Origin of the sequence: Burkholderia sp. MSh2, from assembly GCF_000731655.1 — a bacterium.
Lineage (GTDB): Bacteria > Pseudomonadota > Gammaproteobacteria > Burkholderiales > Burkholderiaceae > Burkholderia > Burkholderia paludis.
The window spans coordinates 1-42,195 of the sequence record NZ_JPGM01000079.1; the positions used below are offsets into that span (position 1 = coordinate 1).

Genomic DNA, 42,195 nt, shown 5'->3' on the forward strand with positions numbered 1-42,195 from the left:
GGCACGTATCACGCCGCCCCGCCCCCGCCCCGATACGGATCGACCTCACTGCTGGCCCAAGCGAAACCTCCCGACTGGCGCTACCGTCAAAAACGAGCGCTCACTAACGTGTCGATACCGCGAACCGCATGCGCGCCAGCGCCTTGCGGCACGCCCACCATTCGACAGGAGACACGTCATGTCAGACACGCTCACCGCCCCCGTCACGGCCGCCACGCTCGCGGCGTTTTCCGACGCCTTCAACCGGCACGACGCCCATGCATTGATGGGCTTCATGACCGAGGACTGCGTGTTCGACGCGGCCGGCGGCCCCGAGATCCACGGCACGCGCTTCGTCGGCCGCGACGCGGTGCGCGCCGCGTTCGAGGCGGTCTTCAAGACCTTTCCCGACGCGCACTGGGGGCACGGCCGCCACTACGTCGCCGGCGAGCGCGGCGTATCCGAGTGGGTGTTCACCGGCACGCACGCCGAAGGCTGGCGCATCGAGGCCGAAGGCTGCGACCTGTTCGAATTCCGTGACGGATTGATCGCCGTCAAGCGCGCGTTCCGCAAGGAACGGCCGAAACAGCCGGCCTGAGCGCGCACGCCTCGCGCATCGTCCGGGCACGCCGCCCGACGCGCATTTTGAAACGAATCATTCCATTTCATTCCACATTCCCCGCCAGCGGGCGGAATGACTTGACCGGCTTTTCGCCGCACATAGCATCTGGAACGAGATGTTCCATTCATTGAACGATCGGAGACAACCCATGAGCGACCAAACCACTTCCCCGCGCGTGACGGCCAGCGGCCCGCAGGACATGACGCCGTCCGAAGCCTTCGTCGAGACCCTCGCGGCCAACGGCGTGACCGACATGTTCGGCATCATGGGCTCCGCGTTCATGGACGCGATGGACATCTTCGCGCCGGCCGGCATCCGCCTGATCCCGGTCGTGCACGAACAGGGCGCGGGCCACATGGCCGACGGCTATGCCCGCGTGTCGGGCCGCCACGGCGTCGTGATCGGCCAGAACGGCCCCGGCATCAGCAACTGCGTGACGGCGATCGCGGCCGCGTACTGGGCGCACAGCCCGGTCGTGATCGTCACGCCGGAGGCCGGCACGATGGGCATCGGCCTCGGCGGCTTCCAGGAAGCGAACCAGTTGCCGATGTTCCAGGAGTTCACGAAGTACCAGGGCCACGTCACGCACCCGGCGCGGATGGCCGAGTTCACCGCGCGCTGCTTCGACCGCGCGCAGGCCGAGATGGGTCCGACGCAGCTGAACATCCCGCGCGACTACTTCTACGGCAAGGTCAAGGTCGAGATCCCGCAACCGCGCCGGCTCGATCGCGGCGCCGGCGGCGAACAGAGCCTGGACGACGCGGCCGAACTGATCGCGCAGGCGAAGTTCCCGGTGATCATCTCGGGCGGCGGGGTCGTGATGGCCGACGCGATCGAGGAATGCAAGGCGCTCGCCGAACGGCTCGGCGCGCCGGTCGTCAACAGCTACCTGCACAACGATTCGTTCCCGGCGAACCACCCGCTGTGGTGCGGCCCGCTCGGCTACCAGGGCTCGAAGGCGGCGATGAAGCTGCTGTCGCGCGCGGACGTCGTGATCGCGCTCGGCTCGCGTCTCGGGCCGTTCGGCACGCTGCCGCAGCACGGGATGGACTACTGGCCGAAGGACGCGAAGATCATCCAGATCGACGCCGACCACAAGATGCTCGGCCTCGTGAAGAAGATTTCGGTCGGCATCTGCGGCGATGCGAAGGCCGCGGCCGTCGCGCTCGTGCAGCGCCTGGCGGGCCGCACGCTCGCGAGCGACGCATCGCGCGGCGAACGCGCCGACCAGATCGCGACCGAAAAGGCCGCGTGGGAAAAGGAACTCGACGACTGGACGCACGAGCGCGACGCGTACAGCCTCGACATGATCGAGGAGCAGAAGCACGAGAAGCCGTTCAGCGGCGGCCAGTACCTGCACCCGCGCCAGGTGCTGCGCGAGCTCGAGAAGGCGATGCCCGAGGACGTGATGGTGTCGACCGACATCGGCAACATCAACTCGGTCGCGAACAGCTACCTGCGCTTCAACAAGCCGCGCAGCTTCTTCGCGGCGATGAGCTGGGGCAACTGCGGCTATGCGTTCCCGACGATCATCGGCGCGAAGGTCGCCGCGCCGCACCGCCCGGCCGTGTCGTATGCGGGCGACGGCGCATGGGGCATGAGCCTGATGGAAACGATGACCTGCGTGCGCCACCGCATCCCGGTGACGGCCGTGGTGTTCCACAACCGTCAGTGGGGCGCGGAGAAGAAGAACCAGGTCGACTTCTACGACCGCCGCTTCGTCGCGGGCGAACTCGACAACCAGAGCTTCGCGGCGATCGCGCGTGCGATGGGCGCCGAAGGCATCACGGTCGACCGTCTCGAGGACGTCGGCCCGGCGCTCAAGCGCGCGATCGACATGCAGATGAACGAAGGCAAGACGACGATCATCGAGATCATGTGCACGCGCGAGCTCGGCGATCCGTTCCGCCGCGACGCGCTGTCGAAGCCGGTGCGCATGCTCGACAAGTACAAGGACTACGTGTGACGCCGCGTCGCTGACGCGCCCCGCCGCCGGTCGTGCGCCCCTCTCGCGCGGCCGGCCTTCCGGCCGGACGCCGCGCCCCGTGCGGGCTGCCGCTTCCGGCCGTTTTTCTTTCCTTCCCGAGCGAACGATGAAAGCCCTCGACCGCATACTCGAATCCGCGCGCCGCCAGCCGATGCGCATCGCGCTGTGCGAAGCCGACGATCCGCGCGTGCTGCACGCCGCCGCGCGCGCGACGCGCGACGGCATCGCGCGGATCGTGCTCGTCGGCCGCCGCGCGGCGATCCACGCGGCGGCCGCGCGCGACGCGATCGATCTCGACGGCATGACGCTCGTCGATCCGGCCGTCGCGCCGCGCCGCGACGCATATGCCGACGCGCTGCACGCACTGCGCAAAGGCAAGGGCATGACGGCGGACGCCGCGCGCGACGCGGTGCTCGACCCGCTCTGCCACGCGAACCTGATGGTGCGGCTCGGCGACGCCGACGGTTCGGTCGCGGGCGCCGTGCACGCGACGGCCGACGTCGTGCGCGCGGCGATCCAGCTGATCGGCGTCGATCCGGCGTTCCGGATCGTGTCGAGCTTCTTCCTGATGATGCTGTGCGAGCCGTTCCACACGATCAAGGGCGGGCTGATCTTCTCCGACTGCGCGCTGGTCGTCGATCCGGACGCCGGCCAGCTCGCCGAGATCGCGATGGCCGCCGCCGACAGCGCGCACGCGCTGCTCGGCGAGGCGCCGCGCGTCGCGATGCTGTCGTTCTCGACGAGCGGCAGCGCGCATCACGCGGCCGTCGACAAGGTGACCGAGGCGACCGCGCGCGTGCGCGAGCGGCGCCCCGCGCTCGCGATCGACGGCGACGTGCAGCTCGACGCGGCGATCGTCGCGGAGATCGCCGAGCGCAAGATCGTGCATTCGCAGGTGGGCGGCCATGCGAACGTGCTCGTGTTCCCGAGCCTCGAAGCCGGCAATATCGGCTACAAGCTCGCCGAGCGGATCGGCCGCGCGAAAGCCGTCGGCCCGCTGCTGCAGGGGCTGCGCCGGCCCGCGAACGACCTGTCGCGCGGTTGCAGCGCCGACGACGTGTACCACGTGATCGCGACGACCACCGTGCAGGCCCAGGCGGCCGCGCGGCGCGCCGCAGCCGGCGAGGCCGCGCCCGCATGACGGCCGACAAACTGGCGATCCTGATCGCGGTGATCGGCGCCGGCAGCTATTTCCAGACGGTGACGGGCTTCGGGCTCGGGATGATCGTGATGGGCGCGACGAGCGGGTTCGGGCTCGCGCCGCTCGCGACCGTCGCGACGCTGATGAGCATCGTGTCGCTCGCGAACGGCGCGACCGCGCTGCCGGGCCGGCTGCATCACATCGACTGGCGCGCGGTGGGCGCGGCCACCCTCGGCATTCTGCCCTCGGTCGTCGCCGGCGTGGTGCTGCTCGAATGCCTGAGCCGCTCCGCCGCCGATCTCCTGCAACTGATCCTCGGCGCGGTCGTGCTGTACGGCGGCCTGAGCGCGGCGCTGCGCCCCGCGCCGCTCACGGCGCGCTCGGACAACCGCAGCTTCTTCGTCAGCGGCCTGTTCGGCGGCTTGCTGAGCGGGATGTTCGGCGTGTCGGGCCCGCCGCTGATCTTCCAGTTCTACCGGCAGCCGCTGACGCTCGTGCAGATCCGCTGCGCGCTGATCGTGCTGTTCACGACGACCTCGGCCACCCGCGTGCTCACCAGCGCATGCGAAGGCCAGCTCGACCGCGACATCTGGCTGCTGGCCGCGCTCGCGACGCCGGTCGTGATGTTGACGACGGTCGCCGCGCGCCGCTACCCGCCGCCGCTGTCGGCGGTCGCATTGCGCCGGCTCGCGTTCGGCGTGCTGACGGCGATCGGCGTCGGGCTGATCGCGACCGCATTGCCGCCGCTGCTGCACGGCGCGTGACGCCGCGCGGCACTCGCCGCGACGCACCGCATCGCAGCGAACCGCGCCCGCGCCCGCGCATCGCCGCAACCGCAACCGCAGCCACGGCCGTATCCGCTGTCGTCCTCCGCGTCACCGCCGCGCGCCGATCCAGCCGGCGATTTCGACGAGCCGCTTCATGTCGGGCGCGGACGCGAGATCGATCGCGAGCCGGTGCCGGTAGTACGGGCCGAGATCGAGCCCGACGCCGAGCCCCAGCACCTCGACGCGGCCGGCCGCCGACTGGCGCGCGACCACCTGCTTCAGATGATTGTCGAGGTAGTACGGATCGTTCGCGAGCGCCGTCGCGCCGTCCATCGGGCTGCCGTCCGAAATCACGACCAGGATCCTGCGCGCCTCCGGCCGCGCCGCGAGCCGCGCGCACGCCCACTCGACCGCCTCGCCGTCGACGCCTTCGCGAAACAGGTCGGACTTGAACAGCGCGGCAATGCCCGTGCGCGCATGCCGCCAGCGCGTGTCCGCATCCTTGAACACGAGATGGCCGGTTTCGTTGAGCCGCCCCGGGTGGCGCGGCTTGCCGCGCGCGAGCCAGTCCTGCCGCGCGCGACCGCCGTTCCACGCGAGCGTCGTGAAGCCGAGCACTTCGGTCGCGAGGCCCGCCGCGTCGCCCGCGCGCGCCAGCGTGTCGACCATCAGCGCGACGCCGTCGATCCACGCCTTCATCGACCCCGAGCAGTCGATCAGGAACGCGAGCACGCAGTCGGCGCGCGGCCGCACGCGTTCGAGCCGGAACAGCCGCCGCTCGGCCGGCGAACTGACGAGCTGCGCGAGCCGGCGGCCGTCGAGACGGCCATGCTCCTCGCCGAACGACCAGCCGTCGGCCTGCGGCACGACGAGCGCCGCGCGCAGCACGCGCGCGAGCCGCGTGACGTGAATCCGCTGCGCGGCCGCCTGCGCGTCGAGCCGCTCGCGATACGTGCGCAGCAGCGCCGCGCGGATCTGCGCGGCCGGCCGGAATTCGCGGTCGTAACGCGTCGTGTACGCGCGATAGACGGCATCGCCGCCGTGCAGCACGACGCTGTCGCCCGTCTCCACGAGCGCGGGCAAGTCGATGCCTGTCTCGTCGAAGTCGACCCACAGCGAGAATTGCGTCAGCGCGTCGTCCTGCCGGCGCGCGTCTTCCGCCTCCGTGTCGACGACGGCCGCGCGCGCGTCGCGGATCATCGCCGCAATGCGCCGCGCGAGCGCCCGCGCATGCTCCGCGAAGGCGCGCTGGTCGTGCCGGCAGCGCCGCAGCCCGGCGAGCGGCGTGCCGATCTCCGGCACGATCGCGGCGCGCGGCGCTTCGATCAGGTCTTCCGTTTCCGCGAGCACCGGCCAGCCCGTCAGCCGCGACCAGGCGATCTGCGCGACCGTGTACACGAGGATCCCGACATGCGTGTCGGCCTGCCCCGACCGATGAAACGCGCGCGACCAGGTTTCGAAGCGATGCCGCAGGTTCTGCACGACGCCGCGCAGCGCGGGCGGCGCCAGCGATTCGCAGCGCAGTTGCTCGAGCAGCTCGAACAGCACGCGTTCGACCGGATCGTCGCCGGAGAGCGTGCGATGCAGTTCCGCATCCGAGTGCAGGATGCGCAGCGCGGCGCCGTCGGCCGCGCCACGCCACGACGCGGGATCGTCGTCGGCCTGCGCGCGCAGGTGCGGCGCATGGATCGGCAGCGGCCGCAGGTCGCGGCACACGCGGCCCGCGCGGTAATGCAGCGTCGCGTCCCGCGTCAGCGCGCGCACGGTCGACGCGCCCAGCGCCTCGCGCGCCGAGGCGCGGCGCGCGGCGTCGCGATCGGTGCTCACCGTCCCGCTCCGGGCCCGTTGCCGCCGGCGCGCGACGCGACCGCCAGCTCCTCGCCGAAACAGCGCTGGTAATACTCGGCGACGACGGGCCGCTCCGCGTCGTCGCACTTGTTCAGGAACGTGAGCCGGAACGCGAGCGCCGGATCGCGAAAGATCCCGCAGTTCTCGGCCCAGTCGATCACCGTGCGCGGCGACATCAGCGTCGACAGGTCGCCGGTCGCGAAGCCGTTGCGCGTCAGCTCCGCGAGGCTCACCATCGATTCGATCAACGGGCGGCCGGCATCGTCCGCGAGCGCCGGCACGCGCGCGCGCACGATGCCGATCTCCTCGTCGCGCGGCAGATAGTCGAGCGTCGCGACCACGTTCCAGCGGTCCATCTGCGCGTGGTTGAGCATCTGCGTGCCGTGATAGAGCCCGTTCAGGTTGCCGAGCCCGACGGTGTTCGCGGTCGCGAACAGCCGGAACGACGGATGCGGATGGATCACGCGGTTCTGGTCGAGCAGCGTGAACTTGCCGTCGCGCTCCAGGATCCGCTGGATCACGAACATCACGTCGGGCCGCCCCGCGTCGTATTCGTCGAAGATCAGCGCGACGGGCCGCTGCAGCGCCCACGGCACGATCCCCTCCTGGAACTCGGTCACCTGCACGTCGTCGCGCACGACGATCGCGTCCTTGCCGACCAGGTCGAGCCGGCTGACGTGGCCGTCGAGGTTCACGCGCACGCACGGCCAGTTCAGCCGCGCCGCGACCTGCTCGATGTGCGTCGACTTGCCGGTGCCGTGCATCCCCTGCACGAGCACGCGGCGGTTGCGCGCGAAGCCCGCGAGGATCGCGAGCGTGACGTCCGGGTTGAAACGGTATGCGTCGTCGATGTCGGGCACGTGATCGTCGCGCGCGCTGAACGCGGGCACCGTCAGGTCCGAATCGAAACCGAACCGTTCGCGGACCGACACCATGCAGTCCGGCTTGTTCGTCACCCCATCCATTGCGTTGCGCTCCTGTCGTCGCCTGTTGCGCGGGCGTCGTTCGCGCCCGCGTCGATCCTGCCGGCGGAACGCACGGTTCCGCCGCCGAAAATGCATGCCGCGCGGCCGCCCGCGCGCGGTCGCCCCGCCGGGGCGTTCGGTACAATGGCCGCAGTCCAGTTTCCGGAACGCCCGCCATGCTGCCCGCGGATACGCCCACGCTGCGCGCCTTCGCGCTGCTCGAACATCTCGTCCAGGCCGGCGAAGCCGTGTCGCTCGCCGATCTCGCGCGCGACGTCGATATCCCGAAGGCGTCGCTGCACCGCATGCTCGCGTCGCTGGAAGCCGGCGGCCTCGTGATCCGCGAGCCGGGCCGCAGGAACGCCTACGCGGTCGGCCCGCGCCTCGCCCGGCTCGGCACCGGCGTGATGCTGCATGCGGGCGCGCGCCGGCTGCGCCACGCGATCCTCGAACGGCTCGTCGCCGATCTCGGCGAAACCTGCAACCTGACCGCACTGCACGACACCGAAGTCGTCTATCTCGACCGCGTCGAGGCCGACTGGCCGCTGCGGCTCGACCTGAAGCCCGGCTCGCGCGTGCCCGCGCACTGCAGCGCCAGCGGCAAGCTCCTGCTCGCGCTGCTGCCGCGCGACGAACGCGCCGCGCTGGTGCGCGCGCTGGCGCTGCCGCGCTATACGCCGAACACGATCCCCGATCCCGAACTGCTCGAAGCCGAACTCGACCGCACCGCGCACACGCGCATCGCGATCGACAACGAGGAATTCGTCGCGGGCATCGTGTGCGTCGCCGCGCCGATCGTCGGCGACGACGGCGCCTGCCTCGCCGCGGTCGCCGTTCATGCGCCCGTGTCGCGCGCGCCGCTGTCGCGGCTGCTCGACCACGTGCCGCGCCTGCAGGAAGCGGCGCGCGCACTCGCGGCCACGTTCTAGCACCGGCCCGGCGCGGCGGCGCACGCGCACGGTCATGACGCGCGCTGGTAGTACAGGTTCTGCGGATGGCGCGCATCCGCGAAGAAGAACCAGCGTTCCGCGACCAGGCCCGCATACTGGATCACGAACGCCGCGCCGAGCGCGACGGCCGCCGCGGCCGACGTCGGCGCGAGCGCGCCCGCACCGGTCAGCACGAACGGCACCGCGAACGCGCCGGTCAGGAAGCCGGCCTTCACCGCGCGCAGCGTGCCGCTCGCCTGCCCGTGAAAGAACTCCTTCGTGTTGAACGCGCTGGCCGTGAAGCCGCGCGACTTCTGCTCGACCTTCGCGTGGCGGATCCCGGTCGCGCTCTGTACCGTCGACTTCGGCCGCAGCCGCGCATTGCGTGCGAGCGACGCGAGCCGCGCGACGCCGCCGGCCAGCGTCAGCACGCAGGCGGCCGCCGCGAGCCGGCCGACCAGTGCCGGCGCGAGCCACGCCGCGCAGGCCGTCGCGAGCGTGCACCCCGACGCGCAGCCGAGCAGCACGAAGTTCACGAGCGTCAGCGGGCTCGCCCATTCCTGCAGGAAGCGCAGGCACGCATAGATCATCGCGGTGCAGACGAACAACGCAATGCTCGCCAGCGCGCCGGCCGCGCCGATCAGCAGCGTTCCGGGCCAGCCGAACAGGTGCGCCGCGCCGTACGCGAACGCACACGCGAGAAACACCGGCAGCGCGATGCACTCGCGCGACAGCCACGACGTGCGCCACATCGCGATCGCGCGCCATGCGCGTTCGGGATGGCCAAGATGGAAGAACGATGCGAGCAGGCCGAGCGCGCCGAGCCCGACCGACAGCGCGGCGCCGGTCACGTAGAACGCGGCGGCCACGTCGAGGCCGGCCGGCCGCGCGAGCGCCTCGACGAGCACGAGCGTCAGCAGCAGGCCCTGTGCGGCGCCGCACAGCGTGGTGAGGAAAACGACCGAAAAGGCGGGACGCATGGAAACTCCGTCTGGTTCTGATGGACAGGCGGCGCACTCAGCGCCGCGTCGCGAGCGACACGAGATCGAGATCGCCGCGCGCCGCGCGCGCCTCGAACGACGCGCCTTCGTCGCGGCCGTCCGGGGCGTCGCCGCATCCGCCGGCGCCGCCGCACGCACACGACGCTTCGGTCTTCACGCGCGGCAGGTAGTGGTTCGACGGCCGCGTGCCCCACTCGGGCATCAGCGCATAGCCGCCGCGCTCGCGGATCGCGCGCGACACGTCCGACTCGGGATCGTGCACGTCGCCGAACAGGCGCGCCGACGTCGGGCACGCGAGCACGCAGGCCGGCTTGCGGTCGCGTTCGGCGAGCGCCGGGTTGTCGATGCGATCCGCGCACAGCGTGCACTTCGTCATCTCCTTGCGCCCTTCGTCGAGCTCGCGCGCGCCGTACGGGCAGGCCCATGCGCAGTACTTGCAGCCGATGCACTTGTCGTAGTCGACCAGCACGATCCCGTCCGACTTGCGCTTGTAGCTCGCGCCGGTCGGACACACCGGCACGCACGGCGGATCCTCGCAGTGCAGGCACGACTTCGGGAAATGGATCGTGTCGGTCAGCGGGAACACGCCGGCCTCGTAGGTCTGCACGCGGTTGAAGAACGTGCCGGACGGATCGTCGTCGTACGGGCGCAGATCGGCGAGACTGCCGGCTTCGCCCGACGTGTTCCACTCCTTGCAGCTCGTCACGCAGGCATGGCAGCCGACGCACACGTTCAGGTCGATGACGAGGGCCATCTGGGTCATGGTTGCACTCCTTCGCTCAGCGTTCGTCGGGCTTCGGGCCGGCCGACGCGGCGCGCCGCAGCCGCGCGGCGAATGCGCCGGTTCCCGCGAAATACGCCTGCACGCGCTGCAGCACGCGCGGCGTGCCGGGCAGCGCGGGCATCGGCGCGAACTGCGGCAGCGTCGTCGCGGCGTCGGCCTCGGCCGGATAGATCCGCACCCGCACGTCGTACCAGCCGGCCTGCCCCGTCACCGGGTCCGAATTCGACACCCGCGCACCGGCGCGCGCCGCATCCGGCAGCTCGTCGGTGATCACGTGGTTGAGCAGGAAGCCGCGCTGCGATTCGCCCGCCTGCGGGCCGAGGTTCCATGCGCCGGCCGCCTTGCCGATCGCGTTCCACGTCCACACGGTGCCGGGCTCGACGGCCTCGCTGTAACGCGCGCGGCAACGCACCTTGCCCCACGGCGATTCGACGTAGATCCACGCGCCGTCGTCGATCCGTTGCGCGGCGGCCGTCACGGGGTTCACGAACAGGTGGTTCTCGCCGTGGATCTGCCGCAGCCACGCGTTCTGCGAATCCCACGAGTGATACATCGCCATCGGCCGCTGCGTGATCGCCGCGAGCGGATAGCGGCCCGCATCGGTCAGCCCGCTCTCGAGCGACGGGTGCCAGAACGGCAGCGGATCGAAATGGCGCGCGATGCGCTCGCGCAGATGGTCGGGCGGCTGGCGGCCCGACGTGCGGCCCTGCGCGGCGAGCCGGAATTTCTGCATCACGTCCGAATAGAGCTGGATCACGATCGGCACGCCGAACTTGCGCATCCCGTTGTCGACCGCCCACTGCATGTACGGGCCGTTGCAGTTGCGCATGTACTGCAGCGCCTCCGGCAGCCGGTGGTGGTACACGCAGTTGTTCTCCGCGTAGCGCTTCCACTGGTCGGGATTCGGCTCGCCGACGACGGCCCGGTCGCCGTCCTTGCCGCGCCAGCCGATCAGGAAGCCGGTGCCGGAGTCCGGCGCGGTCTGGAAATTGACGACGAAATCCGGATAGTCGCGGTACTTGCGCTGCCCGTCCGCCGTCGTGAAGGCCGGGAACTTCAGCCGGCTCGCGAGTTCGATCAGCACCTCCTGGAACGGCTTGCACTCGCCGGTCGGCGGCACCACCGGCACGCGCACCGAATCGACCGGCCCGTCGAACTCGGAGATCGGCCGGTCGAGCACCGACATCACGTCGTGCCGTTCGAGGTAGGTCGTGTCGGGCAGGATCAGGTCGGCGAACGCCGTCATCTCCGACGCGAACGCGTCGCACACGACGAGGAACGGGATCCGGTATTCGCCGTCGTCGCGCCTGTCGACCAGCATCTTGCGCACTTCCGTCGTGTTCATCGACGAATTCCACGCCATGTTGGCCATGAAGATCAGCAGCGTGTCGATCGGATAGGGATCGCCGCGCCACGCATTGGTGATCACCGAATGCATGAGCCCGTGCACCGCGAGCGGGTACTCCCACGAGAACGCCTTGTCGAGCCGCGCGGGCGTACCGTCCGGATGGACGAACAGGTCCTCGGGGCCCGCCGGCCAGCCGAGCGGGCCGGTGGCGAGCGGCGTGTTCGGCCGGATCTGGTCGGGATCGTTCGGCGGTTTCGCCGAGGGCGGCACCGCACGCGGATACGGCGTCTTGTGCCGGAACCCGCCCGGCCGGTCGATCGTGCCCAGCAGCGACATCAGCACCGCGAGCGCGCGGATCGTCTGGAAGCCATTCGAATGCGCGGCGAGCCCGCGCATCGCATGAAACGCGATCGGCACGCCCTTCACCGTCGCATGGGTCTTGCCCCATGAATCGGTCCAGCGCACCGGCAGCTCGATCGCGTGCTCGCGCGCGACCGTCTCCATCTCGCGGGCCAGGCGGCGGATCGTGTCGGCCGCGATGCCGGTGATGTCGGCCGCCCATTCCGGCGTGCAGGCGGCCACCTGTTCGCGCAGCAGCGTGAACGACGGCGCGACGGGCGTGCCGTCGTCGAGCGTGTAGCGGCCGTCGAGCGCCGGCTCGGCGCCCTCGGTGTGGTGCAGCACCGCGCGGTTCGTCCTGCGGTCCCACCACATCCGGTTCTGCGGATACAGCGGGTTGAGTTCCGGCGCGCCGGCGTCGCGCACGAACAGCCCGAACGTGTCGGCGCCGTCGCGCCGGTCGACCAGCTCGGCCGCGTTCGTGAAGCGCGACACGAATTCGACGTCGAATGCATCGCGCGCGATCAGCTCGTGCATCAGCGCCATGAACAGCGCGCCGTCGGTGCCGGGGCGGATCGGAATCCATTCGTCGGCGATCGCCGCGTAGCCGGTGCGCACCGGGTTGATCGCGATGAAGCGGCCGCCCGCGCGCTTGAACTTGCCGAGCGCGATCTTCAGCGGATTCGAATGGTGATCCTCGGCGGTGCCGATCATGAAGAACAGCTTCGCGCGGTCGAGATCGGGACCGCCGAACTCCCAGAACGAGCCGCCGATCGTGTAGATCATCCCGGCCGCCATGTTCGCCGAGCAGAACCCGCCGTGCGCCGCATAGTTCGGTGTCCCGAACTGTTTCGCGAATAGGCCGGTCAGCGCCTGCATCTGGTCGCGGCCCGTAAACAACGCGAACCGCTTCGGGTCGGTCGCGCGCAGGTGCGCGAGGCGCTTTTCGAGCACGTCGAACGCGACCTCCCACGACACGGGCTCGAACTGCGCGTCGCCGCGCTCGGCGCCCGGCTTGCGCATCAGCGGCTGCGTGAGCCGCGCGGGCGAGTACTGCTTCATGATGCCCGACGAACCTTTCGCGCAGATGACGCCCTGGTTCAGCGGATGCTCAGGATTGCCGTCGATGTAGCGCACTTCGCCGTCGCGCAGGTGTACGCGGATGCCGCAGCGGCACGCGCACATGTAGCACGTCGTCGTCCTGACCTCGGCCTGCTCGTCGCGCTCGCGTGCCCGATGTTCCATCGTCTTCCTCGATCGCGGGTAACGGCGCGCCCTGCCGGGGCGCGCCCGTGAATCGGTTCATCCATGCTATGCCGGCAGGCGGCCGATATAAAGTCGCATCCGCCGATCGGTCCTATCGGTCGGCCCGATAGTTGGCCGCCCCGCCATCGGCGCGCCGCCGCCCCCCGCATGCGCGAAAGCCCGGCGCGCGCACCGGGCCTTCGGCGTCAGGCGCTGCCGCCCGTTACCGCGGCGGGTACGCCAGCAGTTCGCTGTCGTCCAGATGCTCGCGGCGGCCGCGGCGCGTCAGCCCGTATGCGACCACCAGCACGCCGAGGCTCGCGACGCCGAGCCACAGCGGCTTGCGCTGGTCCGGAATGAACGCCATGGCGACGAGGATGCCGAGCATGCCGACGATCGCAACCCAGGTGAGGTACGGGTACGCCCACATCTTCACGCGCAGCTTGCCGGCGGCGACCGGGTCGAGGCGCTTGCGCAGGCGCAGTTGCGAGAACGCGATCAGCACGTACACGAACAGCGCGACGGTGCCGTACGAGTTGACGAGGAACGCGAAGACGGTGTCGGGCGACACGTACGACATCACGACCGACACGTAGCCGAACACCGTGCCGAGCAGGATCGCGCGCACCGGCACGCCGCGCTTGTTGACCTTCGCGAGCGCGGCCGGCGCGTCGCCGTGGCGGGTCAGCGCGAACAGCATCCGCGACGCCGCGTACAGCCCCGAGTTGAGCGCGGACAACACCGCCGTCAGCACGATCGCGTTCATCACGTTGGCGGCGGCCGGCAGGCCCATCGCTTCCAGCGCGCTGACGTACGGCGTGGCCATCTGGTGCGAATTCCACGGCACCAGCGCGACGACGAGCGCGACCGAGCCGACGTAGAACACCAGCACGCGCGTGATCACCGAGTTGGTGGCCTTCGCGACGGCCTTGGCCGGTTCCTTCGCCTCGGCCGCCGCGATCGTCACGATCTCGGCGCCGAAGTAGAACCCGGTGGCCGCGACCGCCCCGCTCATCACCGGCCCGATGCCGAGCGGCATGAAGCCGCCGTGGCCGAGCAGAGTGGGCAGCACCGCCGTGGTGTGCAGCGACGCGGGCCACAGGCCGAGCACGTAGAGGCCGCCGAGGAACAGGAATACGATGATCGCGCCGACCTTGATCGACGAGAACCAGAATTCGAACTCGCCGTAGCTGCCGACCGAAATCAGGTTCGTGAGCGTCAGCACGATCAGCAGCGCGAGGCTGATGATCCAGGCCGGCGTATCGGGCAGCCAGAACTGGATCAGCTTGGCGCCCGCGACCGCCTCGAGCGCGACGACGATCACCCAGAAATACCAGTACATCCAGCCGGTCAGGAAGCCCGCCATCTTGCCGGGCCCGCGCCAGTTGCCGAACGCGAGCCGCGCGTATTCGTAGAACGAACCGACGGCCGGCATCGCGCACGCCATCTCGCCGAGCATCCGCATCACGAGCACGACCAGCCCGCCCGTGATCAGGAACGACAGGATCGCGGCCGGCCCGGTCTGCTGAATCACCACGCCGCTGCCGACGAACAGCCCGGCACCGATCACGCCGCCAAGCGCGATCATCGTCATGTGGCGCTGCTTGAGCCCACACTTGAGGTCACTCTGTTCCATCGAGGGTTGCATGTCTTCTCCATATCCAGTTGTCCGGCGCCGCCCGCGCGTCACCGTCGGGTGAACGCGAACGCAGCCGGCGACAGCGCGTGCAGGGCCGCAGCCCCGCCCGCACGGATTTGCGTTGCTGTTCTTGTATTGGGCGCCCCGGCGCGAGCGCGCCGCGCCGGGCGCCATGCACCGCGTTCAGGGTTTCTCGTCGTTCCTGAAATACGACAGGTAGAGCATCCGCTGCCCGAGCCGCCGGAACGGCGCGAACGGGTGGCCGGGCAACGGCGACGTGAAGATCGGCAGCGTCTGGCGTGCGCCCTTCCCCGCGATCCGTTCGGCCAGGCGGCGGCCGGCCTGCTGCGAGTACGACACGCCGTTGCCGCCGTAGCCGAGCGCGTAGTACACCGATTGCCGCGGATCGGGCTGGCACACGCGCGGCATCATGTCGTGGCTCACGTCGACCCAGCCCCACCATGAATAATCGATCTGCACGCCGCGCAGCGCGGGAAACTTGCGGGCCATCCCTTCCTTCAGCAATTCGAGGTGCCGCGGGTTCGGCGCGTCGTCGCCGGTGATCGCGCTGCGGCTGCCGATCTGCAGGCGGCGATCGGGCAGGAAGCGATAGTAGAAGCGCAGCGTGCGCGTATCGGTCAGCACCTGCGTGGTGCGCAGGTTGCACGCGTCGATCTCCGCGTCGGTGAGCGGGCGCGTGACCATCGAGTTCGACAGGATCGGCATCACCTTGCTGCGCAGCGACGGATGCAGCGTCTGCGCGGTATATGCGCCGGTCGCGATGCCGACCGCGCGGGCGCGCACGACGCCGCCGGGCGTGCGCAGGTGGTGCACGCCGTCGATCGTCTCGAAGCCGAGCACCGGGCTGCCCGTATGCACCTTCGCGCCCGCTTCGCGCGCGAGGCGCAGATAGCCGAACGCAAGCTTCAGCGCGTGGATGCCGATGCCTTCCGGCTCGTGCAGCGCGCCGGCCGCCTCGTGATCGTTGACGAATTCGCGCCGGAAGGTCTCCGCGCTCAGCAGTTCCGACGGATAGCCGAACACCTCCTTCCACACCTTCGCCTCGGCCGCGAGCTTCGCCATGATGCGCGGGCGATGCGCGATCAGGAAGTGGCCGCCCGGCTGCGGCTCGCAGTCGATTTCCGCCACGAGCGACTTGAAGTGCTCGAAGCCTTCGAGAATCTCGTCGTGCATCTTCAGCGCGACGTCCTTGCCCCAGCGCTCGATCCACTGCGAGCGCGACAGCCGTCCCGACGCGTTCTGCCCCTGCCCGCCATTGCGGCTGCTGCAGCCCCAGCTCGTGCGGTTGGCTTCGAGCACGACGGCCTTGATGCCGTGGTCGCGCGCCAGGCACAGCGCGGTCGCGAGGCCCGTGTAGCCGCCGCCGATGATCGCGACGTCCACGTCGAGATCGCGCGTGACGGGGCCGTCGTCCGGCGGCGGGCTGCCGGCCGTCGCGACCCAGTAGGTCGGCGCGTACTGCTTGCCGCACCCGGGGCCGGGCGACACCAGCGGGTCGTAGGTCGGGTCGTAACGCGTATCGCCCGGCCGGCCGCCGGCAAAGCCGCCCGCGGTGCGTTCGATGGAGGGGGTCGCCATGGTCAGCCCTCCGATACGGGCGTGCCTGCCGCGCCGCCGCGGGCGTGCGACGCGATTCGACCGGCTGATGCGGGGCGCGCGCTCGCCGCGCGCACGGATGCTGCCGACTGCCTGTTGGTCATGCCTGTCTCCTGATCGTTCTCTTCGGGTCGATCGTGTGCAGATGCTTCAATGCGGCGATCTGTCGAGGAAAGTGTAGGCAGGCCGTTTTTTGGCAGGTAGGGCCAGTGGGCCGGATTCGCTTGGACCAGCGCGCGACGCAAGCCGGCGGGCAGCGAAGGTCGCGCCGGGGCGCCGGCATCGCGAGGCGGCCGGGGCAGCCGGGGCAGCCGGGGACGGCCGATACCGTCCGACGCCGTGCCGCCCGTGCGGCGCATCACCACGCCAAGTCACATCGCGCGCACCGCCACGCCGGCCACGCTGCCGCGCTTCTCGATCGCCCGGACCGACACGATCGACAGGAGTGCAGACAACATCACGTAAACCCCGACGAGCCACGGCGCGCCGCCGTTCACGCGCAGCAGCGCGGTCGCGACGATCGGCGTGAGGCCGCTCGCGACGATGCCCGACACCTGGTAGACGAACGAGATGCCGGTGTAACGCACGTTCGCGTCGAACAGCTCCGCGAACAGCGCGGCCTCCGGCCCGTACGCCATCGCGTAGAAGATCCCGAACGGAATCACCAGCGCGAGCCACACGGCCGGCAGGTGCGTCGACTGCGTCTGCAGCAGCCAGAACGCGGGCAGCACCGACAGCCCGCACAGCGTCGCGCCCCACCGGTACACGCGGGCGCGGCCGAGCCGGTCGGACAGGCCGCCGAACACCGGAATGAACACGCACATCACGACGGCCGCGCTCATCACGCCGAGCAGCGCGTCGCCGCGCGAGATCGCCAGGTTGCGCGTCATGTAGCCGATCGAGAACACCGCGAACACGTTGAAGAACACGCCGTCGATATAGCGCGCGCCCATCCCGAGCAGGATCGCCTGCCGGTAGTGGCCGAGCAGTTCGACGACCGGCAGCTTCGCGTCGCGCCGCTGGCGCTTGAGCGCGACGAACTCGGGCGTATCGGCCACGCGCGTGCGGATGTAGAAGCCCACCGCGACGAGCAGCAGCGACGCGGCGAACGCGACGCGCCAGCCCCATGCGAGGAACGCGGCGTCCGGCAACGCGCGCGACAGCGCCGCGACCACGCCGGCCGCGAGGCACAGCCCGATCGCGAGGCCGATCTGCGGCAGGCTCGCGTACAGCCCGCGCCGGTGCGGCGGTGCGTATTCGTAGGCCATCAGCACCGCGCCGCCCCATTCGCCGCCGAGGCCGATCCCCTGCAGCACGCGCAGCGTCAGCAGCAGCGCCGGCGCCCACATGCCGATCTGCGCATAGGTCGGCAGGAACGCGACGCCGGCCGTCGATACGCCCATGATCAGCATCGTCAGGATCAATGCGGACTTGCGCCCGACGCGGTCGCCGAGATGGCCGAACAGCAGGCCGCCGAGCGGCCGCGTGACGAAGCCGACCGCGAACGTCGCATACGCGAGCAGCGTCGACACGAACGCGTCGCCGACCGGGAAGTACTGCTTGTCGAACACGATGCCGGCGACCACGCCGTACAGAAAAAAGTCGTACCATTCGACGGTCGCGCCGATCACGCTGGCCGCGGCCACGCGTCGGACGACCCGGGAATCGATTGCCATGCGAGCTTCTCCAGGTAAGGATGCGCCGCAACCTGCCCCGGCGCCGTACCGGCGGGGGCGTCGAACAGCGCGCGGCGGCCGTCCGGGCGCAGGAGCACGGGCCGCGCGGGCGGATGCGGGGCCCGGCCCTACGCGACGGCCTCGACGGCCGGCGCGACGCCGCGGCCGCGATCGGCCTCGCGGGCGTCCTCGAGGATCATGTCGGACGCCTTCTCGGCGACCATCACGATCGGCACGTTGGTATTGCCCGACACGAGCGTCGGCATGATCGAGCCGTCGACCACGCGCAGCCCGCGCGTGCCGTACACGCGCAGCCGCGCGTCGACGACCGCGAGCGGATCGCTCGCGACGCCCATTTTCGCGGTGCCGGACGGATGGAAGATCGTCTGCCCGTATTCACGACAGAACTCGAGCAGCTCGTCGTCCGTCTGCGCCGGCGCGCCGGGTCGCACCTCGCGCTTCATCAGCGGCGCCATCGGCTCGGCGGCCGCGACGCGCCGCGCGAAGCGCACGCCGGCCACGGTCGTGCGGCGGTCGCGCTCGGTGTCGAGATAATTCGGCCGGATCGACGGCGCGTCGCGCGCATCGCCGGAGCGAATCCGCACGGTGCCGCGCGATTCCGGCCGCAACTGGCAGATCGAATACGTGCAGCCCGGAAACGGATGCACGCTGCCGCCCGCCGAATCGGCCGACAACGTCGAGAAATGGAACTGGATGTCGGGCGTCGCCGATTCGTCCGGCAACGCGCGGCAGAACATCCCGCCCTGGTTGATGCCGATCGCGAGCGGGCCGCCGCGGAACAGCGCCCATTGCAGCCCCATCTTCGCGCGGCCGACCCACGAATGCAGCGCGTCGTTGGTCGTGATCGGCTTCGCCACTTCGTAGATCAGACGAATCTGCAGATGGTCCTGCAGGTTCTCGCCGACGCCCGCCCGATCGGCAACGACCGGAACCCCGTGGCGGTTCAGCCACGCGGCCGGCCCGACGCCCGACACCTGCAGCAGTTGCGGCGACTGCAGCGCGCCGGCCGCCAGGATCACCTCGCGCAGCGCGCGCACCTCCTGCACCTGGCCGTACCGCACGTAGCGCACGCCGCACGCCTGCGCGCCGTCGTCGAACAGCACCTTCAGCGCCTGCGCGTCGGTTTCGACGTGCAGGTTCGGCCGCCCGCGCGCCGGCTTCAGGTACGCGACCGCCGTCGAGCAGCGCAGCCCGTTGCGCGTCGTGAGCTGGTAGTAACCCACGCCCTCCTGGTCGCCCGTGTTGAAATCGTCGACGGTGCGCACGCCGAGCCGGTTCGACGCGGCGACGAACGCATCGACCAGCTCGTGCCGCTGCCGGATCGCCGACGCCCACAGCGGGCCGCCGGTGCCGCGCGTCGGCCCGTCTCCGAGCGTGTTGTGTTCGAGCCTGCGGAAATACGGCAGGCACTCGCGCCAGCTCCAGCCGCGATTGCCGAGCATGGCCCAGTGGTCGTAATCCTGCTGCTGCCCGCGCACGTAGATCAGCCCGTTGATGGAACTGCAGCCGCCGAGCGTGCGGCCGCGCGGCCAGTACAGGCGGCGGTCGTGCATGTTCGGATCGGGATCGGTATGGAAGCCCCAGTTGTACACCGGGTCGAACATCGTCTTGCCATAACCGATCGGCACGTGGATCCACATGGAGCGATCGGCGGGGCCCGCCTCCAGCAGGCACACCGTATGGCGGCCGCCGTCGGACAGCCGGTTGGCGAGGACGCAACCGGCCGATCCCGCGCCGACCACGACATAGTCGAAGCTGCGTGTCATTCGTGTCTCCGTTCCGGTGATGAAAAATCCGGTATGTTTCGTCCAAATTTATTGAGCACACGGAACGCGTACAAGCCGATTTATTGTCCACGCCGCGAATGTGGTACAAAAACCGTTCGATTCGTTTCATTTTCATCGCACACACCATCCCGGGACGCATCGCGATCCCCATGGAGGAGACCCATGCGCGAACCCGCCTCCGCGCCGTCCGATGGCGCGCCCGCCGACGACGCGCGCGTGCTGCGCGCCCTCGCCGTGCTCGAAGCGCTCGCATCGGCCGGGCAGCCGTACACGCTGTCGCAGCTCGCCGCGCGGCTGCACATCCCGAAGGCGACGCTGCTGCGGCTGATCGAATCGCTCGAGGCGCGCGGCTACGTGATCCACATGCCCGACTCGCGCGGCCACGACCGCGCGATCGCGCTCGGGCCGCGCGCCGCGCAGTTCGCGCTCGCGGCGCTGTCGAACAACGCCTTCACGCGCGGCTGCCGCTCGGTGCTGCGCGCGCTCGTCGACGTGCTCGGCGAGACCTGCAACCTCACGGCACTCGACGGCGACACGGTGCTGTACGTCGAACGCGTGGAAACGGCCGAGCCGCTGCGGCTCGAAATGCGGCCCGGCATGCGCGTGCCGCTGCACTGCACGGCGAGCGGCAAGCTGTTCCTCGCGCAGTTGAATGCGCTCGAGCGCCACGCGATGCTCGCGCGGCTGACGCTGAAGAAGATGACCTACCGGACGCTGACCGACGCGCAGTTGCTCGCGGCCGAACTCGACCGCCTCGCCGCGCGCGGCGTCGGGATCGACAACGAGGAGTTCGTGCGCGGGATGGTGGCCGTCGCGGTGCCGGTGAAGGATGCCGCGAGCGGCCGCCTGCTCGCGGCGCTCGCCGTGCATGCGCCGACCGCACGCGCGACGCTCAACGACCTGCTGGAGAACGTGCCGAAGATGCGCGACGCGGCCGCGCGGCTCGCACCGCTGCTGCACGCGGGCGACGGCGCGCCGCCGGGCTGACGCGGACGAACGCGTTCAGGCGCTCATCCGTTCATGGGTTTCAGGCGTTCAGGCGCTCACGCCAGGTGGTAACGCAGCCAGAAAGTCTCGCGGCAGGCGTTGTCGAACGTGATCCGCGTCGGGCCGATCGGCTGCCCGTCGGGTTGACGGAGCACGTCATAGTCGATCCAGCATTCGGCGCACAGCAGATCGGACGGCGCGTGGTCCTGCTCGACCGAGCGACGCACGATCGCGCCGTTGTCGAAACGGTATTCGGTTTCGTCGCGCGTGACCTCGACGTCGTCGTCGGTCCAGCGGTCGTGCGAGGTGGCGTGCGACACGATCGACACGGGGCCCGCGAGCCCGTGGATCGCGGCGACGTAGGAAATGAGCTTGTCCATGGAGCGGCGGCGAACGGTTGGATGGCGCGCATCGCGCAACGCATGCTGCGCGATGCGGCCCGAGCGGCGAGTATAGCCGCGCGTCGAAGACCTTGCCGCCGGCGGGGTTTCGCGACGACCGGCGCTACGCCTCCAGCGCGAGCAGCGCGAAGGTCGCGAGCCAGTGCTCGCCCATGTAGTCGCCCGCCACGTGCGCGAGCGCGCCCGCGAGATGGCGGCCGGCCGCGTCGAGCAGCCTGGCGCGGCGGGCGTCGCCTTCCGGCAGCGCGCCGGCCAGCGCGCGCTGGCACCATGCGCGGCTCAGGTTCAGCCCGTCGAGGTGGGCGATCTTGCCGTCGCTGCGATCGCTGACCGTCGCCGGCTCGAACAGCGTCGCCGGCTCGCCGCGCGCGAGGTCGGGCAGGAAACGCGCGAACCAGCCGTCGAATTCGGCGGCCGGCAGCACGCGCCGCATCAGCTCGGCCTCCATCAGCGCGGGCGACAGGAATTCGTCGCCCGACGGCTCCCACGCCTGGCACGCGACATCGTTCAGGTGCCAGCGCTTCGCGGTATCGACGATCAGCGCCGCGAGCCCGTCGCGCTGCGTGTCGCGCGCGAAGTCGAGCGTGAGCGCCAGCGCGAACGCGGTGTTGAAGTGGGTGCCGACGCGCAGCGGATACGTCGCCTTCGGCAGGAAGGTCTCGAAGCGCGCCACGAACAGGTCGGTGAGCGGCGCCACCGTCTTCGCCCAGCGCGCCGCCTGCGGCTGCGTGCCCTTCAGCGCGAGCCGCTCGAGCTGCGCCGCGAGCGCGAGGAACCACGCCCAGCCGTACGGGCGCTCGAAGCCGCCGTTGTGCGGCAGCGCGAGATAGGCGCGCTCGCCGGCGACGTTCGCGTCGGTGAAGTGCGCATCGACGACGGCGACGATGCGCTCGGCTTCCGGCAAGGACGGGTAGCGTTCGAGCACGCGCAGCACGAGCCAGTAGCCGTGCACGCACGAGTGCCAGTCGTAGCTGCCGTAGAAGATCGGGTGCAGCGCGCGCGGCCCCTGCACGTCGTGCGGGCCGGCGAGCGAATGCGTGAGCTTGTTCGGATACTCGCGGGTCAGGTGTGCCAGCGCGAGCGACGCGAAGGTCGAGGCGAGTTCGGGCGTGAGTCGGTCGGTCATGGGCATCTCGTCAGAAGCGGAATACGAACGCGTACATCAGGAGCGTGTTCACGGCCAGCAGCAGCACGGCCGTCGGCCACTGCGCCTTGATCACGCCGTTCTTGTCCTTCAGCTCGAGCAGCGCCGCCGGCACGATGTTGAAGTTCGCGGCCATCGGCGTCATCAGCGTACCGCAGAAACCGCTCAGCATCCCGATCGCGCCGACGATCGCCGGGTTGCCGTGAAACTGGTGGACGATCAGCGGCAGGCCGATGCCGGCCGTCATCACCGGGAACGCGGCGAAGCCGTTGCCCATGATCATCGTGAACAGCGCCATGCCGACCGTGTAGGCGGCGACCACCGCGAACGGCGAATCGATCGGCACCCACGCCTTCACGAGCCCCGACACCACGCCGCCGACGCCAGCGACCGCGAACAGCGCGCCGAGCGCCGCGAGCATCTGCGGCAGGATCGCGGCCCAGCCGACCGCGTCCATCGTGTGGCGCGCGTCCTTCAGCGCATGCACGGGCGAATCGCGCAGCATCGCGAGCGCGACGGCGAACGCGACGAGCGTGCCGAGCACGAGCGAGATCAGCGTCACGCTCTTCGGGTCGACGAACGGCACCTGCTTCAGCGCGAACGTGCCGATCAGCGTGACGACCGGAATCAGCAGCGCGGGCAGGAACAGACGGTTGCCGAAGCGCTGCGCGAGCGTCTCGCGCCGCCCGGCCGCCGCCTCGCCGGCCTCCTCCGACCGGCCGCGCCCGAGCTTGCCGGTGCCGGCGATCACCGCGAGCGCGATCGCGAGGCAACCCGTCACGAAATGCGGCAGCCGCGCGCCGAACAGGAACGTCGCCGCGTAGATCGCCCAGAACGCGAAATTCACCACGCGGCGCGGGTTCGTGCGGTCCGTCAGGTTGAAGTACGCGAACGCCGCGAACATCAGCCCCGCGAGCGTGTACAGGGATTCGAGGCCGATCATCGCGCGCCCTCCTGCTTCCGCAGGCCGAAGCCGCGCGCCAGCCGGCGGTCGAGCAGCGCCAGCCGCGCGCAGTGGATCAGCAGCGCGGCGATCGCGGTCGGGATCGCCCACACCGACAGGTGCAGCGGCTCGATGGAAATTCCGTTCTGTTCGAGGAAGCCCTTGATCAGCAGGATCGACTGGATCGCGATGAAGATGTCCTCGCCGAAGAACACGGCGATGTTGTCGACGCCCGACGCATGCGCGCGGATCTGCTGGCGCACCGACTCGGGCAACTCGCCGTGCCGGTTGACGGCGGCGGCCTCGGCCATCGGCGCGATCAGCGGCCGCACCATCTGCGCGTGGCCGCCGAGCGACGTGAGGCCCAGCGCGGCCGTCACCTGGCGCAGCACGAAGTACAGCATCAGCACGCGGCCCGTGGTCGCCGCCTGCACGCGCGAGATCATCCGCTTCGCCTGCTCCTTGAGGCCGTTGCGCTCGAGCAGCGCGATCACCGGCAGCGTCAGCCAGATGAGCCCCATGTAGCGGTTCTCGGTGAACGCCTTGCCGAACGCGCTGACGATGTCGACGAGATTCAGCCCGCCCGCCAGCCCCGTCGCGAGCCCCGCGACCGTGACCACCAGCAGCGCATTGAAGCGCAGCGCAAAACCGATCACGACGATCGGCACCCCAATCAGCACCAGCATTGCTCCTCCTTGTGTCGAACCCGCGGCGCCCGGACACCGCGCCGCCGGCCCGGTATCGACCGGGCTCGGACGGCAAAATCTAACACGAGACTTTATCGATAAAAAGTCGACAAATTACCGACTCGGGTAAACGTTGAAACGCGCGCATGCTGCGTCGGGCCGCGAGCTGCCCGCGTTTCGTCGGAGGAATCGGCGGCCGGCAGGCCGCAGTGGGTGCGTTGGGTGCGTCGGGTGCGTCGGGTGCGTCGGGTGCGTCGGGTGCGTCGGGTGCGTCGGGTGCGTCGGGTGCGTCGGGTGCGTCGGGCGCGCCGGGCACCTCGAGCGCGGCAGGCGATGTCCCGCGACAGCGCCATGCTCGCGCGGGGCCCGCGCGCGTGGCGCGGCCCCGGAGCGCCGACTAAACTGGAAAGCATCGGCAACGTACGGGAGAGTCGCCATGATTGACGTATTCCAGACCATCGGCAGCCGCGCGTTCTCCGCTCATCTGGCGAAGGACGGGATGGTGACGCTGATGGAGCAACGCCACGAGGTCGACCGCGTGACGCTGGCGACCGCCTATGCCGCGCTCGTCGAGGAGGCCGAGGCGGAAGCCGACCTGCTCGACGCGACGGTCGAAGGGATGATGCGCGCGCTGATCCAGGGGTACGCGCGCAGCCATTGACGGCGCGGCCGCGCCCGCGAAGCGCGGCCGGTTTCCGCCGGGGACTGCCGAAGGCGGCGCCGGCGCCGGGCCGACACGGCGGAACGGCCGTACCTCCCCCGTCCCGCCGGCATCGATCCCGCCCGGCCGTGGCCGCTCGCTATTGCACCGTCAAACGCGCGCGCATCGTGTCGAATGCGGGCCGGTACGCGTCGAAGCGGTCGACGGGCGCCGTGAAGGACAGTTCGTACACGGTCGTCTCCGTCATCGTCGCGACGATCGCCTGCCGGATCGCCGTCGCGCCCTCGCGGCGCATGTCGCAGGTCGTCGCGAGCCCCGGCCGGCCGCCCAGCGGCGCCTGCACGGCTGCCGCGCATTGCGCGGTCCAGCCGCGCTGCCGGTAGCCGTCGACGATCACGTGCAGCATCGTCCCGAATTCGTCGTCGAGACGCGCGGCGCCGCGGTCGATCCGGACCAGCCGCATCAACGCCAGCGCGGCCTCGGGCGCACCCGATGCGCCGCGTTTCACCGCGACCTCGTTCGAACCGGGCAGCGTCCTGCCGGCGCGGGTCGTCGGCGCGGGGCCGGCCTGGACGTCCCAGCCCGGCGGCCAGGGCACCGCCGCGGGCGCGTCCGCGAACGCCGCCGCGGATACGACGCACAGCCATGCGGCAATGGCGCGCACGATCAGGCGAAAACGGTTTTTTTCGCTCATGTTGCTCGACGGATCGGGTTCGGTGGACGGGGCTGGACAGCGCTGGACCGGGCCGGTGGCCGCGTCATGATCGCACGGCGTACCGTCCGCCGGCCCGCGGCGACCGGCTGGCGCGGGCCGCGCGCCCCCCGCTCGGCGCCGGGCGAATCCCCCCGTCACGCCTTTTACCATAGAGGAAACGCACTGAAACGACGTACCGTGCGAATTTTTCGATTGCCGACGCCCGCGTCGCATGACAGCATGCGGGCGTCGCCAACCGAAACGAATGCCGTGCCGGCCGGCCGCCGATGCCGATCGGCGGCGCCGAGCCGGCCGCCCCTTCCATGAACCCGGCCCACCTCCAGCATTACGAACCGACCGGAGAATTCCGCTTGTGAACATCGGCATCGTCAACGACCTCCCGCTAGCCGTCGAGGCGATGCGCCGCGCGATCGCGCGACGGCCCGAGCACCGCGTGCTGTGGGTCGCGACCGACGGCCCGCAGGCCGTCGAACTGTGCGCCGCGCAGCCGCCCGACGTCGTGCTGATGGACCTGGTCATGCCGAAATTCGACGGCATCGAAGCCACGCGGCGGATCATGCGATCCGAACGACCGTGCGCGATCCTGATCGTGACGAGTTGCATCGGCGCGAACGCGTGGCGCGTGTTCGAGGCGATGGGCGCCGGCGCGCTCGACGCGGTCGACACGCCGCGGCTCGGCGAAGGCGCGGCCGGCGACACGACCAAACTGCTGCTCGCGAAAATCGACCAGATCGGCCGCCTGCTCGACGCGCCCGGCGGCCCGCGCCTCGCCGGCATGCCGCTGCCCGCCAGCGGCGGCCCGCTGATCGCGATCGGCGCGTCGGCCGGCGGCCCCGGCGCGCTCGCGTCGATCCTCGGCGGCCTGCCGGCCGATTTCAACGCGCCGATCGTGATCGTGCAGCATGTCGACCGCGCCTTCGCCGAGGGCATGGCGCAATGGCTCGACGGCCAGACGCCGCTCGCCGTGCGCGTCGCGCACGAAGGCGACCGCCCGCAGCCGGGCGTCGCGCTGCTCGCCGCGACCGACGATCACCTGCGCATCACCCGCGCCGGCACGCTCGAATACACGCGCGAGCCGGCCGCCACGCCGTATCGCCCGTCGGTCGACGTGTTCTTCAACAGCCTGACCGAGCACTGGCCCGGCCGCGCGATCGGCGTACTGCTCACCGGCATGGGGCGCGACGGCGCGATCGGCCTGAAGGCGCTGCGGATGAAGGGCTACCATACGATCGCGCAGGACGAGGCGACGAGCGCCGTGTACGGCATGCCGAAGGCGGCCGCGACACTCGGCGCGGCGCGCGCGATCCTGCCGCTCGGACGCATCGCGGGCGAACTGGCGGCGCTCGCACGGATTTGAGCCCGATAAACATGTGCAACACCCATGCCCGTCCCCATCCGCATCGATCATGAGCATTGACCTGACTCGCCCGCCAGGCGGCCCCTACACGCCGCGCATCGACGTGCCGGCGATGGTACTGCTGGTCGACGACCAGACGATCGTCGCGGAAGCCGTACGGCGCGCGCTCGTCGACGAGGAAGGCATCGACTTCCATTACTGCCCGCGTTCGGACGACGCGATGGCCACCGCGATCGAGACGCGCCCCACCGTGATCCTGCAGGACCTGGTGATGCCCGGCATCGACGGGCTGAGCCTCGTGAAGGCGTACCGCGAGAATCCGGCGACGCGCGACGTGCCGATCATCGTGCTGTCGACGCAGGAAGAACCGGCGATCAAGAGCACCGCGTTCGCGGTCGGCGCGAACGACTACCTCGTCAAGCTGCCCGATCGCATCGAGCTGGTCGCGCGCGTGCGCTACCACTCGCGCTCGTACATGAACCTGCTGCAGCGCGACGAGGCCTATCGCGCGCTGCGGCAGTCGCAGCAGCAACTGCTCGAGGCCAACCTCGAGCTGCGACGCCTCACCCATTCGGACGGCCTGACCGGGCTGTCGAACCGGCGCTATCTCGACGAATACCTGTCCGCCGAATGGCGGCGCGGCACGCGCGAGCGCAGCGAGCTGTCGCTGCTGATGATCGACGTCGACAACTTCAAGCTGTACAACGACACATACGGCCACGTGTCGGGCGACAGCGTGCTCAAGCAGATCGCGTCGACCATCGAGCGCTGCCTCGGCCAGTCGGGCGATCTCGCCGCGCGCTTCGGCGGCGAGGAGTTCGCGGTCGTGATGCCGGCCACGTCGCCGGGCGCCGCGCGGCTGCTGGGCGAGAAGATCCGTCTCGCGGTCGAGGCGCTGCGGCTGCGGCACGCGCATTCGTCGACGGGCGACACCGTGACGATCAGCATCGGCGGCGCGACCATCGTGCCGATGTCCGGCCTGCCGACGACCGTGCTGATCGAGGCGGCCGACCGTGCGCTCTATCGCGCCAAGCACGAGGGCAAGAACCGCGTCGAGATCGACGCCACGCCGACGCAGACGCCCACGGGCGCCGGCGACTTCAGCACGCCGCGCATCGACTGAGCGCGCGCGCCGCTCACGCGCGGCGCAGCCGGCGCGCGTAGTCGTTCGCGTCGAGCGGATGGCTGAACAGGTAGCCCTGCTGCATGTCGCAGCCGATCTGCTGCAGGAAACGCGACTGCGCCTGCGTTTCGACGCCTTCGGCCGTCACCTTCATCCCGAGCGAATGCGCCATCGCGACGACGGCCTGCGTGATCGCGACCGCGTCGTGATGATCGGGCACGCCCGACACGAACGAGCGATCGACCTTCAGGTTGTGCAGCGGAAAACGCTTCAGGTAGGCGAGCGACGAATAGCCGGTGCCGAAATCGTCGACCGAGATCCGCACGTTCATGTCCGTGAGCGCCTCGAGCATCGGCAGCACGGTGTCCGTGTCGTTCATCAGCAGTCCTTCCGTGATCTCGAGTTCGAGCGCGGACGGATCGAGCCGCGTCTGCGCGAGACAGCGATCGACCGATTCGACCAGCCCTTCGTGGAACTGCCGAGGCGACAGGTTGACGGCCAGCATCAGGTCGGGCGCGATCGTGCGGCGCCATTCCGCCGCCTGCCGGCACGCGGTTTCGAGCACCCACTGGCCGATCGCGACGATCTGCCCCGTATCTTCCGCGACCGGGATGAACTCCGTCGGCGACATCGGCCCGAGCTCGGGGCTGGTCCAGCGCAGCAGCGCTTCGGCGCCGACCGTGCGGCCGCTGCGCGCATCGACGACGGGCTGATACGCGAGCCGCAGCATGTCCGACGAAAGCGCGCGCCGCAGCGACTGCTCGATCGCGAAACGGCGCTGCAGCCGCTGGTTCAGCTGCGCCGTGAAGAACGTGAAGTGGTTGCGGCCGCGCTGCTTCGCCTCGTACATCGCCGAATCCGCGTTGCGCATCAGCGTGACCGCATCGTCCCCGTCGCGCGGCGCGACGCTGATCCCGATCGACACGCCCAGCCAGTATTCGTTGTTCGCGATCGCGAACGGCTTCGCGATCGTGTCGATCACCTCGCGTGCGAGCGCCGCGAGCCGGTCGGGATCGTCGCAGTCGTCGACGAGCATCACGAACTCGTCGCCGCCGACGCGCGTCAGCGCGTACCGGCCGCCGCCGCAGGCCGCGAGCCGCGCCGCGACGCTGCGCAGCAGCGCGTCGCCCGCGTCGTGGCCGGCCGTGTCGTTGACCTTCTTGAAGCCGACGAGATCGATGAACAGGATCGCGACGCGCGCATGCCCGCAGAACAGCTCGCGCATGCGGTCGGCAAGCCAGCGGCGGTTGTAGAGGCCCGTCAGCGCATCGCGCGTCGCCAGGTAGCGCAGTTGCTCCTGCGCCTCGCGCACGGGGCCGATGTCGTTGAACGACACGAGGACCGAGTCGGCCTGCCGCTCGCCCGGCTTCACGATCGGCACCGCGTTGCCGCGCACCCAGATGATGTCGCCGTCCGCCAGGCCGAAGCCGACCGTGTAGTCGAGCATCGGCGTGGCCGTCTCGAGCGCGACCCGGCTCGGCCAGTCGTCGGGCGCGATCGGCGTGCCGTCCTCGTTCAGCTTGCGCAGGATCACCGTCGACAGCCGCCGGCCGACGAGGTCGCCCTGCACCCGCATCATCCGGTTCGCGCTCGGGTTGCTCGCGACCACGACGTCGTCGCGCGACACGACGAGGATGCCCTCGTTCAGGCTGTTGACCACGAGCCGGTGATGCTCCTCGCTGCGCGCGAGCTGCCGCGCGATCCGGTCCTGGTGCACCGCGAGGCCGACGCTGTTGCCGATGTCGCGCAACAGCTCGGTTTCCTCGTCGCCCGGCCGGCGCGGCCGGCGGTGATAGACGGCGAACGCGCCGAGCACGGCGCCCGCATCGTCGAGGAACGGCACCGACCAGCACGCGCGCAAGCCCAGCGGCAACGCGACGGCCCGGTAGTCGGCCCATAGCGGATCGGTTTCGATGTCCTCGACGGCGACCATCCGGCGCAGGTACATCGCGGTGCCGCACGAGCCCGCCGCGGGCCCGATCGGCGCGCCCTCGATCGCCGCGCTGTACTGCGCGGGCAGCGACGGCGCGGCGCCGACATGCACGTGCACGCCGTCCGGATCGAGCAGCAGGATCGTGCACGAGGCGCCGTCGCCGAGCAAAGCCTCGGCGCGCCGGCAGACCTCGATCAACAGGTCCGGCAACGGTGTATTGCGCGTGATCAGCCTCAGCACGCTCTGCTCGGACGCGAGCACTTCCGCTGCGAGCCCGAGGCTGTAACGAGAACTATGCGGTTCGGTATTCAAGATGAATCCTGCCGTCTGTCCGATCGGGTCTGATACGCCCGATTCGTTTTCGATCTTTCGTGCCCTTGCCGCCCCGGATTCATGCCGATACCCGGTGCGCCCCGTATCGCGCGCTGTGCCAAGGCGCGCCGAAAATACATTTAACACCAATCCGTGACACCCGGCTCATCCGCGCGCATCAGGGCTTACGCGCGGTCGGCGCGGCGCCTGCGGCCTGCTGTCAGCCCGCCGAAAGACTTGCGCGCGGCGCGACGGCCTCGGGCGCATTCGCACCCGGCCCGCGCCTTCACTGCAACCGATTCGTCAGCTATCTGACGAAACCCGTTTCGTTCGCGTTCATTCGTCCGCGCCGGGATGCGCGCGCGTCACGGCCTTCAGCGCATCGATCGCGGCCGCGATCGACGCACTCGCGGGCGCCGCATGCAGCGCGCCCACGCGGTCGGGCATCGTCGACAGCTTCAACGGCAACCGGCCGACGCGCTCGCCCGCGCGCATGGCCAGCCCGAATGCCCGGGACGACTGCACGAACAGGCACGGCGACTGCTCGGCGACCGTGCGGTTGGTCTGCCATGACACCGATTCCATCTGCACGTGCGGCGGCGGCAGGCCGGCCTTCGCGAACTCGGCGTCCAGCGCCGTGCGCGCCGGCGACCCGAGCGGCGGCGCGATCCACGGAAACGCGGCGGCGTCGCGCCACCCGATCCGCGCGCGCCCGAGCAGCGGATGGCGCGGCCCGCATACGACGATCATGTCGTCGCGATACAGCGGCGCGACGTCCAGCCCCGCGCCCAGCGCGGATGCATCGAGCCGGCACACGAGCAGGTCCAGCTCGCGACGCTGCGCCTGCGCGAGCATCCGGTCGAGCGTGTCCTCGCGCACGTTGAGCTGCACGAGGCAGCCGGCCTCCCGCAGCCACGCCAGCGCGCCCGGAATCAGCAGCGGCGCCATGTTCGGCAGCAGCCCGATCGACACCGGGCGGCCGGCGCCGGTGCGCAACGCGTCGAACGCGGGCGCGACGCCGCGCAGGTCGGTCAGCACGCGGCCGAGCCGTTCAAGCAGCGCATCGCCGTACAGCGTCGGCGCGACGCGCCGCGACGTGCGCTCGAACAGCGGCAGGCCGAGCGATTCCTCGAGCTCGCGCAGCCATTTCGACAGCGCGGGCTGCGTGATCGACGCGGCCTCGGCCGTGCGCGCGAAACTGCGCGTACGCGCGAGCGTGTCGAGCGTTTCCATGTCGCGCACGCGCAACCGCCGCAGCGCCTGCGCGATGCGCTGCTCGTGGGCCGGCGCGCCGGGCGGCGCAAGCGGTTCGGGCCGGGTGCGGCCGGCCGGGCTGCGGGGGGCTGGGGTCACGGGCGTCTCCGTCATTCATGTCGGTCAGGTTATCGATCGACCCGGATCTTTCATCGATCGATACGCGATCCTGCCGCATAGTCGTCGCCATGAACACCCCCGGCACGATCAGGAGACGCCCCACATGAAAGACGATCAGGACACCCCGGCCGCCGGCCCCACCGCGCGCCGCCAGTTCCTCAAGCTGGCCGGCGCGGCGGTCGCGGCGGCCGGCTTCGGTGCCGACGCGGCGGCCGCGCCCACGCCGCCGGCCGAACCCGCCGCAGGCGCGGGCCCGGGCGTCGATCCCGCCCCCGCGTTCCACGGCGCGGCGCACGCGCCCGCCGCGCCGCCCGCCGGTTACAACATCCTGTTCATCCTGACCGACCAGGAGCGCCACTTCGACCGTTGGCCGTTTCCGGTGCCGGGCCGCGAAGCGCTGCGCCGCGACGGGATCACGTTCATGCATCACCAGATCGCCGCGTGCGTGTGCTCGCCGTCGCGCTCGACGGTCTACACGGGGCAGCACATCCAGCACACGGGCGTGCTCGACAACGCGGGCCTGCCCTGGCAGAAGGACATGTCGCCGGACGTGCGCACCGTCGGCCACATGCTGCGCGACGCCGGCTACTACGCCGCGTATCTCGGCAAGTGGCACCTGAGCGGGTCGCTGCACGAGACCGCCAGCCCCTATACCGCGCCCGTGGCCGACTACAACCGCACGATCCGCTCGTACGGCTTCGACGACTATTTCGGCGTGGGCGACCTGATCGGCATGGTGCGCGGCGGCTACCAGTACGACGGCATCACGACCGAGGCCGCGGTGAGCTGGATGCGCAACCACGCGCCGCGTCTCGCGAAGGAAGGCAAGCCGTGGTTCCTCGCGGTGAACCTCGTGAACCCGCACGATGCGATGTTCGTGAATACCGACACGGCCGGCTCGACGGTGCAGGACGCGAACCACCCGCTGCTCGGCAACGCGCCGCCGCCCGACGACGCGCTGTATCGCACGTCGTGGCGCGACGTACCGCTCGCGGCATCGCGGCGGCAGCCGTACGACGAACCGGGGCGGCCGCCCGCGCACGGCATGTTCGACGCCGCGCATGCAAACCTCGTCGGGCGCTATCCGTTTAGCGACGAACGCCTGCGCATCTACCAGGACAACTACTTCAACTGCGTGCGCGACTGCGACACGCACGTCGTGCGCCTGCTGCAGTCGCTGCAGTCGCTCGGTCTCGACGAGCGCACGATCGTCGTGATGACCGCCGACCACGGCGACCACGTCGGCGCGCACCAGCTCGTCGGCAAGGGCGCGACCGCGTACCAGCCGCAGAACCACGTGCCGCTCGTGATCCGCCATCCCGCCTATCCGGGCGGCGCGCAGTGCGATGCGCTGACGTCGCACATCGACATCGCGCCGACGCTGCTCGGGCTGACCGGCCTCGACGACGCGCGCCTCGCGCCGATCCGCGGCGGCGCGCTGAAGGGGCGCGACCTGACGCGCTGGCTCGCGCGGCCGGCCGATGCGAAGCGGCACGCGGTGCGCGATGCCACGCTGTTCAACTACGCGATGCTGCTGTACTACGACAGCGAATGGATGCTGAAGGAGCTGGGCACGCTGCGGCAGCAAGGCGTGCCCGAGGACGAGCTGCTGCGCCGCGCGCTGGCGCAGCAGCCGGATTTCCGGTTGCGCGGCACGATCCGCAGCGTGTTCGACGGCCGCTACCGGTTCGCGCGCTACTTCTCCCCGCTCGAATTCAACCGGCCGACGACGCTGGAGGACCTGTTCGCGCGCAACGACGTCGAACTGTTCGACGTCGCGAGCGATCCGGGCGAGATGCGCAATCTCGCGACGGACCGCAAGAAGAACGGCGAGTTGCTGCTCGCGATGAACGACCGCCTGAACGACCTGATCGCGAGCGAAGTCGGCGACGATCGCCCCGACGTCATGCCGATCCGGGACGGCAAGGTACAGGTGCAGGTCCGGAAGCGGCACTGACGGAACGGAAATCGGCTTGACGCAGGTCGCGCGCAGGCCACTGCGTCAATCGAAAATCACGATGTACGGGTATCCGCATCGCACGCTTTCCTGGAAGAGTGTCGCGCGCTTGTCGTCGACGATATGCGCGAATCCGGATGTGCGACACTGCGTCATCACCGAATCGTCCGGATGCTTGTATCGACCGGTTGGCAGCGCCGGTGCAAGAAACAGGGGCCGGTCGTCAAGCGTCCTGGCCAACGCGTCCAGTCTCCCCAGATCTCGACCGTAGCTGCGTACCGACCCGTGATGCGGCAACACCAGTACCGAAACCGTTCGCAACTCGGCCTCGTAGTGCCCCAGGAATTTCTCCAGTTTCGTATCGTCGTCCAGATTCAGGTCCCCGGTATGAATCCAGCCGACACTTCGAGTGCTTCGAATGCCTTTTTCCCTGGCCCACGCCGCGCCGTCGGCGGTCGTCTGAACGTGTCGGCTGAACCATTTCACGGGACGGTTCGTGCCACTCTGCACCGGGCCGGAGTACACGCACATCGACGCATCGTTATAGTCCGTCAGTCCGGGCAGGCGTCGGTACACTTGGCCGAGCAGGCACTTGACACTGATTGCGCTCTCGACGACGGTCTCTTTTCCAGTCAGCGTGAAAATTGCGCCACTCGCCTGCTCCGCCGGGATCTTGTCCTCGAGCCTGTCTTTCATGGCTTGCGCCACGCCGGAACGCCCCGGGTCGTCCACCAGCGCGGCGATGGCATCCTTCAGGTCGTCGAAGAACGGATGCATCCAGATTTTCTCGAGCTGGGCCGGGCAGGTCCACTCGTACGAATAGAAACGGAATGCCCAGTCGATATCCACGAGGCCGATCGAGGTGGTCGACGGCAAAACCGCTGCGGCGCCATCCAGCAATTTGCGAAGCGCGTCCGGCATCAGCGGATTGGCGGCGTCGCGGTCATCTCTCGCCCCTCCGGGCTCGACCGGTCCGGCGTCGCGCACGATGACCGGGTGGCCATATCGCCCGTCATACAAGCCGGTAACGATGTCGATCGACCGGACGATCGAGCCGGCTTCCGCGTCCTCCTCCACCTCGAACGCGAGCCGGGTCGTCATCCAGCGTGCGTACGCGTGCTCGTCGACGTGAGGAAGAAACACGTATCGGAATTGTGCCGTTTGCGTGAGTTCCGGCACGCCGTCGATATGGTCCAGGTCCAGGTGACTGATGGCCAGGATGTCATGTTGCGTGGGAACGCCGCCGGTGAATGTCTCGATCAGCGGCTTCCTGGTTTTCAGGCTTCCGCCGCCACAGTCGACGACAACGCTGAATCGCGCGCTGCCGGCATGAACGACGGTCGAGTGGAAACCACCCTGACCGATGGAGAATTGATTGCGGTCGACCGAGTAGAACAAGATGTGCCCCCGTAGTGCGTCGTGGCGCAGGCGCTCATCCATCACCGCTTCCCGGCTGTCGCGGCCCGCTCGATTTTGGCTGCAATTTATACACGATGACGGACATCCTGTCGTCGACGCAGTCAATACGGCCGCGCGAATCGCGCACAATCCATATACATGCTCTAATGCGGACGGCAGGCCCTGCCCGTTGCCGCCGTCGGCCATCGCCGCCGCGGCCTGTTCCGATCCCCCGCCCACGCAAAGGACCGCATGACGAACCCCACTGAAATCAAGGCGCTCGTTTTCGATGTCTTCGGAACGATCGTCGACTGGAGAAGCGGCGTCGCACACGGCGCCGCCGCGTTCCTCGATCGCTACGCGCCCGCGCTCGACCCGTTCGAATTCGCCGATGCCTGGCGCGCCGAATATTCGCCATCGATGGAAGAAATCCGCAGCGGGCGCCGCCGCTACGTGCGGCTCGACGTCCTGCACCGCGAGAACCTCGTGCGCACGCTCGACCGCTACGGAATCGCCGACGTGCCCGACGCCGACCTCGACGCGCTCAACCTCGCTTGGCACCGCCTCGATCCGTGGCCCGACGCGGTCGCGGCGCTGCACCGGCTGAAGCGGCGCTTCATCATCGCGCCGCTGTCGAACGGCAACATCCGGCTGATGGTCGACGTCGCGAAACGCGCGGGGCTGCCGTGGGATGCGATTCTCGGCGCCGAGGTCGTGCGCGCATACAAGCCGTCGCCGCAGGTATACAGCGACACGGTCGAGATTCTCGGCATCGCGCCGGCCGAACTGTGCCTGGTCGCCGCGCACAACGGCGATCTCGCGGCCGCGCGCCGGCAGGGGCTGTCCACCGCGTTCGTGCTGCGCCCGACCGAGCACGGGCCCGGCCAGACGACCGACCTGCAGGCCGCCGACACATGGGATTTCGACGTCAGGAACCTGAACGAACTCGCGGATCGGCTCGGCTGCCCGGATTGAGCGGCACGCCGACCGGCGTTCGGGCGGGCCGCGCGATCGGCCCGTCGCGAACCGGTTGCGCCGCGACCGGAGCCCGCGACACGTTTCCCGGTCGAACCCGTTACGCATGCCGCACGGTCGCCACGTGCGCCGGCTTGTCCGGCGCGGCGACATGATCGAGAATGCAGCGACGCCGATCGCGTTCCGGCGCCCGGCAGCACTCACAGGAGAACCGAGATGGACGATCACCCGAACGGCCTGGACGCTGCATTCATCGCCAGGCAGCGCCAGCGGCTCGAAGCCTTGCAGCGGCAGGTGCTCGGCGGCGAGGAAAACACCATCGCACAGGGCCGGCAACAGCAGGAAACGAGCGGCGCGGAGGCCGGCGAACGCGAGGACGACGCGCAGACGCTCGAACAGGACGTCGCAAACCAGGCGCTGCGCAACGTCAATGTCCGCCGGATCGCCGATATCCAGCGCGCGCTGGAAAAGATCGCGGACGGCACCTACGGATACTCGGACGAAAGCGGCGATCCGATCCCGATCGAGCGGCTCGAAGCCTTGCCGGAAGCGATATATACCGTCGCCGAAGAAAGCCGGCGCGAATCGGGCCGGTAACCCGCGGCGCGACCATCGCGACGGCGGCGTCGCACGGGCCGTCGCGGCCCGCACCCGGCAGGATTGCCCGGCGTTGCCGCCCGCACCCCGAACCCGGCGGACGCCATCGTGACGTCCACCCCCGTCCCCACCCGGGAGAACGCCATCCGTCGGCGTGAGCGGCTCGCTCGCGTTGGCGTCATGCCGCTGACACATCCTTTGCGCGTCGTCATACGGATGCAAAGGATTCCAGAATACAGTGCACCGCTCGCTTGCCTTTTTGCCGGCGCCAACGCACAGAATGCCGCGCGCCGCCGAAACACAGCGCGCACTGTGCGCCGCAACGCAAACATCATGCGGGATACTGCGCGGTCTCGCGCGGCGCGGCCGAGCGTCGACGCGCCGCGTGCGGCGGCATCGACGGATTGTCCGGCGGTCCCCTATCGAAGCCAAGGAACAGCATGCCGAATCAAAGCAAATCGCCGTTGCTGCTCACCAGTGGAATCGGTGCGCTGGGTGTCGTGTTCGGCGACATCGGCACGAGCCCGCTCTACACCTTCAAGACGGTGCTCGACCTGACGGGCGGCACGAATCCGCAAACCATCCTCGGTGTCGTGTCGCTGCTGGTCTGGACCCTGATCGTCGTCACGACCGTCAAGTACGCGGGATTCGCGATGCGTATCGACAACGACGGCGAAGGCGGCATCCTCGCGCTGATGGCGCTGCTCGGGGTGAAGCGGCACCGGCGTCCGCTGATCGTCGCGGCCGGCCTGTTCGGCGCGGCGCTGATTTACGGCGACGGCGCGATCACGCCGGCGATTTCCGTGCTGTCCGCCCTCGAAGGGCTGACGCTCGTCGAACCGACGCTCGAGCCGTACGTGCTGCCGCTGGCCATCCTGATCCTGTTTGCGCTGTTCGCGCTGCAGCCGCTCGGAACTGCGAAGATCGGCCGTGCGTTCGGGCCGATCATGGCCCTGTGGTTCGTCGTGATGGCCGTGCTGGGCATTTCCGGCATCGTGCGCCATCCGGCGATCCTGTGGGCGCTCAATCCGGTGCATGGCATCACCTACCTGATTCATAGCGGCGGCACCGGTTTTCTCGTGCTCGGCGGCGTGTTCCTGTGCGTGACGGGCGCCGAGGCGCTGTACGCGGACATGGGGCATTTCGGCGCGAAGCCCATCAAGTTCGCCTGGAGCATGCTCGTGTTTCCGAGCCTGGTGCTCAACTACGCGGGCCAGGGGGCGCTCGTCCTGGCCGGCGCCTCCACCAGCGGCAACATCTTCTACCGCCTGTGCCCCGGGTCGCTCACGCTGGCGCTCGTGATCCTGTCCACGGTCGCGACCGTGATCGCCAGCCAGTCGATCATCACCGGCGCGTTCTCGATGACGCGCCAGGCCATCCAGCTCGAATGGATGCCGCGCATGAAGATCGTGCAGACGTCGCAGGCCGGGTACGGGCAGATCTACATCGGCGCGGTCAACTGGACGCTGATGATCGTCACGATCGGCCTCGCGCTGCTGTTCCGCAAGTCGGACAACCTGGCCGGCGCCTACGGGATCGCGGTCTCCGCAACGATGCTGATGACCACGGTGCTGCTGTTCATCGCCATGCGCGAGATCTGGGGCTGGAACCTGGCCGCCAGCGGCACGGTGGCGGCGCTGTTCTTCACGTTCGACACCGCGTTCTTCACGTCGAACGTGCTGAAGCTGTTCGACGGCGGCTACGTGCCGCTGCTGCTCGCCGCGCTCGTGTATCTCGTGATGTATGTCTGGCATCGCGGCGTGACGGCGGTCGCCGCCCGGCTTGCCGAGCACCCGGTTTCCGTCGACACGTTCATGCATGCGACCGACGACACGCTCGCCCGCGTGCCGGGCACCGCGGCATTCCTGACCCGCACGAAGGACGGCGTGCCGCCGGTGCTGCTCTGGTACGTCCGGCACAGCCGGGCGCTGCAACGCAACGTGCTCGCCGTGACGCTCGACATCGCGTCGAAACCCTGGGTCGACCCCGACAACCGGATCGCGATCGCGGAGCCGTTGCCCGGCTACTGGACGGTGACCGCGACCTACGGGTTCATGGAACGCGCCGACCTGCCGGCGCTGATGACGCAGATCGCTACCCGGCACGGCTGCCCGGTCGATCCGGCCGCGCTGACGTATTTCATCGGGCGGGAGCGCGTGACGAGCCGGGATGACGGGACAGGCTTGCCGCGCTGGATGGCGTCGGCGTTCGGGCTGATGCTGCGCAACTGCACGCGGGTCACGGATTATCTGCGCGTGCCGGCCGACCAGGTGGTCGATCTGGGCCGGCAGGTCTCGATCTAGCGCACGGCCGCGGTCGCGCCGCCGCCCGGTTCCCGGGCGCACGCGCGGCGGCGCGACTTTTGCGGCGCGCGGCCGCCCGTGCGCCGCGGCCATGCTCGCGGGGCGGCGCGCCGCCGTCTGCGCCCGCCGCTATGCCGGCTCGCCGACGAACCGCAGCGTCCCCGACTCCCCCATCAGCAATTCCCGATTCGCGTCCGCCGCCGCGCGCAGGTAATCCCACAGCGCGGTCACGCGCCGCAGCTTGCGCAGATCCTCGCGGCACGTCAGCCAGAAACAGCGCGTGACGACCACGTCGCGCGGCAGCACCGGCACCAGCGCCGGCTGCGTGGCCGCCATGAAGCACGGCAGGATCGCGAGGCCGCCGCCCTGCAGCGCCGCGAAATACTGCGCGATCACGCTGGTCGTGCGCAGCCCGGCCGTCGCGCCCGGCACCGCGCGATCCAGGTACAGCAGTTCGTTGCTGAACGCGAGATCGTCGACGTAGCTGATGAACGCGTGCCGCGCGAGATCGTCCGTGCAGGCGATCGGCGCGTGGTTCGCGAGATAGTCGCGCGTCGCATAGAGCCGCAACTGGTAGTCGCACAGCCTGGTGACCACGTAGGGCCCGCGCTCGGGCCGCTCGAGGGTGATCGCCAGGTCGGCCTCGCGCTTCGGCAGGTTGACGAAATGCGGGACCGGCAGCAGGTCGACCGTCACGTGCGGATGGTCGGCGCGGAACCGCGCGAGCTGCGGCGCGAGGAAAAAGCAGCCGAACCCTTCGGTCGACCCGATCCGCACGTGGCCCGACAGCGCCTCGCCGGTGTTCGCGACCTGGTCGCACGCGGACTGCACGGTCGTCTCCATCGCGTCCGCATACGCGACGAGCCGCTGGCCTTCGGCGGTCAGCGTGAAGCCGCCGGAGCGCGACTTGTCGAACAGCAGCGTGCCCAACGACGCCTCGAGCGCACGGATGCGCCGCGCGACGGTCGTGTAGTCGACGCCCAGCCGCTTCGCGGCGCCGCTCGCGCGCTGCGTGCGGGCGACTTCGAGGAAAAAACGCAGGTCGTCCCAGTTCAGGTTGCCGGAAACCGGCTCGGTGACGTGTCGCATCGGCAAGGAAAAAGGCTGGAGTCTCCGGACCGGCCGTCGATATGCATAAATGCACATCGAACCGGTTTCTTTATCGGTACATGATGAATCTGCGCATAACTATACTCGACCGTGACCTGCGGACCACGAGCCGCGGCAACCCAAACGGAGACACCATGCAGACGCGATCCACCCTCGATGAGCATGCGACAGTCGCGGCGCCGGCGCCCGCGCGCACCGCGAAGCACTACCTGCTGGCCGGCTGGGCCAGCATGGCCGGCACCACGATCGAGTGGTACGACTTCTTCCTCTACGGCACGGCCGCCGCCCTCGTGTTCAACCGCATCTTCTTCCCGTCGCTGGACCCCGTCGTCGGCACGCTCGCCGCGTTCGGCACGTTCGCGGTCGGCTTCATCGGGCGGCCGATGGGCGGCATCGTGTTCGGCCACTTCGGCGACCGGATCGGCCGCAAGTCGATGCTGATGATCACGCTGCTGCTGATGGGCGTGCCGAGCATGATCATCGGGCTGATCCCGTCGTACGACCGCATCGGCTACTGGGCCGCCGCGCTGCTGATCGCGATGCGCTTCCTGCAGGGCATGGCCGTCGGCGGCGAATGGGGCGGCGCGGTGCTGATGGCGGTCGAGCACGCGCCGAAGGGCCGCAAGGGGCTGTTCGGCAGCCTGCCGCAAACGGGCGTCGGGCTCGGCCTGATCCTGTCGTCGCTCGCGATGGCCGCGGTCGCCGCGCTGCCGGAAGCCGACATGCTGTCGTGGGGCTGGCGCGTGCCGTTCCTCGCGAGCATCGCGCTCGTCGGCCTCGGCTGGTTCATCCGCGCGCGAGTGCCGGAATCGCCCGACTTCGAGAAGGTGCAGCGCCAGGGCAAGGCCGAGAAGTCGCCGGTCATGGCCGCGCTGCGCCGCCATCCGCGCGAGGTGCTGACGATCGTCGGCGCACGCGCCGCCGAGAACACGTGGTTCTACATGGTCGTCACGTTCGCGCTCGCTTACGCGACGCAGCAGCTGCATCTGCCGAAGGCCGACATGCTGCACGCGATCACGGCGGGCGCCGCGCTGTCGCTCGTCACGATGCCGCTGTGCGGCCACCTGAGCGACCGCATCGGCCAGCGCCGGATGTTCGCGATCGGCCTCGTGCTGATGTGCGCGTTCGCCGCGCCGTTCTTCATGATGCTCGGCACGCAGCACACGTCGACCGCCTGGTGGGCGATCGTGCTCGGCCTCGGCGTCGTGTTCCCGATCCTCTATGCGCCGGAAGCGCTGCTGTTCGCGCAGCAGTTCCCCGCGGAAATCCGCTACAGCGGCATCTCGCTGTCGGTGCAGCTCGCCGGCGTGATCGGCGGCGGCTTCGCGCCGATGATCGCGACGTCGCTGCTCAAGACCGGCGGCGGCCAGCCGCATTACGTGATCGCGTACCTCGTCGGCTTCGGCGTGTTCGCGCTCGCCTGTACCGCGCTGATGCGTCCGGCGCGCGCCTGATCGCGCCTGATCGCGCCAGCGCCGGATCGATTTCGGTTCGTCCCGCCTCCGCCGTGCACGCACGCGCGGTGGATGCCTGAGCCCCTTTTTTTATCGCCACACCGTTTCCCGGAGACTCCATGAACGCCGCAGTTCCCCAGACCACCCTCGCCCTGCCCACCGCCAAGCTGCTGATCGACGGCGCGTTCGTCGAATCGCAAAGCGCCGAATGGGGCGACATCGTCAACCCCGCGACGCAGGAAGTGATCGGCCGCGTGCCGTATGCGACGCTCGACGAGGTCGACGCCGCGATCGCGTCCGCGCAGCGCGCATTCCAGACCTGGAAGACGACGCCGATCGGCGCGCGGCTGCGCATCATGCTGAAATTCCAGGATCTCGTGCGCCGCAATCTCGAACGGATCGCGCACACGCTGACGGCCGAGCAAGGCAAGACGCTGCCCGACGCGCAAGGCGACATCTTCCGCGGCCTGGAAGTCGTCGAGCACGCATGCTCGATCGGCACGCTGCAGCAGGGCGAATTCGCGGAGAACGTCGCGGGCGGCGTCGATACCTACACGCTGCGCCAGCCGATCGGCGTGTGCGCGGGCATCACGCCGTTCAACTTCCCCGGGATGATCCCGCTGTGGATGTTCCCGATGGCGATCGTCTGCGGCAACACCTTCGTGCTGAAGCCGTCGGAGCAGGACCCGCTGTCGACGATGCAGCTCGTCGAACTCGCGATCGAGGCCGGCGTGCCGCAAGGCGTGCTGAACGTCGTGCACGGCGGCAAGACGGTGGTCGACCGCCTCTGCACGCATCCGGACATCAAGGCGATCTCGTTCGTCGGCTCGACGCGCGTCGGCACCCACGTGTACAACCTCGGCAGCCAGCACGGCAAGCGCGTGCAGTCGATGATGGGCGCGAAGAACCACGCGGTCGTGCTGCCCGATGCGCACCGCGAGCAGTCGATCAACGCGCTCGTCGGCGCGGGCTTCGGCGCGGCCGGCCAGCGCTGCATGGCGACCTCGGTGGTCGTGCTGGTCGGCCGCGCGCGCGACTGGCTGCCCGAGCTCGTCGAGAAGGCGAAGGCG

33 protein-coding genes are annotated in these 42,195 nt (G+C 69.7%); 15 read left to right on the forward strand and 18 right to left on the reverse strand.

Features of this window, described 5'->3' with window-relative positions; genetic code table 11:
• The first annotated feature begins 178 nt into the window (after positions 1–178).
• The 4 genes from GQ57_RS33565 (at position 179) to GQ57_RS33580 (ending at position 4,493) form a co-directional block, all read left to right on the forward strand.
• Positions 179–577 (forward strand): nuclear transport factor 2 family protein, encoded by a 399-nt coding sequence (locus GQ57_RS33565; RefSeq protein WP_031401354.1) that lies wholly within the window; start codon positions 179–181, stop codon positions 575–577.
• A 172-nt stretch (positions 578–749) separates the two neighbouring features.
• Complete coding sequence (gene xsc / locus GQ57_RS33570) at positions 750–2,567, forward strand: sulfoacetaldehyde acetyltransferase (RefSeq protein WP_031401355.1); 1,818 nt, start codon at positions 750–752, stop codon at positions 2,565–2,567.
• A 127-nt stretch (positions 2,568–2,694) separates the two neighbouring features.
• On the forward strand, positions 2,695–3,729 hold the full coding sequence (pta, locus tag GQ57_RS33575; RefSeq protein WP_034200119.1) for a phosphate acetyltransferase: 1,035 nt from the start codon (positions 2,695–2,697) through the stop codon (positions 3,727–3,729).
• Positions 3,726–4,493 carry a sulfite exporter TauE/SafE family protein gene (locus GQ57_RS33580; protein WP_034200120.1) on the forward strand — a complete coding sequence of 256 codons (768 nt, stop codon included), beginning with the start codon at positions 3,726–3,728 and terminating at the stop codon, positions 4,491–4,493. The genes pta and GQ57_RS33580 overlap by 4 nt, the downstream gene beginning before the upstream one ends.
• 111 nt (positions 4,494–4,604) lie before the next feature.
• Here GQ57_RS33580 and GQ57_RS33585 read toward each other — a convergent pair whose 3' ends face one another.
• Together GQ57_RS33585 and GQ57_RS33590 are read right to left on the reverse strand one after the other, a co-directional pair.
• Positions 4,605–6,323, reverse strand: a complete 1,719-nt coding sequence (locus GQ57_RS33585) for a cobaltochelatase CobT-related protein (protein WP_034200121.1) — start codon at positions 6,321–6,323, stop codon at positions 4,605–4,607.
• Complete coding sequence (locus GQ57_RS33590) at positions 6,320–7,309, reverse strand: AAA family ATPase (protein ID WP_031401359.1); 990 nt, start codon at positions 7,307–7,309, stop codon at positions 6,320–6,322. Before GQ57_RS33590 ends, GQ57_RS33585 begins: the two co-directional genes overlap by 4 nt.
• A gap of 176 nt (positions 7,310–7,485) precedes the next feature.
• Here GQ57_RS33590 and GQ57_RS33595 point away from each other — a divergent pair, with 176 nt between their 5' ends.
• Complete coding sequence (locus GQ57_RS33595) at positions 7,486–8,238, forward strand: IclR family transcriptional regulator (protein ID WP_034200122.1); 753 nt, start codon at positions 7,486–7,488, stop codon at positions 8,236–8,238.
• 32 nt (positions 8,239–8,270) lie between these two features.
• Here GQ57_RS33595 and GQ57_RS33600 read toward each other — a convergent pair whose 3' ends face one another.
• From GQ57_RS33600 to GQ57_RS33630, 7 genes are all read right to left on the reverse strand, one after another.
• Positions 8,271–9,218 carry a dimethyl sulfoxide reductase anchor subunit family protein gene (locus tag GQ57_RS33600; protein WP_031401361.1) on the reverse strand — a complete coding sequence of 316 codons (948 nt, stop codon included), beginning with the start codon at positions 9,216–9,218 and terminating at the stop codon, positions 8,271–8,273.
• Positions 9,219–9,255: 37 nt separating this feature from the next.
• The gene (locus GQ57_RS33605; protein WP_031401362.1) at positions 9,256–10,002 is read right to left on the reverse strand and encodes a 4Fe-4S dicluster domain-containing protein; all 747 of its coding nucleotides are present in this window, start codon (positions 10,000–10,002) and stop codon (positions 9,256–9,258) included.
• Positions 10,003–10,018: 16 nt separating this feature from the next.
• Positions 10,019–12,955: a molybdopterin oxidoreductase family protein gene (locus GQ57_RS33610; RefSeq protein WP_031401363.1), complete on the reverse strand. Its 2,937-nt coding sequence runs from the start codon at positions 12,953–12,955 to the stop codon at positions 10,019–10,021.
• Between the two features lie 223 nt (positions 12,956–13,178).
• The gene (locus tag GQ57_RS33615; protein ID WP_034200123.1) at positions 13,179–14,603 is read right to left on the reverse strand and encodes an amino acid permease; all 1,425 of its coding nucleotides are present in this window, start codon (positions 14,601–14,603) and stop codon (positions 13,179–13,181) included.
• A 174-nt stretch (positions 14,604–14,777) separates the two neighbouring features.
• Positions 14,778–16,193, reverse strand: a complete 1,416-nt coding sequence (locus tag GQ57_RS33620; RefSeq protein ID WP_034200124.1) for an NAD(P)/FAD-dependent oxidoreductase — start codon at positions 16,191–16,193, stop codon at positions 14,778–14,780.
• Positions 16,194–16,582: 389 nt separating this feature from the next.
• Positions 16,583–17,887 (reverse strand): MFS transporter, encoded by a 1,305-nt coding sequence (locus GQ57_RS33625; RefSeq protein WP_031401366.1) that lies wholly within the window; start codon positions 17,885–17,887, stop codon positions 16,583–16,585.
• Between the two features lie 128 nt (positions 17,888–18,015).
• Positions 18,016–19,674: a GMC family oxidoreductase gene (locus GQ57_RS33630; protein ID WP_034200125.1), complete on the reverse strand. Its 1,659-nt coding sequence runs from the start codon at positions 19,672–19,674 to the stop codon at positions 18,016–18,018.
• 183 nt (positions 19,675–19,857) lie between these two features.
• On the opposite strand from GQ57_RS33630, the gene GQ57_RS33635 reads away from it, so the two are divergent.
• Entirely contained in the window at positions 19,858–20,682 is an 825-nt protein-coding gene (locus GQ57_RS33635) for an IclR family transcriptional regulator (RefSeq protein WP_031401368.1), read from the forward strand.
• A gap of 56 nt (positions 20,683–20,738) precedes the next feature.
• On the opposite strand, the gene GQ57_RS33640 is transcribed toward GQ57_RS33635, so the two are convergent.
• From GQ57_RS33640 to GQ57_RS33655, 4 genes are all read right to left on the reverse strand, one after another.
• Entirely contained in the window at positions 20,739–21,062 is a 324-nt protein-coding gene (locus GQ57_RS33640) for a hypothetical protein (RefSeq protein ID WP_031401369.1), read from the reverse strand.
• A 124-nt stretch (positions 21,063–21,186) separates the two neighbouring features.
• Entirely contained in the window at positions 21,187–22,209 is a 1,023-nt protein-coding gene (locus GQ57_RS33645) for a DUF2891 domain-containing protein (protein ID WP_034200126.1), read from the reverse strand.
• Between the two features lie 10 nt (positions 22,210–22,219).
• Positions 22,220–23,170: a DUF979 domain-containing protein gene (locus GQ57_RS33650; RefSeq protein WP_031401371.1), complete on the reverse strand. Its 951-nt coding sequence runs from the start codon at positions 23,168–23,170 to the stop codon at positions 22,220–22,222.
• The gene (locus GQ57_RS33655) at positions 23,167–23,856 is read right to left on the reverse strand and encodes a DUF969 domain-containing protein (protein ID WP_031401372.1); all 690 of its coding nucleotides are present in this window, start codon (positions 23,854–23,856) and stop codon (positions 23,167–23,169) included. Before GQ57_RS33655 ends, GQ57_RS33650 begins: the two co-directional genes overlap by 4 nt.
• Positions 23,857–24,292: 436 nt before the next feature.
• Between GQ57_RS33655 and GQ57_RS33665 the strand changes: the two genes are divergently transcribed.
• Positions 24,293–24,517 (forward strand): hypothetical protein, encoded by a 225-nt coding sequence (locus GQ57_RS33665; protein ID WP_031401373.1) that lies wholly within the window; start codon positions 24,293–24,295, stop codon positions 24,515–24,517.
• Positions 24,518–24,656: 139 nt separating this feature from the next.
• Here the strand turns inward: GQ57_RS33665 and GQ57_RS42495 are convergent, their stop codons facing one another.
• Positions 24,657–25,211 (reverse strand): DUF4946 domain-containing protein, encoded by a 555-nt coding sequence (locus GQ57_RS42495; protein WP_034200128.1) that lies wholly within the window; start codon positions 25,209–25,211, stop codon positions 24,657–24,659.
• 373 nt (positions 25,212–25,584) lie between these two features.
• Here GQ57_RS42495 and GQ57_RS33675 point away from each other — a divergent pair, with 373 nt between their 5' ends.
• Entirely contained in the window at positions 25,585–26,589 is a 1,005-nt protein-coding gene (locus GQ57_RS33675) for a chemotaxis response regulator protein-glutamate methylesterase (RefSeq protein WP_034200129.1), read from the forward strand.
• A gap of 49 nt (positions 26,590–26,638) precedes the next feature.
• Positions 26,639–27,712 carry a diguanylate cyclase domain-containing protein gene (locus GQ57_RS33680; protein ID WP_031401376.1) on the forward strand — a complete coding sequence of 358 codons (1,074 nt, stop codon included), beginning with the start codon at positions 26,639–26,641 and terminating at the stop codon, positions 27,710–27,712.
• 13 nt (positions 27,713–27,725) lie between these two features.
• On the opposite strand, the gene GQ57_RS33685 is transcribed toward GQ57_RS33680, so the two are convergent.
• Positions 27,726–29,957, reverse strand: coding sequence for a putative bifunctional diguanylate cyclase/phosphodiesterase (locus tag GQ57_RS33685; protein WP_031401377.1), 2,232 nt, complete (start codon positions 29,955–29,957; stop codon positions 27,726–27,728).
• A 336-nt stretch (positions 29,958–30,293) separates the two neighbouring features.
• Positions 30,294–31,310, reverse strand: coding sequence for a LysR substrate-binding domain-containing protein (locus tag GQ57_RS33690; RefSeq protein WP_034200135.1), 1,017 nt, complete (start codon positions 31,308–31,310; stop codon positions 30,294–30,296).
• 124 nt (positions 31,311–31,434) lie between these two features.
• On the opposite strand from GQ57_RS33690, the gene GQ57_RS33695 reads away from it, so the two are divergent.
• Positions 31,435–33,288, forward strand: coding sequence for a sulfatase-like hydrolase/transferase (locus tag GQ57_RS33695; RefSeq protein ID WP_034200130.1), 1,854 nt, complete (start codon positions 31,435–31,437; stop codon positions 33,286–33,288).
• Between the two features lie 45 nt (positions 33,289–33,333).
• On the opposite strand, the gene GQ57_RS33700 is transcribed toward GQ57_RS33695, so the two are convergent.
• On the reverse strand, positions 33,334–34,728 hold the full coding sequence (locus GQ57_RS33700) for an MBL fold metallo-hydrolase (protein WP_034200131.1): 1,395 nt from the start codon (positions 34,726–34,728) through the stop codon (positions 33,334–33,336).
• A gap of 210 nt (positions 34,729–34,938) precedes the next feature.
• On the opposite strand from GQ57_RS33700, the gene GQ57_RS33705 reads away from it, so the two are divergent.
• The 3 genes from GQ57_RS33705 to GQ57_RS33715 all read left to right on the forward strand — a co-directional run bounded on the left by GQ57_RS33705 (position 34,939) and on the right by GQ57_RS33715 (position 38,561).
• Positions 34,939–35,661 (forward strand): haloacid dehalogenase type II, encoded by a 723-nt coding sequence (locus GQ57_RS33705; RefSeq protein WP_031401381.1) that lies wholly within the window; start codon positions 34,939–34,941, stop codon positions 35,659–35,661.
• 216 nt (positions 35,662–35,877) lie between these two features.
• Positions 35,878–36,258 (forward strand): TraR/DksA family transcriptional regulator, encoded by a 381-nt coding sequence (locus GQ57_RS33710; RefSeq protein ID WP_034200132.1) that lies wholly within the window; start codon positions 35,878–35,880, stop codon positions 36,256–36,258.
• Between the two features lie 440 nt (positions 36,259–36,698).
• Positions 36,699–38,561 (forward strand): potassium transporter Kup, encoded by a 1,863-nt coding sequence (locus GQ57_RS33715; protein ID WP_034200133.1) that lies wholly within the window; start codon positions 36,699–36,701, stop codon positions 38,559–38,561.
• 129 nt (positions 38,562–38,690) lie between these two features.
• Here GQ57_RS33715 and GQ57_RS33720 read toward each other — a convergent pair whose 3' ends face one another.
• Positions 38,691–39,650, reverse strand: a complete 960-nt coding sequence (locus GQ57_RS33720) for a LysR family transcriptional regulator (protein ID WP_031401384.1) — start codon at positions 39,648–39,650, stop codon at positions 38,691–38,693.
• A 155-nt stretch (positions 39,651–39,805) separates the two neighbouring features.
• On the opposite strand from GQ57_RS33720, the gene GQ57_RS33725 reads away from it, so the two are divergent.
• On the forward strand, positions 39,806–41,125 hold the full coding sequence (locus tag GQ57_RS33725; protein ID WP_031401385.1) for an MFS transporter: 1,320 nt from the start codon (positions 39,806–39,808) through the stop codon (positions 41,123–41,125).
• Between the two features lie 119 nt (positions 41,126–41,244).
• Positions 41,245–42,195 (forward strand): CoA-acylating methylmalonate-semialdehyde dehydrogenase (gene mmsA / locus GQ57_RS33730; protein WP_034200134.1); only part of this gene is annotated, 951 nt, incomplete at its 3' end.

Excerpts from the sequence above, each read along its gene's own strand:
- GQ57_RS33565 (WP_031401354.1), top strand. The coding sequence starts at position 179 with ATGTCAGACACGCTCACCGCCCCCGTCACGGCCGCCACGCTCGCGGCG.
- xsc (WP_031401355.1), top strand. The coding sequence starts at position 750 with ATGAGCGACCAAACCACTTCCCCGCGCGTGACGGCCAGCGGCCCGCAG.
- pta (WP_034200119.1), top strand. The coding sequence starts at position 2,695 with ATGAAAGCCCTCGACCGCATACTCGAATCCGCGCGCCGCCAGCCGATG.
- GQ57_RS33580 (WP_034200120.1), top strand. The coding sequence starts at position 3,726 with ATGACGGCCGACAAACTGGCGATCCTGATCGCGGTGATCGGCGCCGGC.
- GQ57_RS33590 (WP_031401359.1), bottom strand. The coding sequence starts at position 7,309 with ATGGATGGGGTGACGAACAAGCCGGACTGCATGGTGTCGGTCCGCGAA.
- GQ57_RS33595 (WP_034200122.1), top strand. The coding sequence starts at position 7,486 with ATGCTGCCCGCGGATACGCCCACGCTGCGCGCCTTCGCGCTGCTCGAA.
- GQ57_RS33600 (WP_031401361.1), bottom strand. The coding sequence starts at position 9,218 with ATGCGTCCCGCCTTTTCGGTCGTTTTCCTCACCACGCTGTGCGGCGCC.
- GQ57_RS33605 (WP_031401362.1), bottom strand. The coding sequence starts at position 10,002 with ATGACCCAGATGGCCCTCGTCATCGACCTGAACGTGTGCGTCGGCTGC.
- GQ57_RS33610 (WP_031401363.1), bottom strand. The coding sequence starts at position 12,955 with ATGGAACATCGGGCACGCGAGCGCGACGAGCAGGCCGAGGTCAGGACG.
- GQ57_RS33615 (WP_034200123.1), bottom strand. The coding sequence starts at position 14,603 with ATGCAACCCTCGATGGAACAGAGTGACCTCAAGTGTGGGCTCAAGCAG.
- GQ57_RS33620 (WP_034200124.1), bottom strand. The coding sequence starts at position 16,193 with ATGGCGACCCCCTCCATCGAACGCACCGCGGGCGGCTTTGCCGGCGGC.
- GQ57_RS33625 (WP_031401366.1), bottom strand. The coding sequence starts at position 17,887 with ATGGCAATCGATTCCCGGGTCGTCCGACGCGTGGCCGCGGCCAGCGTG.
- GQ57_RS33630 (WP_034200125.1), bottom strand. The coding sequence starts at position 19,674 with ATGACACGCAGCTTCGACTATGTCGTGGTCGGCGCGGGATCGGCCGGT.
- GQ57_RS33635 (WP_031401368.1), top strand. The coding sequence starts at position 19,858 with ATGCGCGAACCCGCCTCCGCGCCGTCCGATGGCGCGCCCGCCGACGAC.
- GQ57_RS33640 (WP_031401369.1), bottom strand. The coding sequence starts at position 21,062 with ATGGACAAGCTCATTTCCTACGTCGCCGCGATCCACGGGCTCGCGGGC.
- GQ57_RS33645 (WP_034200126.1), bottom strand. The coding sequence starts at position 22,209 with ATGACCGACCGACTCACGCCCGAACTCGCCTCGACCTTCGCGTCGCTC.
- GQ57_RS33650 (WP_031401371.1), bottom strand. The coding sequence starts at position 23,170 with ATGATCGGCCTCGAATCCCTGTACACGCTCGCGGGGCTGATGTTCGCG.
- GQ57_RS33655 (WP_031401372.1), bottom strand. The coding sequence starts at position 23,856 with ATGCTGGTGCTGATTGGGGTGCCGATCGTCGTGATCGGTTTTGCGCTG.
- GQ57_RS33665 (WP_031401373.1), top strand. The coding sequence starts at position 24,293 with ATGATTGACGTATTCCAGACCATCGGCAGCCGCGCGTTCTCCGCTCAT.
- GQ57_RS42495 (WP_034200128.1), bottom strand. The coding sequence starts at position 25,211 with ATGAGCGAAAAAAACCGTTTTCGCCTGATCGTGCGCGCCATTGCCGCA.
- GQ57_RS33680 (WP_031401376.1), top strand. The coding sequence starts at position 26,639 with ATGAGCATTGACCTGACTCGCCCGCCAGGCGGCCCCTACACGCCGCGC.
- GQ57_RS33695 (WP_034200130.1), top strand. The coding sequence starts at position 31,435 with ATGAAAGACGATCAGGACACCCCGGCCGCCGGCCCCACCGCGCGCCGC.
- GQ57_RS33700 (WP_034200131.1), bottom strand. The coding sequence starts at position 34,728 with ATGGATGAGCGCCTGCGCCACGACGCACTACGGGGGCACATCTTGTTC.
- GQ57_RS33705 (WP_031401381.1), top strand. The coding sequence starts at position 34,939 with ATGACGAACCCCACTGAAATCAAGGCGCTCGTTTTCGATGTCTTCGGA.
- GQ57_RS33710 (WP_034200132.1), top strand. The coding sequence starts at position 35,878 with ATGGACGATCACCCGAACGGCCTGGACGCTGCATTCATCGCCAGGCAG.
- GQ57_RS33715 (WP_034200133.1), top strand. The coding sequence starts at position 36,699 with ATGCCGAATCAAAGCAAATCGCCGTTGCTGCTCACCAGTGGAATCGGT.
- GQ57_RS33720 (WP_031401384.1), bottom strand. The coding sequence starts at position 39,650 with ATGCGACACGTCACCGAGCCGGTTTCCGGCAACCTGAACTGGGACGAC.
- GQ57_RS33725 (WP_031401385.1), top strand. The coding sequence starts at position 39,806 with ATGCAGACGCGATCCACCCTCGATGAGCATGCGACAGTCGCGGCGCCG.